Source organism: Stenotrophomonas sp. TWI377 (assembly GCF_039674525.1).
Classification (GTDB): Bacteria; Pseudomonadota; Gammaproteobacteria; order Xanthomonadales; family Xanthomonadaceae; genus Stenotrophomonas.
Genome location: NZ_JBDJNT010000014.1, coordinates 57,672 through 115,342, shown reverse-complemented (window position 1 = coordinate 115,342; position 57,671 = coordinate 57,672). Strand labels below are relative to the sequence as shown.

Annotated in this window: 48 protein-coding genes and 1 tRNA gene (1 of these 49 only partly in view); 22 read left to right on the top strand and 27 right to left on the bottom strand. The window is 66.8% G+C overall.

What is annotated here, in order from left to right; genetic code table 11:
- Window positions 1–602, bottom strand: partial view of a retropepsin-like aspartic protease gene (locus ABE546_RS13245; protein WP_346464014.1) — the beginning only. 715 nt of this gene lie to the left of the window's left edge; 602 of the gene's 1,317 nt are visible here — the first part of the coding sequence; its start codon is at window positions 600–602; its stop codon lies beyond the left edge, outside the window.
- A 114-nt stretch (window positions 603–716) separates the two neighbouring features.
- Between ABE546_RS13245 and ABE546_RS13240 the strand changes: the two genes are divergently transcribed.
- Window positions 717–1,427: a glutathione S-transferase gene (locus ABE546_RS13240; protein ID WP_346464013.1), complete on the top strand. Its 711-nt coding sequence runs from the start codon at window positions 717–719 to the stop codon at window positions 1,425–1,427.
- 279 nt (window positions 1,428–1,706) lie between these two features.
- Here ABE546_RS13240 and ABE546_RS13235 read toward each other — a convergent pair whose 3' ends face one another.
- From ABE546_RS13235 to ABE546_RS13220, 4 genes are all read right to left on the bottom strand, one after another.
- Window positions 1,707–3,305, bottom strand: coding sequence for a hypothetical protein (locus ABE546_RS13235; protein ID WP_313212525.1), 1,599 nt, complete (start codon window positions 3,303–3,305; stop codon window positions 1,707–1,709).
- Between the two features lie 203 nt (window positions 3,306–3,508).
- A complete protein-coding gene (locus tag ABE546_RS13230) occupies window positions 3,509–5,230 on the bottom strand; it encodes a thiamine pyrophosphate-dependent enzyme (protein ID WP_313212526.1) in 1,722 nt (573 codons plus the stop codon).
- A gap of 84 nt (window positions 5,231–5,314) precedes the next feature.
- Entirely contained in the window at window positions 5,315–6,175 is an 861-nt protein-coding gene (locus ABE546_RS13225; protein WP_346464012.1) for an SH3 domain-containing protein, read from the bottom strand.
- 35 nt (window positions 6,176–6,210) lie between these two features.
- Window positions 6,211–6,693, bottom strand: a complete 483-nt coding sequence (locus ABE546_RS13220) for a DUF3574 domain-containing protein (RefSeq protein WP_313212528.1) — start codon at window positions 6,691–6,693, stop codon at window positions 6,211–6,213.
- Window positions 6,694–6,933: 240 nt separating this feature from the next.
- On the opposite strand from ABE546_RS13220, the gene ABE546_RS13215 reads away from it, so the two are divergent.
- From ABE546_RS13215 to otsA, 4 genes are all read left to right on the top strand, one after another.
- A complete protein-coding gene (locus ABE546_RS13215) occupies window positions 6,934–9,384 on the top strand; it encodes a TonB-dependent receptor (RefSeq protein WP_346464011.1) in 2,451 nt (816 codons plus the stop codon).
- A gap of 137 nt (window positions 9,385–9,521) precedes the next feature.
- Window positions 9,522–10,280, top strand: coding sequence for a trehalose-phosphatase (gene otsB / locus ABE546_RS13210; RefSeq protein ID WP_088433909.1), 759 nt, complete (start codon window positions 9,522–9,524; stop codon window positions 10,278–10,280).
- Window positions 10,281–10,366: 86 nt separating this feature from the next.
- Entirely contained in the window at window positions 10,367–12,148 is a 1,782-nt protein-coding gene (locus ABE546_RS13205) for a glycoside hydrolase family 15 protein (RefSeq protein ID WP_313213013.1), read from the top strand.
- On the top strand, window positions 12,145–13,509 hold the full coding sequence (gene otsA / locus ABE546_RS13200) for an alpha,alpha-trehalose-phosphate synthase (UDP-forming) (RefSeq protein ID WP_313213011.1): 1,365 nt from the start codon (window positions 12,145–12,147) through the stop codon (window positions 13,507–13,509). Before ABE546_RS13205 ends, otsA begins: the two co-directional genes overlap by 4 nt.
- Window positions 13,510–13,591: 82 nt before the next feature.
- Here otsA and ABE546_RS13195 read toward each other — a convergent pair whose 3' ends face one another.
- Genes ABE546_RS13195 through rluD form a run of 3 tightly spaced genes read right to left on the bottom strand, consistent with a single transcriptional unit; the run spans window position 13,592 to window position 15,788 of the window.
- Window positions 13,592–14,017 carry a thiol-disulfide oxidoreductase DCC family protein gene (locus ABE546_RS13195; protein WP_346464017.1) on the bottom strand — a complete coding sequence of 142 codons (426 nt, stop codon included), beginning with the start codon at window positions 14,015–14,017 and terminating at the stop codon, window positions 13,592–13,594.
- A complete protein-coding gene (gene pgeF / locus ABE546_RS13190) occupies window positions 14,014–14,793 on the bottom strand; it encodes a peptidoglycan editing factor PgeF (RefSeq protein WP_346464010.1) in 780 nt (259 codons plus the stop codon). The genes ABE546_RS13195 and pgeF overlap by 4 nt, the downstream gene beginning before the upstream one ends.
- Window positions 14,793–15,788, bottom strand: a complete 996-nt coding sequence (gene rluD, locus ABE546_RS13185; RefSeq protein ID WP_123730367.1) for a 23S rRNA pseudouridine(1911/1915/1917) synthase RluD — start codon at window positions 15,786–15,788, stop codon at window positions 14,793–14,795. The genes pgeF and rluD overlap by 1 nt, the downstream gene beginning before the upstream one ends.
- 116 nt (window positions 15,789–15,904) lie before the next feature.
- Here rluD and ABE546_RS13180 point away from each other — a divergent pair, with 116 nt between their 5' ends.
- On the top strand, window positions 15,905–16,789 hold the full coding sequence (locus ABE546_RS13180; protein ID WP_088433876.1) for an outer membrane protein assembly factor BamD: 885 nt from the start codon (window positions 15,905–15,907) through the stop codon (window positions 16,787–16,789).
- A 157-nt stretch (window positions 16,790–16,946) separates the two neighbouring features.
- Here ABE546_RS13180 and ABE546_RS13175 read toward each other — a convergent pair whose 3' ends face one another.
- The 3 genes from ABE546_RS13175 to sucC form a co-directional block, all read right to left on the bottom strand.
- Window positions 16,947–18,581 carry an NAD+ synthase gene (locus tag ABE546_RS13175; protein WP_313213006.1) on the bottom strand — a complete coding sequence of 545 codons (1,635 nt, stop codon included), beginning with the start codon at window positions 18,579–18,581 and terminating at the stop codon, window positions 16,947–16,949.
- 311 nt (window positions 18,582–18,892) lie between these two features.
- Window positions 18,893–19,768 carry a succinate--CoA ligase subunit alpha gene (gene sucD / locus ABE546_RS13170; RefSeq protein ID WP_137190155.1) on the bottom strand — a complete coding sequence of 292 codons (876 nt, stop codon included), beginning with the start codon at window positions 19,766–19,768 and terminating at the stop codon, window positions 18,893–18,895.
- A 21-nt stretch (window positions 19,769–19,789) separates the two neighbouring features.
- A complete protein-coding gene (gene sucC, locus ABE546_RS13165; protein WP_313210085.1) occupies window positions 19,790–20,959 on the bottom strand; it encodes an ADP-forming succinate--CoA ligase subunit beta in 1,170 nt (389 codons plus the stop codon).
- Window positions 20,960–21,292: 333 nt separating this feature from the next.
- On the opposite strand from sucC, the gene ABE546_RS13160 reads away from it, so the two are divergent.
- Together ABE546_RS13160 and ABE546_RS13155 are read left to right on the top strand one after the other, a co-directional pair.
- The gene (locus tag ABE546_RS13160) at window positions 21,293–22,906 is read left to right on the top strand and encodes an ATP-binding protein (protein ID WP_346464009.1); all 1,614 of its coding nucleotides are present in this window, start codon (window positions 21,293–21,295) and stop codon (window positions 22,904–22,906) included.
- A 70-nt stretch (window positions 22,907–22,976) separates the two neighbouring features.
- On the top strand, window positions 22,977–24,362 hold the full coding sequence (locus tag ABE546_RS13155) for a sigma-54 dependent transcriptional regulator (protein ID WP_121039246.1): 1,386 nt from the start codon (window positions 22,977–22,979) through the stop codon (window positions 24,360–24,362).
- An 89-nt stretch (window positions 24,363–24,451) separates the two neighbouring features.
- Here the strand turns inward: ABE546_RS13155 and pilB are convergent, their stop codons facing one another.
- Together pilB and ABE546_RS13145 are read right to left on the bottom strand one after the other, a co-directional pair.
- Entirely contained in the window at window positions 24,452–26,182 is a 1,731-nt protein-coding gene (gene pilB / locus ABE546_RS13150) for a type IV-A pilus assembly ATPase PilB (protein WP_346464008.1), read from the bottom strand.
- Between the two features lie 287 nt (window positions 26,183–26,469).
- Window positions 26,470–26,925 (bottom strand): pilin, encoded by a 456-nt coding sequence (locus ABE546_RS13145; RefSeq protein ID WP_346464007.1) that lies wholly within the window; start codon window positions 26,923–26,925, stop codon window positions 26,470–26,472.
- 361 nt (window positions 26,926–27,286) lie between these two features.
- On the opposite strand from ABE546_RS13145, the gene ABE546_RS13140 reads away from it, so the two are divergent.
- The 3 genes from ABE546_RS13140 to coaE are packed head-to-tail and all read left to right on the top strand — an operon-like array spanning window position 27,287 to window position 30,039.
- Window positions 27,287–28,546 (top strand): type II secretion system F family protein, encoded by a 1,260-nt coding sequence (locus ABE546_RS13140; RefSeq protein WP_346464006.1) that lies wholly within the window; start codon window positions 27,287–27,289, stop codon window positions 28,544–28,546.
- A 7-nt stretch (window positions 28,547–28,553) separates the two neighbouring features.
- On the top strand, window positions 28,554–29,417 hold the full coding sequence (locus ABE546_RS13135) for an A24 family peptidase (RefSeq protein WP_121039283.1): 864 nt from the start codon (window positions 28,554–28,556) through the stop codon (window positions 29,415–29,417).
- Between the two features lie 10 nt (window positions 29,418–29,427).
- Window positions 29,428–30,039 (top strand): dephospho-CoA kinase, encoded by a 612-nt coding sequence (gene coaE / locus ABE546_RS13130; RefSeq protein ID WP_346464005.1) that lies wholly within the window; start codon window positions 29,428–29,430, stop codon window positions 30,037–30,039.
- A gap of 58 nt (window positions 30,040–30,097) precedes the next feature.
- Here coaE and ABE546_RS13125 read toward each other — a convergent pair whose 3' ends face one another.
- The 4 genes from ABE546_RS13125 to rimK all read right to left on the bottom strand — a co-directional run bounded on the left by ABE546_RS13125 (window position 30,098) and on the right by rimK (window position 33,891).
- Window positions 30,098–31,420 (bottom strand): HAMP domain-containing sensor histidine kinase, encoded by a 1,323-nt coding sequence (locus tag ABE546_RS13125; protein ID WP_313210069.1) that lies wholly within the window; start codon window positions 31,418–31,420, stop codon window positions 30,098–30,100.
- Window positions 31,421–31,424: 4 nt separating this feature from the next.
- Window positions 31,425–32,102 carry a response regulator transcription factor gene (locus ABE546_RS13120; protein ID WP_019183933.1) on the bottom strand — a complete coding sequence of 226 codons (678 nt, stop codon included), beginning with the start codon at window positions 32,100–32,102 and terminating at the stop codon, window positions 31,425–31,427.
- A 156-nt stretch (window positions 32,103–32,258) separates the two neighbouring features.
- A complete protein-coding gene (locus tag ABE546_RS13115) occupies window positions 32,259–32,747 on the bottom strand; it encodes a hypothetical protein (protein WP_313210067.1) in 489 nt (162 codons plus the stop codon).
- Between the two features lie 250 nt (window positions 32,748–32,997).
- Window positions 32,998–33,891, bottom strand: a complete 894-nt coding sequence (gene rimK, locus ABE546_RS13110; RefSeq protein WP_121039296.1) for a 30S ribosomal protein S6--L-glutamate ligase — start codon at window positions 33,889–33,891, stop codon at window positions 32,998–33,000.
- 142 nt (window positions 33,892–34,033) lie between these two features.
- On the opposite strand from rimK, the gene ABE546_RS13105 reads away from it, so the two are divergent.
- On the top strand, window positions 34,034–34,780 hold the full coding sequence (locus ABE546_RS13105) for a hypothetical protein (RefSeq protein ID WP_313210063.1): 747 nt from the start codon (window positions 34,034–34,036) through the stop codon (window positions 34,778–34,780).
- A 24-nt stretch (window positions 34,781–34,804) separates the two neighbouring features.
- Here ABE546_RS13105 and ABE546_RS13100 read toward each other — a convergent pair.
- Both ABE546_RS13100 and ABE546_RS13095 read right to left on the bottom strand, forming a co-directional pair.
- Window positions 34,805–34,878 (bottom strand) — tRNA-Gly (locus tag ABE546_RS13100).
- A 125-nt stretch (window positions 34,879–35,003) separates the two neighbouring features.
- Window positions 35,004–36,824, bottom strand: a complete 1,821-nt coding sequence (locus ABE546_RS13095) for an autotransporter domain-containing protein (RefSeq protein ID WP_313210061.1) — start codon at window positions 36,822–36,824, stop codon at window positions 35,004–35,006.
- A gap of 204 nt (window positions 36,825–37,028) precedes the next feature.
- Between ABE546_RS13095 and thiS the strand changes: the two genes are divergently transcribed.
- The 4 genes from thiS to ABE546_RS13075 are packed head-to-tail and all read left to right on the top strand — an operon-like array spanning window position 37,029 to window position 40,668.
- The gene (thiS, locus tag ABE546_RS13090) at window positions 37,029–37,229 is read left to right on the top strand and encodes a sulfur carrier protein ThiS (RefSeq protein WP_121039303.1); all 201 of its coding nucleotides are present in this window, start codon (window positions 37,029–37,031) and stop codon (window positions 37,227–37,229) included.
- A gap of 38 nt (window positions 37,230–37,267) precedes the next feature.
- The gene (locus ABE546_RS13085; RefSeq protein WP_313210058.1) at window positions 37,268–38,062 is read left to right on the top strand and encodes a thiazole synthase; all 795 of its coding nucleotides are present in this window, start codon (window positions 37,268–37,270) and stop codon (window positions 38,060–38,062) included.
- Window positions 38,062–38,796, top strand: a complete 735-nt coding sequence (gene trmB, locus ABE546_RS13080) for a tRNA (guanosine(46)-N7)-methyltransferase TrmB (protein ID WP_346464004.1) — start codon at window positions 38,062–38,064, stop codon at window positions 38,794–38,796. Before ABE546_RS13085 ends, trmB begins: the two co-directional genes overlap by 1 nt.
- Before the next feature lie 24 nt (window positions 38,797–38,820).
- Window positions 38,821–40,668 (top strand): SLC13 family permease, encoded by a 1,848-nt coding sequence (locus ABE546_RS13075; protein WP_121039313.1) that lies wholly within the window; start codon window positions 38,821–38,823, stop codon window positions 40,666–40,668.
- 84 nt (window positions 40,669–40,752) lie between these two features.
- On the opposite strand, the gene ABE546_RS13070 is transcribed toward ABE546_RS13075, so the two are convergent.
- Window positions 40,753–41,100: a Rieske (2Fe-2S) protein gene (locus ABE546_RS13070; RefSeq protein ID WP_346464003.1), complete on the bottom strand. Its 348-nt coding sequence runs from the start codon at window positions 41,098–41,100 to the stop codon at window positions 40,753–40,755.
- A 179-nt stretch (window positions 41,101–41,279) separates the two neighbouring features.
- Here ABE546_RS13070 and ABE546_RS13065 point away from each other — a divergent pair, with 179 nt between their 5' ends.
- From ABE546_RS13065 to ABE546_RS13050, 4 genes are all read left to right on the top strand, one after another.
- Window positions 41,280–41,555, top strand: a complete 276-nt coding sequence (locus ABE546_RS13065; RefSeq protein ID WP_121039319.1) for a hypothetical protein — start codon at window positions 41,280–41,282, stop codon at window positions 41,553–41,555.
- A 108-nt stretch (window positions 41,556–41,663) separates the two neighbouring features.
- Window positions 41,664–42,371: a fumarylacetoacetate hydrolase family protein gene (locus ABE546_RS13060; RefSeq protein WP_019183922.1), complete on the top strand. Its 708-nt coding sequence runs from the start codon at window positions 41,664–41,666 to the stop codon at window positions 42,369–42,371.
- Window positions 42,372–42,429: 58 nt separating this feature from the next.
- The gene (mscL, locus tag ABE546_RS13055; RefSeq protein ID WP_121039325.1) at window positions 42,430–42,843 is read left to right on the top strand and encodes a large-conductance mechanosensitive channel protein MscL; all 414 of its coding nucleotides are present in this window, start codon (window positions 42,430–42,432) and stop codon (window positions 42,841–42,843) included.
- Between the two features lie 218 nt (window positions 42,844–43,061).
- On the top strand, window positions 43,062–44,483 hold the full coding sequence (locus ABE546_RS13050) for a M28 family peptidase (RefSeq protein WP_346464002.1): 1,422 nt from the start codon (window positions 43,062–43,064) through the stop codon (window positions 44,481–44,483).
- 323 nt (window positions 44,484–44,806) lie between these two features.
- Here the strand turns inward: ABE546_RS13050 and ABE546_RS13045 are convergent, their stop codons facing one another.
- The 7 genes from ABE546_RS13045 to ABE546_RS13015 form a co-directional block, all read right to left on the bottom strand.
- Complete coding sequence (locus ABE546_RS13045; RefSeq protein ID WP_254665244.1) at window positions 44,807–45,586, bottom strand: TrmH family RNA methyltransferase; 780 nt, start codon at window positions 45,584–45,586, stop codon at window positions 44,807–44,809.
- Between the two features lie 52 nt (window positions 45,587–45,638).
- Window positions 45,639–47,156 (bottom strand): alanine/glycine:cation symporter family protein, encoded by a 1,518-nt coding sequence (locus tag ABE546_RS13040; protein WP_102788179.1) that lies wholly within the window; start codon window positions 47,154–47,156, stop codon window positions 45,639–45,641.
- Between the two features lie 129 nt (window positions 47,157–47,285).
- Entirely contained in the window at window positions 47,286–50,411 is a 3,126-nt protein-coding gene (locus ABE546_RS13035; protein WP_313210047.1) for an efflux RND transporter permease subunit, read from the bottom strand.
- Complete coding sequence (locus tag ABE546_RS13030) at window positions 50,408–51,505, bottom strand: efflux RND transporter periplasmic adaptor subunit (protein WP_346464001.1); 1,098 nt, start codon at window positions 51,503–51,505, stop codon at window positions 50,408–50,410. The genes ABE546_RS13035 and ABE546_RS13030 overlap by 4 nt, the downstream gene beginning before the upstream one ends.
- Before the next feature lie 248 nt (window positions 51,506–51,753).
- Entirely contained in the window at window positions 51,754–53,811 is a 2,058-nt protein-coding gene (locus tag ABE546_RS13025) for a TonB-dependent copper receptor (protein ID WP_346464000.1), read from the bottom strand.
- Between the two features lie 70 nt (window positions 53,812–53,881).
- Window positions 53,882–54,406 carry a hypothetical protein gene (locus ABE546_RS13020; protein ID WP_346463999.1) on the bottom strand — a complete coding sequence of 175 codons (525 nt, stop codon included), beginning with the start codon at window positions 54,404–54,406 and terminating at the stop codon, window positions 53,882–53,884.
- Between the two features lie 184 nt (window positions 54,407–54,590).
- Window positions 54,591–55,574, bottom strand: coding sequence for a LysR family transcriptional regulator (locus ABE546_RS13015; protein WP_313219690.1), 984 nt, complete (start codon window positions 55,572–55,574; stop codon window positions 54,591–54,593).
- Window positions 55,575–55,814: 240 nt separating this feature from the next.
- Here ABE546_RS13015 and cysK point away from each other — a divergent pair, with 240 nt between their 5' ends.
- Both cysK and ABE546_RS13005 read left to right on the top strand, forming a co-directional pair.
- Window positions 55,815–56,774, top strand: a complete 960-nt coding sequence (cysK, locus tag ABE546_RS13010; protein WP_121039348.1) for a cysteine synthase A — start codon at window positions 55,815–55,817, stop codon at window positions 56,772–56,774.
- A gap of 238 nt (window positions 56,775–57,012) precedes the next feature.
- On the top strand, window positions 57,013–57,612 hold the full coding sequence (locus tag ABE546_RS13005; RefSeq protein WP_313210039.1) for an O-acetyl-ADP-ribose deacetylase: 600 nt from the start codon (window positions 57,013–57,015) through the stop codon (window positions 57,610–57,612).
- Window positions 57,613–57,671: the final 59 nt, after the last annotated feature.

Below are 57,671 nucleotides of genomic sequence, written 5' to 3'. Positions count from 1 at the left end.
GTATCGACGATGAAAGCGGCCTCGTGGGCGACCGGCCTGCCCTCGCGCGTGCCGTGCAGCGTGAGGGTGACCGAGGGCAGCTCATTGCGGAACTGGATCGGCACCGCCACGTCCTGCGCCCGCTCGGCTGCGGGCAGCGCGCTGCGCGGCCATGTGGTGAAGGACGCAAACACCGGCCGGGTGACATCGGGTACTTCATCGCCGGCCCGGAGCATCGGCACGATGGTGCGCTGGTAGTCCTCGCGCACGCGCAGCATCAGGCGCGCCCATCCAGCGATATCACCCTCGATCAGCGCATTGCCCGCGAGGGTGGATTCGCACAGGAACGCCAGCCCCTGCAGCGCGGGCGGTGCATCGCGGGTTTCATCCAGGCACTGGCGTGCGGCACGGTTGGAAGCGGCCAGCTCGCCACGGACACGATGGTAGCCCGCTGCACCGAGGTGCCGGCGTGGACCGGATGCGCCGCTCATCGCACGCAACGTGGTCAGTTCCGCACGCAGCACCGCATCGCTGTAGCCGAACCCATCGTGCAGTGCCACCGGATCGGCCGCCACCGTGGCGGGCAACACTGCCACGCACATGCCCAGGACCCACTTCCGCATCGCGTACTCCCATCAACATCCCCGCTCGACCCTAGCACGGGAACCACGCTGCGCTCACGCCTGCTTTCGGCAGCACGGGCCATGCTGGAGGCCGGTTCCATACGGAGTGGCGGCATGCATTACGAACTGTATTACTGGACCGGCATCCAGGGCCGCGGCGAGTTCGTGCGGCTGGCGCTGGAGGATGCCGGCGCGGGCTACACCGATATGGCGCGCGTCCATGGCGATGCGGTAATGCAGCCGTACCTGCAGGGCAAGGTTGAAGGCCTGCAGCCATTCGCTCCCCCGTTTCTGCGTACCGGCCGGCAGGTGATCGCCCAGGTCGGCGCGATCCTGGACCACCTGGGCCCGGAACTAGGCCTCGTCCCGGATGCCAGCTCACGGCGGCAGCAGGCACTCCAGCTGCAATTGACCATCGCCGATCTGGTCGCCGAGGTCCACGACACCCACCATCCGATCGCGATGTCGGCGTACTACGAGGATCAGAAGCACGAAGCCAACGCGCGCGCCGCGTCGATGCGCGGCGAGCGCATGCCCAAGTTCCTGGGCTATTTCGAGAACGTGCTCAAGCACAACGGCGGGCGGCACCCGCTGCGGGAGCATTCGTACGTGGATCTCTCCCTGTTCCAGCTGCTGAGCGGGCTGGAGTACATGTTCCCGCGCCGCATGCAGGCGCTGTGGTCGACGCTGCCACACCTGCGTGCATTGAAGGACCGGGTGGAAACCCGGCCCAACATCGCCGCCTATCTCGCCTCCGAACGGCGCCTGGCGTTCAACACCAACGGCATCTTCCGGCACTACCCCGAGCTGGATGGCGAAGCGTGATCCCTCGCCGGCCCGCCTCCACCGGTAGCTCACGACTGTTGCCACCCGGTAGCTCACGACCGTTGCCACCCGGTAGCTCACGACCGTTGCCACCCGGTAGCTCACGACCGTTGCCACCCGGTAGCTCACGACCGTTGGTCGTGAGCGCAGGTTTGGTCGTGAGCCGGTAGTGCCGGCCGCTGGCCGGCTCCGCAGCGGACCGGCCCATTCGGTAGCTCACGACCGTGGGTCGTGAGCGCAAGGAAAAGCAGCCGGCCAGCGGCCGGCACTACCGGGGCGTTACGTCCGCTCCGCAGGCTGCTTCTGCAGCGACAACAGCGCCAGCAACCCGGCCAGCGCCACATAGGCGCCGGTGAACTGCCAGCTGATGATCTTCGGCAGTCCTTCCAACTGCCACGGCAGGTAGATCCCACCGCGGGGGTCCACCGAGTGGATCAGGCCGAACAGCGTCAGCGCCGCAGCCACCAGCAGGAATCCGGAGGCGCGCAGCAGCTTCCCGTCGATCATCGCCACCACCGCCGCGATCCACAGCATCGAGGTGATGATGAAGCCATTGCCCAGGGTAAAGATCACCGCCAGCTCCGGCAGGCCATGCCCGTCCAGGGTGGAGGTCATCGCCGCCAGCTGTTCCGGTGCGATCCAGCCCGGGGCCTTGATCGCCAGCAGGTACGCCACCGAGGGCAGGAAGCCCAGCACCATCGCGCCGGCGTGCTCGCGCGGCGTGGCCTGGAAGGCCTGGGTGGTGATGTCGATCGCCACGTACACGATGATCGGTGCCAGCACGGCCAGCGGTAGCCACTGCACCAGCCCGGAGATCACGCCCAGCATGCCGCCGATGCCGACGAACAGGCCCGTCAGCAGCGTGTAACCGCTGCGTGCGCCCATGTGCTTGTAGGCCGGCTGGCCGATGTACGGCGTGGTCTGCGCTACACCGCCGCAGAAGCCCGCCACCAGCGTGGCGATGGCTTCCACCAGCAGGATGTCGCGGGTGCGGTAATCGTCACCGGCCGCGCGCGCGCTCTCCGAGACGTTGATGCCGCCCACCACCATCAGCAGGCCGAACGGCAGCAGCAGCGGCAGGTAGGTGATCGCGGTCGGCAGGCCGTCGATGAAGCCCAGCGTCGGCCACGGCAGCACCACCTGCGGCGGCACCCACTCGGGCACCTTGAAGCCCGGTGCGCCCAGCCCGGCAAGCCCGAGGCCGTAATACAGGATCGTGCCGAACACGAACGCGACCAGCACGCCGGGGGCGCGGATCGGCAGCGTGCGCTTGGCGATCAGCACGTACAGCAGCAGGCCCAGCGTGACGAAGCCGACGATCGGCGAGCGCAGCGTTTCCAGCAGCGGCAGAAAGCCCATCAGCACGATCGCGATACCGGCGATGGAGCCGAGCAGCGAGGCACGCGGCAGTGCGCGGGTGACCGCTTCGCCGAAGAACGACAGGATCACCTTCAGCACGCCCATGATCACCAGCGAGGCCATGCCCAGCTGCCAGGTGGCGATGGCGGCATCGTGCGGTGCCAAGCCCTGCCCTTTGAAGGCGAGGAAGGCCGGGCCGAGCACCAGCAGCGCCATGCCGATGCTGGTCGGCGCATCCAGGCCGAGCGGCATCGCGGTGACATCGTCACGGCCGGTGCGCGCCGCCAGGCGCCGGGCCATCCACGTGTAGAGCACGTTGCCGACCAGCACGCCAAAGGCGGTGCCCGGGAACATGCGGCCGAACACCACATCGGCCGGGAACTGGAAGATGCCGACCAGCGCCATCGCGATGAAGCCGAGGATCGACAGATTGTCGACCACCAGACCGAAGAAGCCGTTGAGATCGCCGGCAACGAACCAGCGGGGGCGTCCGGTGGGGACGGGAGCAGTGGCGGACATGCGCAGGGCGGCCGTGGGGAGGGGGTAGCCGATGGTAGGGCCTCCCCGCCCCCAGTAACAGGCGCATGAATGGAACGCCGGGAAACGTCCGCCGATGGAACGCGTCACCGTGCGGTAGTGCCGGCCGCTGGCCGGCTCCCTCGGGATGCTCCATGCAATGGCGGGAGCCGGCCAGCGGCCGGCACTACCCCATGGCGTGAGGATCAGGGCTTGTTGAGGAAGTTGTTGGCCAGCAGGTCCCGCACATCCCCGACCCGCCCGCTCAGCAGCGCCTTGGCGGCGTACAGGGCAGTACCGGCCACCTGCTTGGCTTCCACCTGCGGCGGCATCACCAGTTCGGTCGGGCTGGTGTGCACGTCCAGCAGCGCCGGGCCGGGATGGGCCAGGATGTCCTGCACGGCCTGCTCCAGGTCTTCCGAGCGCGTGACCGTGCGCCCGTAGAAGCCGATCACCTCGGCCAGCCGGCCGAAATCGGGGTTTTTCAGGTCGGTGTAGTTGTCCAGCAGGCCTTCGACCTTCTGCTCCAGCTCCACGAAGTTCAGCGAGCTGTTGTTGTAGACCACCACCTTGATCGGCAGGTTTTCCTGCACGGCGGTGAGCAGGTCGCCGAGCAGCATCGCCAGGCCACCATCACCGGACAGCGAGATCACCTGCCGGCCCGGGTAGGCCTTCTGCAGGCCCAGCGCCTGCGGCATCGCGTTGGCCATCGTGCCGTGCAGCAGGCTGGTCAGCGTGCGGCGGCGACCATTGACGCGGATATGGCGCAGGATCCAGACCATCGGCGAGCCGCCGTCAGCGGTGAACAAGGCATCGTCGGCGGCATGCCGGTCGATCAGTGCCGTCAGGTGCTGCGGGTGGATCAGCTCACCCTCGCCCGGCTGCTCTTCCTTGGCCCGCGTGGCCAGCGCCTTTTCGCGATGCTCCTGGCATTCGTCCAGGAAGCTGCGGTCCTCGCGCTCGGGCAGCAACGGCAGCAGCGCCTCCAGGGTCGGGCCGATATCGCCCACCACGCCCAGGTTCACCGGGTGACGGCGGCCAAGATGGCTGCCATCGCGATCCACCTGGATCAGCGTGGCCTTGTCCGGGTAGTACTGGCCCCACGCGAAGTCCGCACCGAGCAGCAGCAGCGTGTCGCAGGCCATCAGCGTGTGATACCCGGATTCGATGCCGAAGATGCCGGTCATGCCCATGTTGTACGGGTTGTCGTACTCCACGAAATCCTTCGCGCGCGAGGTATGCGCGATCGGCGCCTTGAGCCGGGCGCCGAGGGCGACCAGCGCATCGTGCGCATGCTCGCAGCCAGCGCCGGCGTAGATGCCGATCCGCTTGCCCTCGCCGATCAGCGCGGCGATGCGCTGCAGTTCGTCGTCCGAGGGGCGCAACACCGGCTGGGTGTAGTGCACCGAGAACGGCACATCGTGCTTGACCTCGGCTTCGCTGATGTCGGCGGGCAGAATCACCACCGCCACCCCGCGGCGGCTGATCGCCGCCTGGCAGGCAAGGGTCACTACGCGGCGCGCCTGCTCGGCGCTCTGTACCTGTTCGCAGAACACACTGCAGCTGCCATACACCGCCTTGAAATCGACTTCCTGCGGGAACTCCATACCCAGTTCGGCGGTGACCACCTGGCTGGCGATCAGCACCATCGGTGCGCGGTTGCGGTTGGTCTCGAACACGCCGTTGATGAAATGCAGGCCACCGGGGCCGCACGAGCCGGCGCAGGCGGTGAGCTGCCCGCTGATCAACGACTCGGCACCGGCGGCAAATGCGGCCACTTCCTCATGGCGCATGTGCACCCACTCGATCTCGCTGTGGTGGATGGCATCGGTGACGTAGTTGAGGGTATCGCCGACGATGCCGTAACAGTGACGGACACCGGCGGCCTGCAGGGTTTCAACCACGATCTCGGCAACGCGCTTGCTCATGACATGCTTCCACGACGAGGGGGAAGGGTCAGCCTAGTCCCGGGCAAGTGACACTCATGTAGGTTTATCCGTGGCAGCGCGCGATCACGGCTGCGTGTTCACCCAGCCCAGCACCGCGCCCCGCGTGGGATTGTCATAACGCACCTGCACCCAGCCATCGCGCTCATCAAGCAGTTCCACGCGGTCATCGCGTACCAGATACCGCTGGGTCGTGGCATCACCGGGCTGGCTGTACAGGGGCAGCCGCGCCACCATCACATGACCGGAAATGCGCCGCAGCGGCGACCCGGCACGCGGCGTCTCCAGGCCATCGTCGATGGCGGTCTCCAGCACGTTGCCGTCAGGATCAAAGGTGCTCCAGACCGCCAGCGGACCGCTGTCGGCGGTCTGCTTGATGAACACGTAAGGCTCGAGCACATCGTCGAGCATCAGCAGGCGCTCGGCGCGGTACAGATACAGGCGCGCACCGTCGTAGCGGTACTGGTCCACGTACCACATCGGGCCACCGCGGCAGCTGCTGCTCAGGGTGCGCGTCGTTGCATCCACGGTCAGGCCCATCAGGCCACCGCATTGCGCGCCTTCTGTGGAGATCGGCTCCAATGCGACCAGTTGCTGTCGCGCCGGATCAAAGCGATACACCGCCACCGCTTCGTTGACCATGCCGACCGAGGCACGCGCCACCAGCTCCGGGTGGCCATCGAAATCGACGTCCTCCGCCGACAGGCGCACGTTGCCATCCGCATCGGCCACGCCCGGCAGCACCTGACGCTTGCCCGATGGTGCCAGCACGACAGCGATGCCGCCGCCGTCCTGCAGCGTCGCCTGCGCCTGCACGCCGGCGGCCACCTCCAGCTGAAGCCGGGCTTGGTCGGCATCCTGCGCGTGCGCGCACGTTGCCGCCAGGCCCAACAACAGCGCGGCCAGCATCGCATCCCTGTGTTTCATCATCGCTCCGTGCAGCGCCACCGCGGCGCCCTGGCTCAGAACGATACTTCAACCGCCTGCTGTGCCCACAGCACCGATTGGTGCCCGGTCGCCTGCTTCCACGCCAGCCGGATCGCTTCGATATCGGCGCGGCGCTGCGGGGTGTTCTCGTGCAGGACCACCAGCACCTTGGTGCGCAGGCGATTCGGCTCGGGCGCACCGCGGAACAGCCACTGGCCGTAGGCGTCGAACACGGTCAGGCCGTCCGGGAAGCGCGGCGTGACGTCCTTGTCGAGGAAGGCGCGCCACTGCGCGTCACTGATGCCCTCGGTCTGCGGGCGGTCGGCCACGCCGGTTTCTTCGCCCACGCCGAAGTACAGCTCGCTGCGGACCCAGCCGGCGGCGGCATCCGGGCGCGCGGCGTCGCCCTGCAGGGTGGCCGTGGCGGTGGCGGGCGGGGTCGGCTTGGCGGCCGGGGCGGCAGTGGCACAGCCGCTGGTGGCCAGGACCAGGGCAAACAGAATGGCGCGGAACGACATGGACAACTCTCCGGAAACACAGGGACAGGCAGGGGAAGGAGCGTGCCGGACATCCGGGTCCGGCGCAGATCGCCAACGGCTATCTGCTGATAACCACCCCAATGGGACTTGCATCACACAGGGACATCACGCGAAGATAATATATCGCTTCATCCGGATGGATTGGTAGTGCCGGCCATGGGTCGCAACGCCAGCCCCCCCTCCCCCGTTCCTCCCCCTCGTCGTTCTGCTGGAGTCCGCATGTCCCGTCCGTCCGCGTCGCGCCTTGGCCTTGCCATCGCGCTCGTCCTCTCCTCCCCCCTGCTGGCCCAGGACGTACTTGCGCAGGACGCGCCGAACACCGCCAAAACGCTGGACACCGTGATCGTCACCGGCACCCGCGCCGTGGACCGGACCGTGCTGGAATCCACCTCGCCGGTGGACGTGCTCACCGCCGAGGACATCCGCAAGGCCGGTGTGGTCAATGGCGAACTGGGCAGCGCGCTGCAGGCGCTGCTGCCCTCGTTCAACTTCCCGCGCCAGTCCAACTCGGGCGGTGCCGACCACATCCGCGCCGCCCAGCTGCGCGGGCTCTCGCCCGACCAGGTGCTGGTGCTGGTCAACGGCAAGCGCCGCCACAGCAGCGCGCTGGTCAACACCGACAGCAAGATCGGCAAGGGCACCACCCCGGTCGACTTCAACGCGATCCCGGTCAGCGCGATCAAGCGCATCGAGGTGCTGCGCGATGGCGCCGGCGCGCTGTATGGCTCGGATGCGGTGGCCGGCGTGATCAACGTGATCCTGGATGACGCTCCGGAAGGTGGCGCGTTCGAAGCCAGCTTCGGCGCCAACCACACCGATCTCAAGCCGATCGACCGCACCCTCACCGATGGCCAGACCAGCTACGCCAGCGCCAAGGTCGGCACCGCGCTGGGTGACAACGGCGGCTTCCTGCGGGTCGGCCTGGAGCTGAAGAATCACGAGGGCACCAACCGCGCCGGCTTCGACCAGATTCCGCCGTGGGACCAGACCCCGACCAACCTGGCCCTGCAGGGCAAGCGCAACTACGCGCTCGGCGATGGCAAGACCAAGGATCTGAACGCCTGGTACAACGCGCAGCTGCCGTTCGGTGAGACCTCCACCTTCTACAGCTTCGCCACCTTCAACCAGCGCGACAGCGAAGGCGCGAACTACTTCCGCTACCCGGACAGCGACGCCAACTGGGCGCAGATCTACCCCAACGGCTACCGCCCGATCTCCGAAGGCGAGAACCGCGACGTGCAGGCCGTGGCCGGCGCGAAGGGCCAGTGGGGCGAGTGGAACTACGACGCGAGCCTGGATTACGGCGTCAACACGTTCACCTACCGCCTGCGCAACTCGCTCAACGCCTCGCTGGGCCCGACCAGCCCGACCCGCTTCAAGACCGGCGACTACCGCAATGAACTGACGGTGGCGAACTTCGACCTCGGCCGCGTGTTCTCGCAGGGCGACAGCATCACCCACAGCCTGGGCCTGGGCCTGGAAGCGCGCCGCGACCATTACCAAACCCGCCCCGGTGACCCGAGCAGCTATGCTGCCGGCCCGTTCACGGATCGCCCGACCGGCTCGCAGGCCGGTGGCGGCCTGACCCCGCAGGATGCCACCTCGCTGTCGCGCGATGTCGCCAGTGCTTACGCCAGCCTCTCCAGCCAGTTCGGCGAGCACTTCTCCAGCGATCTGGCGGCGCGCTACGAGCACAGCGATGACTTCGGCGGTGAGCTCACCGGCAAGCTCGGTCTGCGCTATGAATTCACCCCGGCCTTCGCGCTGCGCGGTGCGATCTCCAACAACTTCCGTGCCCCGTCGCTGGCGCAGATCGGCTACGAATCCACCTCCACCGGTTACAACGCCGCCGGCCAGCTGGTGCAGGGCCGCGTGCTGTCGGTCAACAATCCGATCGCGCGTGGGCTGGGTGCCACCGATCTGAAGCCGGAGAAGTCGCTCAACACCAGCCTGGGCTTCACCAGCCGCATCGGCGACCACTTCGATGTCTCGCTGGACTTCTTCCAGATCGACATCGATGACCGCATCGCGCTGTCGGAGAGCATCACCGGTGATGCGTTGACCGACTACGTGCAGCAGCAGTTCGGCGTGGCCGGCCTGCAGAGCGCCAGCTTCTTCGTCAACGCCGCCGATACCCGCACCCGCGGTGCGGAACTGGTGAGCAACTGGCGGCAGTCGCTGGGTGGCGGCGAACTGGTGCTGACTGGCACCTATGCCTATACCAAGACCACGCTGAAGAACGTGCTCGCCACGCCGCCGGGCCTGCTCGCGCTGGATCCGGATTACGTGCTGTTCGGCGTGGAAGAAACCAATACGCTGACCGATGCCACGCCGCGCACCCGCGCTGCCCTGGCCGCCAGCTGGGCCGATGATCATTGGTCGTTGACCAGCCGTCTGAGCCGCTATGGCAGCGTGACCCGTGTGTTCAACTTCGGCGATGGCTACATCCCGCGCCAGACCTACGGCGCCGAGTGGCAGCTGGATGCCGAAGTGGAGTACAAGATCACCCCGCAGTGGAGCGTGGCGGTGGGTGGGCAGAACCTGACCGACAATTACTCGGATCTGTCCAACGACGACATCTACTACTTCGGTAACCTGCCGTACGACGTGCTGTCACCGATCGGCAGCAATGGCGCGTATTACTACGGGCGCGTGCGGTATACGTTCTGATGGGGCAGCCGACCAACGGTCGGCTCTACCGGAGGGGTGCAGCCGACCAACGGTCGGCTCTACCGGTGGTGAATGGGGAGGACGCGTGCGTGATGCCATGACCTGGCGATCACATCCACGCTGGCATGTTGCTCAACATGGCCAACGACTTCCCCCAACGTCCGCCGCCGCCGCTGCTGGACGATGCCTGTGCGCTGTTCCTGGACGTGGATGGCACCCTTATCGAATTCGCGGACGACCCCGAGTCGGTCGCGCTGCTGCCCGATGTGCGTGAAGCGATCGGGCGCATCAGCGACCGGCTGGATGGCGCGGTCGCGCTGATCAGCGGGCGCCCTTTGGCGCAACTGGACAAACTTTTCGCCCCCTTGAGCCTGCCTGCGGCCGGCCTGCACGGCCACGAGCTGCGCAACCATGAGCAGCGCGCGCAGAGCAGCGATCCTTCTGCCGATACCAGCGAGTGGCTGCATGCCCTGCACCAGCAGGCGATGCGTTTCGCGCATGGCTATCCCGGCGTACTGGTGGAGGACAAAGGCCGCAGCCTGGCCCTGCACTGGCGCGGTGCCCCGCACGCCGCCAACGACGTGCGCGCCTTCGCCGAACGGCATATCCGTGGCCATGGCGGCTACCGGCTGCAGCCCGGTGACCATGTCATCGAGTTTCTGCCCGAAGGCAGCGACAAGGGCCGTGCGATGCGGCAGCTGATGCTGCAGCCGCCGTTCCGCGATCGCATGCCGGTGTTCGTCGGCGATGACCTCACCGATGAATTCGGCTTCGGCGCGGCCAACGACCTGCATGGCTGGAGCGTGCTGGTCGGTGCGCGCGAGCCCAGCGATGCGGTGTTCGCGCTGCCGACGATACGCAGCGTGCACGCCTGGCTTCGCGAGAATGCCTACTGATGCCTTGACCCCAAGGCCCCCTGACGCCGCGCGCAGGTCTCCCCCACCGGTGTGCCGCCGCGGCATGACACGAGACTTCCTGCATCATGAGCGAACCCGATCTGAATCTGGGCGTGGTCGGCAATGGCAGCTTCGGCGCGCTGATCGACAAGCACGCGCGCGTTGTCTGGAGCTGCCTGCCGACCTTCGACGGCGACCCGACCTTCTGCGCCCTGCTCGGCCCCAATCAACAGGACGGCGGTGACTTCGGCATCGAGCTGGAGGACATGGTCGACAGCGAACAGAGCTACCTGACCAACACCGCCATCCTGCGCACCGTGCTGCGCGACAAGCACGGTGGTGCGTTGGAAATCATCGATTTCGCGCCGCGCTGGCGTCAGAACGACCGCTTCTACCGACCGGTCAGCCTGATCCGCCAGGTGCGGCCGCTGTCCGGCAACCCGCGCATCATCGTGCGCGCGCGTCCACTGGCCGACTGGGGCGCCCGCGTCCCGGATGCCACGTGGGGCAGCAACCACATCCGTTGGGTGCTTCCCGACCACGTGCTGCGCCTGACCACCGATGTGCCGCTGCGTTTCGTCCGCGATGGCCTGCCGTTCGTGCTGAACCACCCTGTGCATCTGGTGCTCGGGGTGGACGAATCGCTCAACCGTTCGCTCAGTGGCTACGTGCAGGAATCCTTCCAGCGCACGCGTGACTATTGGCGCGAATGGGTGCGCTATCTGTCGATCCCGCTGGAGTGGCAGGATGCGGTGATCCGCAGCGCGATCACGCTGAAGCTGTGCCAGTACGAGGACAGCGGCGCCATCATCGCCGCGATGACCACCTCCATTCCGGAAGCACCCGGCAGCATCCGCAACTGGGATTACCGCTACTGCTGGCTGCGCGATGCCGCCTTCGTGGTGCGTACGCTCAACCGTCTCGGTGCGACCCGCACGATGGAGCAGTTCCTGGGCTACATCTTCAACCTGGCCACGGCCGATGGCAGCCTGCAACCCCTGTATGGCATCAGCTTCGAGGCCAAGCTGGAGGAAACCGAAGTCGCGTCGCTCTCCGGCTATCGCGGCATGGGCCCGGTGCGGCGGGGCAACCTGGCCTGGGTGCAGCGCCAGCACGATGTCTACGGCAGCGTGGTGCTCGCCTCCACCCAGCTGTTCTTCGATCGCCGCCTGCAGGACCCGGGCGATGCGCACACCTTCGCGCGGCTGGAGCCGCTCGGCGAGCAGGCCTTCACCCTGCACGATGTGCCCGATGCCGGCCTGTGGGAATTCCGCGGCCGCACCGAAGTGCACACCTACACCAGCGCGATGTGCTGGGCCGCGTGTGACCGCCTGTGCAAGATCGCCGTGCGCTTGAAACTGGATGACCGCGCCACCTATTGGCGCGAGCGCGCCGACATCATCCATGCCCGCATCATGCGCGACTCGTGGAGCGAAGCACTCGGCCACTTCACCGATACCTTCGGCGGCCATCGCCTGGATGCCTCGTTGCTGCTGCTGGCCGATATCGGCTTCATCGACGCCACCGATGCGCGCTTCGTCGCCACGGTCGAGGCGATCGGCCGCGATCTCAAGCACGGCAACGCGCTGTATCGCTACGTCGCGCCGGATGATTTCGGCGAGCCGGAAACCAGCTTCACCATCTGCACGTTCTGGTACATCGATGCGCTCGCCGCGATCGGTCGTCTGGACGAAGCACGCGAGATGTTCGAGATGCTGCTGGAGCGCCGCAATCACCTGGGTCTGCTGTCCGAGGATCTTGCATTCGACAGCGGCGAGGCCTGGGGCAATTTCCCGCAGACCTATTCGCACGTGGGCCTGATCACCGCCGCCATGCGCCTGTCGCGCAGCTGGCAGGAGGCATCATGAGCCGCCTGGTCGTCGTGTCCAACCGGGTCGCCGTTCCCGGTGAATCCCGCGCCGGCGGCCTGGCAGTCGGCCTGCTGGCCGCGCTCAAGGAGCGTGGCGGCCTGTGGTTCGGCTGGAGCGGGAAATCCACCCGCGACAACAGCGGCACGCTGCACGAGCAGGTGGACGGAGACATCCGCTACGTCACCATGGACCTCAACAAGCGCGACGTGGATGGCTACTACAACGGCTTCGCCAACCGCACGCTGTGGCCGCTGCTGCACTTCCGGCTGGACCTGGTCGACTACGATCGCGCCACGCGCGAAACGTACCGCCGGGTCAACGCGCTGTTCGCCGAGAAACTCGCGCCGCTGCTGCGCGAGGACGACATTGTCTGGATCCACGACTATCACCTGATCCCGCTGGCCTCGCTGCTGCGCGAGCGCGGCATCGGCTGCCGGATCGGCTTCTTCCTGCACGTGCCGATGCCCTCGGCCGATCTGCTGCAGGCGCTGCCGGATCACCTGCGGTTGTTCTCCAGCCTGTACGCCTACGATCTGGTCGGCTTCCAGACCCAGCGCGATGCGGACCGCTTCCAGTCCTACGTGCGCCTGTTCGGTGGTGGCCGCGTGCTGCCTGACGGTGAGCTGGAAGCACCCGGCGGCCGGCGTTTCCGCGCTGCGGCCTTCCCGATCGGTATCGATACCGAATTCATCGCCCGCCAGGCCAAAGCGGGGGCGAACAAACCCGCCGTCAAGGACCTGCGCGGCAGCCTGCGCAATCGTCAGCTGGCGATCGGCGTGGACCGGCTGGACTACTCCAAGGGCCTGCCCGAACGCTTCCAGGGGTTCGAGCGGTATCTGGAGCGTCATCCGGACCAGCACGGCTCGTTGACCTACCTGCAGATCGCCCCGGTTTCGCGCGGGGATGTCACCGAGTACCGCCAGCTGCGCAGCCAGCTCGAACAGATCGCCGGGCACATCAACGGCGGGCATGCCGCACCGGACTGGACCCCGCTGCGCTACGTCAACCAGAACTTCACCCATGCCACGCTGACCGGCTTCTACCGGGCAGCCGCGGTGGGCCTGGTCACGCCGCTGCGCGACGGCATGAACCTGGTCGCCAAGGAGTACGTCGCCTCGCAGGACCCCGAGAACCCGGGCGTGCTGGTGCTGTCACTGCTGGCCGGTGCCGCCGATGAATTGAAGCAGGCGCTGCTGGTCAATCCGCATGACCTGGATGGCGTCGCCGATGCGATCGCCACGGCGGCGACGATGCCGCTGAAAAAGCGCGTGGAGCGCTGGCAGGCGATGATGGAGCACCTGCGCACCTACGACATCAACCATTGGCGGCGGACGTATCTGCAGGCACTGGAAGGGTGATGCCCGCCAGCGGCCGGCACGACGGGGGATGGCGCGAACGTTTACGGTAGTGCCGGCCGCTGGCCGGCAACGCGCCCACCCGTCAGTCCAGGAACCGCGCCGCCTGCTCCGGTGTCGGCAGGAAACACGTGTCGTAACGACCGAACCACCGATACCGGTTGCGCGCCAGCGCGCGATAGGCGCGGTCGCGCAGCCTGCGGGGTAGCCAGCGCAGCACCTGCATCAGACGCCATGCACCGCCCAGGCCGGTCAGCACGCGGAGGATCGCATCGGTGTCCGTCCATGCGCGCCCCTGTTCAAGCAGCAGGAACGACGACGGATCCTCCGGATCCAGCCCGTGCGCCTGCAGCAGGGCGCGTCCGTGCACGCCCTGCATCGCAGCGAAGCGATAGCGGCCACGCGTATCAAAGCGCAGCAGGAACCGCACCCAGCGGTTGCACAGGGCGCAGACGCCGTCGAAGACGATGACCGCGTCGGCCGCGCCACTCACTGTCTGTCCAACGGTCAGGGTGCGATCCACGCCAGGGTCGCCATGCGGCCGGTGCGGCGGTCGCGCCGATGCGAATAGAACCGCTGCGGATCGGCCAGGGTGCAGTACTGCCCGCCGCTGATGTGTACCGGGTCCAACCCTGCCGATTGCAGCCGCCGGCGGGCCAACGCATACAGGTCCACCTTCCAGTGCCCCGGCCGGGTTGCCACGAAGGCCGTGGCAGCGCCTTCATCACGTTCCACGAACGCCTCGAACACGTCCTCGCCGATCTCATACAGCGCGGGCCCGGCCGCGGGGCCCAGCCAGGCCTGCAGCTGGGCGGCCGGGGTCTGCATGGCGGCTACGGTGGCCTCCAGCATGCCGTCGGCCAGCCCACGCCACCCGGCATGGGCGGCCCCGATCTCACCGCCCTCGCGTGCGGCGAAGACCACCGGGAGGCAGTCGGCGGTGAGGATCGCCAATACCACGCCCGCAACCGACGTCACGGCGGCATCGGCGGTGGGTTCAGCCTCCACGCCGATGGCCGTCGGCGGCGCGGTGAAGCGCCGCACGCCGGTGCCATGCACCTGGCGCAGCCAATGCGGCGCCGAGGGCAGGCCCAACCCGGGCACGAGCAGGTCGCGGTTGCGCTGCACCTGCGCCGGGTCATCGCCCTCGGCGGCGTAGCGGTTGCCCATGTTGAACTGGTCGAACGGCGCCACCGAGCCGCCCGCGCCGTAGCGCAGGGTGGTCAGCGCATGGACCCCGTTCGGGGCCTGCCAGTCGGCGCGCAGCACGGGCACGGTGGCCTCCATCAGCGACGGTTGCGTTCCTGCTCGGCGAAGCGCTTGCTGTCTTCGCGCAGGGCGTGCAGCAGCGCCTGCATGTCGGCCGGCGGCGGCGCACTGTTGGTGATCTTCTCGCCGGTGATCGGGTGCACGAACTCCAGCGTTTCAGCGTGCAGCGCCTGGCGCTTGAAGCCGCGCAGTTCGGCGACCAGCTCCTCGCTGGCGCCCTTGGGCAGTTTCAGCGCGCCGCCATACAGCTGATCGCCGATGATCGGGTGACGCAGGTGCGCCATGTGCACGCGGATCTGGTGGGTACGGCCGGTTTCCAGGCGGCACTCCAGCGCGGTGTGCGCACGGAAACGCTCGCGCAGGCGGTAATGGGTGATCGCTTCCTTGCCGTCTTCGCGCACGGCCATGCGGATGCGATCGCGCGGGTGGCGGTCGATACCGGCGGTGGCGGTGCCGCCGGAGACCAGCGCACCCACCACCACGGCCAGGTACTGGCGATGCACTTCACGCGCCGAGAGCTGCTCGACCAGCGCGGTCTGCGCCTGGATCGTGCGGGCGATGACCATCACACCGCTGGTGTCCTTGTCCAGGCGGTGCACGATGCCCGCACGCGGCAGCACCGACAGCGACGGATCGCGGAACAGCAGCGCATTGACCAGGGTGCCGGTCGGGTTGCCCGCGCCGGGGTGGACCACCAGGCCGACCGGCTTGTTGATCACGAAGACATGCTCGTCCTCGTACAGGACCTCCAGCGGGATGTCCTCCGGCTCGGCATGGGTCTGGGTGTCGAGAACGACATGCAGGCTGGCCACCTCGCCGCCGCGCACCGGGTCGCGCCCGCGCACGGTGTCGCCGTCCAGCAGGACGTCGCCGGACTTGATCCACTCGGTCAGCTTGGACCGGGAGAATTCGGGGAACAGCTCGGCCAGGACGGCGTCGAAACGCCGGCCGGCAGCGGTATCGGGCACGATGGCCTGGCGGGGGGAATCGGAATCAGCAGGGGTATCGGACATGGGGGTACACCGCAATAGGGACAATTTTGGGGTCCGGGCGACCAGTTTCAGTCGCGGGACAGGCCACTAGGCTATCATCGACCCTTCGTATTCCAGCCGCGTCCCGCCCTGACCCCATGATCCGACGCTCCGTTATGCTGTCCGCGCCCGTCCGCCTCGCCGCCCTGATGCTGGTGCTGCTCTTCGTCGCCACCGGCTGTCACCGCGGTACCAAGGGCAAGAATCCGGATGAAGGCCTGCCGGTCGAAACGCTCTATGAGAAGAGCCACAAGCTCATGGAAGGGGGGAACTGGAGCGGTGCCGAAGCCAGCTTCCGCCGCCTGGTGGCCCAGTACCCGTATGGCCCGTATACCGAACAGGCCATGATCGAAAGCGCCTACGCGCAGTACAAGGCCGGCAAGCACGATGACGCGGTGTCCAGCGTGGACCGCTTCATCCGTACCTACCCGACCCACCGCAACATCGCCTACATGTACTACCTGCGCGGCCTGGCCAACGGCAACCGCGACACGGTCTTCCTGCGCCGCGTCTGGTCGCTGGACCCGAGCCGCCGTGACCTGTCGAGCCCGCGCCAGGCCTATGCCGATTTCACCATCGTCACCGAGCGCTACCCGAACAGCCGCTACGCCGCCGATGCGCGCCAGCGGATGATCGCCCTGCGCGACGTGTTCGCCCAGTACGAGCTGGACAACGCCCTGTACTACCTGCGCCGCGAGGCGTACGTCTCGGCCGCTGGCCGCGCCAACTTCCTGCTGGAGAACTACCCGCAGAGCGCGTTCCAGTATGACGCCGTGGCCGCCCTGGGCGAGGCCTACACCCACCTGGGCAACAAGACCCTGGCCGACGATGCCCGCCGCGTGCTCGAGCTGAACCAGCCCGACCACCCCTGGCTGCAGGGCAAGTGGCCGAAGTACCCGTGGATGGTCCGCAAGCTGAACCCGTTTGCCGGCGAGAAGTCCGCCAGTACCGGCGAACGCAACGCCACGATGAACCGCAAATAATAGAAAAGGCCCCGAAAGGGGCCTTTTTTATTCCCCGGCGGCGACGCCGGTAGAGCCGACCGTTGGTCGGCTGCTCTACGCGGTCACCCCGGCCACCCGGCCGCCCTTCGCCCCCAACCCTGCGCCGACCACCGGTCGGCGCCTACCGGCTGGCGTCTCAGCCCTTGTACCCATTGCTGATCGGGTACCGCCGCTCACGCCCGAACGCCCGGCGCGAGACCTTCGGCCCCGGGGCTGCCTGGTGGCGCTTCCACTCGCTGGTGCGCACCAGGCGCAGCACACGGTCCACCACCTCGGCGGCATAGCCGGCGGCCACGATCTCCTCGCGCGACTGCTCCTGGTCCACATAGCGGTACAGGATGCCATCGAGCACATCGTAGGCCGGCAGCGAGTCCTGGTCGGTCTGGTTGGCGCGCAGCTCGGCCGAGGGGGGGCGGGAAATCACCGCCGGCGGGATCACCGGAGCGCCGCCCACGGTATTGCGCCACTTGGAGAGCCCGAACACCTCCGTCTTGTACAGGTCCTTGAGCGGGGCGTAGCCACCGCACATGTCCCCGTAGATGGTCGCGTAGCCCACTGCGTACTCGCTCTTGTTGCCGGTGGTCAGCAGCAGCCCGCCGAACTTGTTGGAGAGCGCCATCAGGATCACACCACGGCTGCGCGACTGCAGGTTCTCTTCCGTCACATCCGCCGCCTGCCCCTCGAACATCGGGCCGAGCGCGGCCATCAGCCCCTCGAACACCGGCTCGATCGAGACCGCTTCCAGTTTCACGCCCAGCGCGCGGCACTGCTCGGCCGCCAGGTCGTTGGACATATCCGCCGTGTAACGCGACGGCAGCCGCACCGCGGTGACATTGGCCGCGCCCAGCGCGTCCACCGCCATCGCCAGCACCAGGGCCGAATCGATGCCGCCGGACAGGCCCAGCCAGACCTTCTTGAAGCCGTTCTTGCGGCAGTAATCCTGGATCCCGCGGGTCACCGCGCGCCAGGCCAGTGCATCCATGCTCTCGTCGCCGTCGTCGATCCACTCGCGCGGCAGGAAGCGGCGGGTGCCGGCGTCGTAATCCACCACCAGCCACTGGTCGGTGAAGGCCGCAGCCGCCGGATGCACCGTGCCGTCGCCGTCAGCGACGACCGAGGCGCCATCGAACACCAGCGCGTCCTGCCCACCCACCACGTTGAGGTAGGCGATCGCCGCCCCGCTCTCGCGGGTACGCTCGGCCAGCAGCGCATCGCGCTGGGCATGCTTGCCACGCTCGTAGGGAGAAGCATTGGGCACCACCACCAGCTGCGCGCCCGCACGGACGGTATCGGCCAGCGGTTCGGCGAACCACAGGTCTTCGCAGACCAGCACGCCCACCGGCACGCCCTTCAGCTCGAACACGCAGCTGCCGCCGTCCGGATCGACATCGAAATAACGGCGCTCATCGAACACCGCGTAATTGGGCAGCTCGCGCTTGCGGTAGGTGTGTTCGACCTGGCCATCGCGCAGCACGCTGGCCGCGTTGTAGACCACCGCACCGGCGGCCTGGGGCCAACCGACCACGGCCGCGATGCCGGTGGTGGCTGCGGCGATGCGCTCCAGCGCCTGCTGGCAGTCGTAAAGGAAGCCCGGCCGCAGCAGCAGATCCTCCGGCGGATAGCCGCTGATCGCCAGCTCGGGGAACACCACCAGCTCGGCACCGTACTCATCGCGCGCCTCGGCGATCATGGCGATGATGGTGTCGGTGTTCTGCGCCACTGCGCCAACCGGAAAATCAAACTGCGCCAGGGCAATGCGGAGCGACGTCATGGGGGTCCAGCCTGTAGGTGTACTGCGCTCATTGTAGGGCCGGCCGCGGGCCGGCACCCACGCTTTCGGCGGCAGCACGATGAGGAGCCGGCCTGCGGCCGGCACTACGTGGCGTGCGTACCGGTCAGCGGCTGGTACCCCCCAAGGTGGGGATCGCCTGAAACGCAGAAAGGCCGCCCGGAGGCGGCCTTTCTGTTTGATGCAGCCGACCGACGGTCGGCTCTACCGGCAGCCGACCAACGGTCGGCTCTACGGGCAGCTGACCAACGGTCAGCTCTACCCGCGCGTCGGCCGCGGGTGCGGCCGACGGCTTATTTGACCAGCTTGGCGATGGCAGCGCCCAGGTCGCCCGGCGAGCGGACGGTGACAACACCGGCTGCTTCCATGGCGGCGAACTTGCCTTCGGCAGTGCCCTTGCCGCCCGATGCGATCGCACCGGCGTGGCCCATGCGCTTGCCGGCCGGAGCCGAGGCGCCCGCGATGAAACCGACGACCGGCTTCTTCACGTGGTTCTTGATGTACTCGGCACCGGCTTCTTCAGCGTCGCCGCCGATTTCGCCAACCATGATGATGCCCAGGGTCTGCGGATCTTCGTTGAACAGCTTGAGGCAGTCGACGAAGTTCAGGCCGTTGATCGGGTCACCACCGATGCCGATGCAGGTGGACTGGCCCAGGCCGACTTCGGTGGTCTGCTTGACCGCTTCGTAGGTCAGGGTGCCCGAGCGCGACACGATGCCGATCTTGCCCGGCATGTGGATGTGGCCCGGCATGATGCCGATCTTGCACTCGCCCGGGGTGATCACGCCGGGGCAGTTCGGGCCGACCAGCACGGTGTCCGGATGGGCACGGGTCAGCACGTTCTTGACGCGCAGCATGTCCAGCACCGGAATGCCTTCGGTGATGCACACGATGACCTGGATGCCGGCAGCGGCCGCTTCCAGGATCGCGTCAGCCGCGTACGGCGGCGGCACGTAGATGACCGAGGCGTTGGCGCCGGTGCTCTGCACGGCGTCGGCAACGGTGTTGAAGACCGGCAGATCGATGTGGGTGGTGCCGCCCTTGCCGGGGGTCACGCCGCCAACAACCTGGGTGCCGTACTCGATCATCTGAGTGGCGTGGAAGGTACCCTGCTGGCCGGTGAAGCCCTGCACGATCACCTTGGTGTTCTTATTGATCAAAACTGACATTGGATTTCCTTCGGTGTCGGATCAGGCGGCGGCTTTGACAGCAGCGACGACCTTCTTGGCACCGTCGTTGATGTTGTCGGCCGGGATGATGGCCATGCCGCTGTCACGCAGCAGCTGCTTGCCTTCTTCCACGTTGGTGCCTTCCAGGCGCACCACGACCGGAACCTTGACGCCCACTTCCTTGACCGCGGCGATGATGCCTTCGGCAATCATGTCGCAGCGGACGATGCCGCCGAAGATGTTGACGAAGATGCCTTCGACCTTGTCCGAGGACAGGATCAGCTTGAACGCTTCGATGACGCGCTGCTTGTTCGCACCGCCGCCCACGTCCAGGAAGTTCGCCGGCTCGCCGCCGTTGAGCTTGATGACGTCCATGGTGGCCATGGCCAGGCCGGCGCCGTTGACCATGCAGCCGATGTTGCCGTCCATGGTGACGTAGTTGATGTCCAGCTCCGAAGCGGTCACTTCGGTTTCGTCTTCCTGGGTCTTGTCGCGCATGGCAACCAGCGCCTTCTGACGGAACGCGGCGTTGTCGTCGCTGTCGAACTTGCCGTCCAGCGCGTACAGGTTGCCGTCGTCCAGGATGGCCAGCGGGTTGATTTCAACCAGGGCCAGGTCCTTTTCGTTGAACAGGCGGTACAGGTTCACCATGATGCTGGCGAACTGGCCGGCCTGCTTGGCGGTCAGGCCCAGCTTGAAGCCGAAATCACGGCCGTGGTAACCCTGCACGCCTTCAACGAAATCAACGTTGAGCGAGTGGATCAGCTCGGGGGTTTCAGCGGCGACCTGCTCGATCTCCACGCCGCCTTCCGAAGAAGCGATGTAGGTGATGGTCTTGGTGCCACGGTCAACCAGCACCGACAGGTACAGTTCCTTGACGATCTCACCGGCGGTGGTCACCAGCACCAGGTTGACCGGCAGTTCAACGCCTGCGGTCTGGTAGGTGGCCATCTTGGTGCCGAGCATCTTGGCCGCAGCGGCCTTCACGTCGTCGGTGGTCTTGCAGAACTTGACGCCGCCAGCCTTGCCGCGGCCGCCAGCGTGGATCTGCGCCTTGACCATCCAGGGGCCCTGGCCCAGGGCGTTGGCAGCGTCAACCGCTTCGTCCGGGGTAGCCGCGACCTTGCCGGCCGGAACGGGAATGCCGTACTCGGCAAGCAGCTGTTTTGACTGGTATTCGTGGAAATTCATGCGTCACCGTGGGAATAGGAACGACCGCACGCATCTCCAAGGCTCCCTCACGGGGGCGCCGGTAAGGACCGCGGCGGGCCCACTATTGTGGACGACCCGGCGCGCGGGCGCAAAGAAGTCAGTCCCAAGACACGCACGGGGAGGCGTTTCCGACGCAATTTCAGACAGTTGCGGCAGCGGCCGGAAACGGCCGCCCGGGCCCCCTGTGGCACGGCCGCGCAGCTGGCCGGCGCCCGCGCACCGCCCGGCCTTCACACGCCCCGCCCCCGCCGCCTGCCCCCAAACCCGGCCGGACCCCCTACACTGCCCCCATGCCAGAAGGGGAGTTCCGGCGTGTCACCCAGTGCTTCATTGATCGACCGCATCGAATCGATACCGCGGCGCGAGCTGTATTTCTTCGCGCTGTACCGCCTGCTGATGGCCACCGTCATCGGCGCGCTGCTGTTCAGCCCGCTGAGCGGCCTGGTCGGCACCGCGGACCACCCGACGCTGGCGACCATCGTGGCCAGCGGCTACCTGGTGGTGGCCGTGCTGGTGCTGCTGTTCGGGCGCAACGAGCGCTGGCTGCGCACCATCGTGGTGTGGAGCGTGGCCGCCGACATCATCGCCGCCACCCTGCTCGCCCACGCCCTGCCGGGCGCCAGCGCGGGCATCTCGATGTCGCTGCTGTTCAACATCGCCGCCGCCGCGACCCTGCTGCCGCTGAGCATGGGGCTGGGCCTGGCCGCTGCCGCCAGCACCGCCACCGCCGGCGAGTACCTCTGGAAGCAGCTCGAAGGCGGCGACCCGACCCGCACCCTGGCCGAGCTGGCCATGTTCGTCACCAGCTATCTCGCCATCGCCTTCATCAGCTACCAGGTCGGCAACCGCGCCCGCATGAACCAGCAGCTGGCCAACCAGCGCGGCGATGAAGTGGCCAACCTGTTCCAGATCAACGAGCTGATCATCCGCCGCATGCGCACCGGCGTGATCGTGGTGGACGGCGCCAACCGCATCACCCTGGCCAACGAAGCCGCCTCCACCCTGCTCGGCGATGCCGACGGCAACAGTGGCAGCGGCAAGCTGGAACTGGGCAGTGCCTCGCCCGAGCTGAGCCGCCGGCTGCTGCGCTGGCGCAACGGCTGGACCAACGAAGAAATGCCCCTGCAGCTCTCGCCGGACCAGCCCGAAGTGCAGCCACGCTTTGCCCGCCTGCTGGCCGGCAGCGACCTCACCCTGGTGTTCCTGGATGATTCCACCGTGGTCTCGCGGCGTGCCGAGTCCTTGACGCTCTCGGCGATGGGGCGCTTCTCGGCCAGCCTGGCCCATGAGATCCGCAACCCGCTGGCGGCAATCAACTACGCAGCCCAGCTGCTGGAAGAATCCACCGATATCGGCGACACCGACCGCCGCCTGCTGCAGATCATCAACCAGCAGTGCCAGCGCACCAACGGCATCGTCGAAAGCGTGCTCGGGCTGGCCCGGCGCGAGCGTGCCAACCCGGAGAACGTGGATCTGGCCTCGTTCGTGCGCCGCTTCGTGCTGGAGTACAAACAGGTCCTGTCGCTGGAAACCGACAGCGTGGAGCCGATCATCAGCGAGACCTCGGTGCACGCCCTGGTCGATCCGCGCCACCTGCATCAGATCCTCACCGTGCTGGTGCACAACGCGCTCAAGTACGGCCGCGTGGCCGAAGAGCCGGCGCGCGTGCGGCTGCGCGTGGCGCGCCAGGACCGCACCGCCATCATCGATGTGATGGACCGCGGCCCGGGCATTCCCGAGACGGTTGCCACCCAGTTGTTCCGCCCGTTCTTCACCACCTCCGAGCACGGCACCGGGCTGGGCCTGTATATCGCCCGCGAACTGTGCCGCGCCAACCAGGCACGGCTGGAGTACGTCTCAGTGCCTGCCGGCGGTGCGTGTTTCCGGCTGGTGCTGGCCGGTCCCCACACGATGATGGCCGGATGAGCCGCGCACACCCGGACGCCACCGTCAAACATTTGTCGCCAACGACCGCCCTCGGCTATCTTCCTTCCCTATGAATGACACCCGCAGCGCCCTCGTCGTCGATGACGAGCGTGACATCCGCGAACTGCTGGTACTGACCCTGGGCCGCATGGGCCTGCGCATCAGCACCGCAGCCAACCTCGCCGAAGCCCGTGAGCTGCTGGCCAGCAATCCGTACGACCTGTGCATCACCGACATGCGCCTGCCCGATGGCAACGGCATCGAGCTGGTCACCGAGATCGCTCAGCACTACCCGCGCACACCGGTGGCGATGATCACCGCGTTCGGCAGCATGGACCTGGCGGTGGAAGCGCTGAAGGCCGGCGCCTTCGATTTCGTCAGCAAGCCGGTGGACATCTCGGTGCTGCGCGGCCTGGTCAAGCACGCGCTGGAACTCAACAACACCGAGCGCGCGGCGCCCGCGCCGCTCGCCCCGGAACAGGCCGCACGCCTGCTCGGCGATTCGCCCTCGATGGATGTGCTGCGCGCCACCATCGGCAAGGTCGCGCGCAGCCAGGCGCCGGTCTACATCCTTGGCGAATCCGGCGTCGGCAAGGAACTGGTCGCCCGCACCATCCACGCGCAGAGCGCGCGCGCCCCCGGCGCGTTCGTGCCGGTCAACTGCGGCGCGATTCCGTCCGAACTGATGGAAAGCGAGTTCTTCGGCCACAAGAAGGGCAGCTTCAGCGGCGCCCATGCGGACAAGCCCGGCCTGTTCCAGGCCGCGCACGGCGGCACCCTGTTCCTGGATGAAGTGGCCGAGCTGCCCCTGCAGATGCAGGTCAAACTGCTGCGCGCGATCCAGGAAAAATCGATCCGTCCGGTCGGCGCCGCCACCGAAGTGCCGGTGGACGTGCGCATCCTTTCCGCCACGCACAAGGACCTGGGCGAACTGGTTGAAGACGGCCGCTTCCGCCACGATCTGTACTACCGCATCAACGTGATCGAACTGCGCGTGCCGCCGCTGCGCGAGCGCCGCAGCGACCTGCCGGCGCTGGCCGCCTCGATCCTGGCCCGGCTGGCCCGCACCCACGGCCGCCCGACCCCGTTGCTGGCGCCCTCGGCGCTGGAAGCCCTGGCCCAGTACCACTTCCCCGGCAACGTACGCGAACTGGAAAACATCCTCGAGCGCGCGCTTGCCCTGGCCGAAGAAGACCGCATCGGCGCCAGCGACCTGCGCCTGCCCCAGCACGCCCCACGCTTCGGTGCCGGCAATGCGCCGCCCACCCAGGAAGAAGCGGTGGTCGACCTGCCGGCCGGCAATGGCGCCCTGCCCTCCTACATCGAGCAGATGGAGCGCACCGCGATCCAGAAGGCGCTGGAAGAAAACCGCTGGAACAAGACGCGTACCGCCGCACAGCTGGGCATCACCTTCCGCGCACTGCGGTACAAGCTGAAAAAGCTCGGCATGGAGTAGCGCCACCCCATGGGTGGCTGCTTTTGATCCACCGCCCCAGAAACCAAAAGGCCCGCTTGCGCGGGCCTTTTCTCATCTGCGGACGCCGCTCAATCCTTGGTCACACGATTGATCTCCGCCAGACCGGTCACCCCGGCCGCGGCCTTGATCAACGCGGATTGGCGCAGATCGTTCACCCCGGCCAGCTGCGCGGCCTCGGCGATCTGCAGCGCATTGCCACCGGCCAGCACGATCGTCGAGATCTCATCGGTCATCGGCATCACCTGGTACAGACCGGTACGGCCCTTGTAACCCTCGGTGCACTCATCGCAGCCGACCGGCTCGAACAGCTTGATCCCCGCATCCAGCTGCGCCTGGGTGAAGCCTTCGGCCAGCAGTGCATTGGCGGGCAGTTCCACCGGGCGCTTGCAGTTGTTGCACAACCGGCGCGCCAGGCGCTGGGCGATCACCAACGTCACCGAACTGGTGATGTTGTACGGGGCGATGCCCATGTTCATCAGGCGCGCGATGGTCTGCGGCGCATCGTTGGTATGCAGCGTGGAGAGCACCATGTGGCCCGTCTGCGCCGCCTTGATCGCGATCTCCGCCGTTTCCAGATCGCGGATTTCGCCGACCATGATGATGTCCGGATCCTGGCGCAGGAACGAGCGCAGCGCCGCGGCGAAGGTCATGCCGCGCTTGACGTTCTGCTGCACCTGATTGACGCCGGGCAGGCGGATTTCCACCGGGTCTTCGGCGGTGGAGATGTTGCGCGTTTCATCGTTGAGGATGCCCAGCGCGGTATACAGCGAGACCGTCTTACCCGAGCCGGTCGGCCCGGTGACCAGCACCATGCCATACGGCTTGTGGATCGCATCCAGGAACAGCTTCTGCTGCGCCGGCTCGTAACCGAGCTTGTCGATGCCCAGCTTGGCGGCGCTGCCATCGAGGATACGCAGCACCACCTTCTCGCCGAACAGGGTAGGCAGGGTGCTGACGCGGAAGTCGATCTGGCGGGTCTTGGAGAGGTTGAGCTTGATGCGCCCATCCTGCGGCACGCGCTTTTCGGCGATATCCAGCTGCGCCATCACCTTCAGGCGCGCGGCGATGCGCTGGTTGAGCTTGACCGGGGCCTTGGCCACGTTCTTGAGCAGACCATCGATGCGCAGGCGCACGCGGTAGTCGTCTTCGTAGGGTTCGAAGTGGATGTCCGAGGCGCCCTTGCGGATGGCGTCGACGAGGACTTTGTTGATGAATTTGACTACCGGAGTGTCGTCGCTTTTTGCGTCGACGCCGGACTCCACGGCGCCGCCTTCTTCATCCCCGGCGGAGACGTCCAGATCCCCCATGTCATCGTCACCGCCGAGTGCCGAGCCCAGCGTGTCCTGCTTGGACTGCCACTGCTCCAGCGTGCGGCGAATCTGGTCTTCATCGACCAGGATCGGCTCCACCACCAGATTGGTGTGAAACTTGATCTCGTCCAGCGAATGCGTAGGATTGCTTGTGCCGACGAACAACTTGCCGCCACGCTTGAACAGCGGCAGAACATGGTGCTTGCGCAGCAGTTCCTCGCTGACCAAAGTCATTGCGTTCTGGTTGTTGTCGAACACCGACACATCCAGCAACGGCATGCCGAACTCCACTGAGTTGGCGGCAGCCAGCTGGGCGCTGGTAACCATCCTTTTCTGCGCGAACCACTGCGGGAGAGGCTGTCGCGCAGCAGCCGCCAACCCCATCGCTTCCCGAGCCGCAGCCTCTTCCAGTGCCCCGTCCTGCACCAGCCGCCGGGCGATACCGGTGATGCCAACCAAGTTGGCAGTGCTATTCACGGCAGTATTCATGGACGGACTTCCATTAATCGAGTGGATGCGAAGTAAGAGTCAAAGTCGGCATCCCTGCCAGCTCGCATCATACAAGAAGACATGTTAGCTGAGTTGGTTAACTTGCGACCTGGTCATCAATCACGGACTACTTCGCACACGCGCAGCTTGAATCCGATGAAAATCCGAACACCAAGATAGCAAGCTAGCAGCGGCAAGCAATCAAGTAAAAAACTAATAATCAAATAAATAAAAAGCCCTGCCGAAGCAGGGCTCAGTGAATCTAGGCTAATCGTCCAACTGACTAATCAGCTGTCGCCATCATCGGTGCCCTTAGCAGCCTCACGGCAGTCAGCCGGCACAAGAGCCTTATTCGTAATCGTAGTGGTGCAATCCCAGGTCAACTGGCCAGTACCAGTGCCTACAGCACTCGGAGTCAGCACGATGTTGCCCGACGCGCCCGGCACCTTCGAAGTTGCCGTCACGATACCGGTTGCATCGGTCACGGTAATACCCGAAACGTACTGAGTCGCGCCCGGGAAGGTATACCCACTGTTTGCACTGGTGACTTTGTCCAATCCGCCGAGGCTAGAAGCAGTTTCGGTGACTGCGAGCTTGGCCGGTGCGGCCATCACGATCACTTCCGACACCTTGGCGCGGGTGGTGTAATCCTGATATGCCGGCAGCGCGATGGCGGCCAGGATAGCGATGATCGCGACAACGATCATCAGTTCGATCAGGGTAAAGCCCTGCTGCTTCTTCATGAGTACATCCCCTAGAGGTAGATAAATAAGTAGGGCACTGGGCCGTTGCCTGACCGGCGGACCGGGTGAGCGAGGCGGGCGCCCGTGCGGGTGGATCGAAGCAGGTTGCGTGCCAACAGTGCCAGCAATGCTCCCCAGCATTCCCCGGCGCAATCATGGCACCAATCTCCAGGATTGGAACCCCCCGCACAACAATTTGCGACGTATCCGGCAATGTGACCTGTTGCGTCACCTTTTGACACCCACGGTCCAGGCTTGCTACCCAAAGCCGCACGCCCGGCAGGACTGCCAACGCCCCCAGGAACCGGCTACCATGCGGCGAGATAGCCCGCCTGGGGATGGTGTGGCTGGGGAGCCCTGTATGTCTGTCAGCCGTAGCGCGATCAAGAAAGAGCCCGTGGCGCGTAGCACCATGGAGTTGCAGCCGTTTGTCTGGGAGGGGACCGACAAGCGCGGTGTCAAGATGAAGGGCGAGCAGCCCGCCAAGAACGCCAACCTGTTGCGTGCAGAGCTGCGGCGGCAGGGGATCACACCCAACGTCGTCAAGCAGAAGCCCAAGCCGTTGTTTGGCGGAGCTGGCTCTCCGGTTGGCGCCAAAGACATCGCGTTTTTTAGTCGCCAGATGGCGATCATGATGAAATCCGGCGTGCCCATCGTCAGCTCACTGGAAATCATCGGCAGCGGGCACAAGAACCCGCGGATGCGGAAGCTGGTCGACTCGATTCGGTCCGACATCGAAGGCGGCTCCTCGCTGCACGAGGCCATCAGCCGACACCCCGTCCAGTTCGATGAGCTCTATCGAAATCTGGTTCGAGCAGGCGAAGGGGCCGGTGTACTAGAAACGGTGTTGGATACAATCGCCAATTACAAAGAGAACATCGAAGCGCTGAAAGGCAAGATCAAGAAAGCGCTGTTCTATCCAGTGATGATTGTTGCCGTTGCCATCATCGTTAGCGCGATCCTGCTGCTGTTTGTTGTGCCGCAGTTCGAAGAAGTCTTCAAGAGCTTCGGCGCCGAGCTCCCTGCGTTCACGCAGATGATCGTGGCGGCCTCACGCTTCATGGTGTCGTACTGGTGGGTGATGCTCGCGGTGGTGCTAGGGTCGTTGTTCGGCTTCATATACGCCTACAAGCGTTCGCCGAAGATGCAGCACACCATGGATCGCGTGATCCTCAAGGTGCCGGTCATCGGCCAGATCATGAACAACAGCGCGATCGCCCGCTTCGCCCGCACCACTGCCGTGACCTTCAAGGCCGGCGTGCCGCTGGTCGAGGCATTGGGCATCGTGGCCGGCGCCACGGGCAACAAGGTCTACGAGGAGAAGGTCCTGCGCATGCGCGACGACGTGTCGGTCGGTTACCCGGTCAACATGGCGATGAAGCAGGTCAATCTGTTCCCGCACATGGTGGTGCAGATGACGGCCATCGGCGAAGAGGCCGGCGCGCTGGACACCATGCTGTTCAAAGTGGCCGAGTATTATGAGCAGGAGGTCAACAATGCCGTGGACGCCCTGAGCAGCCTGATGGAGCCGATGATCATGGTGTTCATTGGTACTCTAGTCGGCGGCATGGTGATCGGCATGTACCTGCCCATCTTCAAACTCGGCGCGGTAGTTGGATAACTAATCAATGGCATTTCTCGACCAGCATCCCGGTCTCGGCTACCCCGCCGCGGTCGGACTGGGACTGCTGATCGGCAGTTTCCTCAACGTGGTGATCCTGCGCCTGCCCAAGCGGCTGGAGTGGGAGTGGAAGCGCGATGCGCGCGAGGTGCTGGAAGAGCCGGACATCTACGAGCCGCCACCACCGGGCATCGTGGTCGAGCCCTCGCACTGCCCGCACTGCAAGCACAAGCTGTCCTGGTACGAGAACATCCCGCTGTTCAGCTGGCTGGCCCTGCGCGGCAAATGCCGACATTGCCATGCCCCGATCTCGATCCAGTACCCGCTGGTGGAGCTGCTGACCGCCGTGCTGGTGGCGGCCAGCGTCTGGCAGTTCGGGTTCGGCTGGCAGGGCTTCGGCGCGATCGTGCTGAGCTGCTTCCTGGTGGCCCTTTCCGGGATCGACCTGCGTACCCAGCTGTTACCGGACCAATTGACCCTGCCCTTGATGTGGCTGGGCCTGATCGCGGCCAGCGACAATCTCTATATGCCGGCCAAGCCTGCCCTGCTGGGTGCGCTGGCGGGCTATCTGTCGCTGTGGTCGGTGTGGTGGCTGTTCAAGCAGATCACCGGCAAGGAAGGCATGGGCCACGGCGATTTCAAGCTGCTGGCGGCCCTGGGCGCCTGGTGCGGGCTCAAGGGCATCCTGCCGATCATCCTGCTGTCGTCCGTGGTGGGCGCGATCATCGGCTCGATCTGGCTGTACTCGCGCGGCCGTGACCGGGCCACGCCGATCCCGTTCGGGCCGTACCTGGCCATTGCCGGCTGGATCGTGTTCATGTGGGGCGAGCCGTTGATTGACGGCTACCTGAGCTACGCCGGCCTGCGTTGAGGGCCGCGCGATGAGCCGCTTCGTGATTGGGCTGACCGGCGGCATTGCCGCCGGCAAGAGCGAGGTCAGCCGCCGCTTCGAGGCGCTGGGCATCACCGTTGCCGATGCCGACCTGGCCGCACGCGCGGTGGTGGCACCGGGCAGCGAGGGGCTGGCGCGGATCGCCGCCCACTTCGGCACCGAGATCCTGCTGGCCGATGGCCAGCTGGACCGTGCCGCCCTGCGGGCCCGCATCTTCGCGTCGGCGCAGGAGCGTCAGGCGCTGGAAGCGATCACCCATCCGGCTATTCGTCAGTTGCTGCGCGAGACCTGCGAGCAGGCCGAGGGACCGTATGCGATCGCGGCGATTCCGCTGCTCACCGAGGCCGGTGGCCGCCAGCAGTACCCGTGGCTGGACCGGATCCTGGTGGTGGACGTGCCGGTGGCCGTGCAGCACGCGCGGCTGATGCAGCGCGATGGCATCGATAGCGCCCTGGCCGACCGCATGATCGCCGCCCAGGCCAGCCGCGAGGCGCGCTTGGCATTGGCCGATGATGTGGTGGTCAATGATGGCCACCCGGACCACCTGCAGGCGCATGTGGAGCGGCTGGATCGGGCGTATCGGGAGTTGGCGGCGCGGTAGATCTGGAGGCGCCGACCCACGGTTGTGGAGGAGCCGACCAACGGTCGGCTCTACCGTGTCAGGCGGGGGAGAACGTCAGCGTGGCGATGACGCCGCGCCCGGCGCCTGGCCGTACGTTGACCTGCCAGCCGTAGAGATCACACAGGCGGCTGACGATGGACAGGCCGATACCCCCGCCCTGCGAATGCCCCGCATGCGTTCCGCGGTAGCCGCGCTGGAACAGCTTGGCGGCATCTTCTTCGCTCAGGCCGGGGCCGCTGTCGATCACTTCGACCGCGTTGTTGCCCACGCGCACGCGCACTGCGCCTTCCTTCGAGTACTTCACGGCATTGCCGATCAGGTTGCCCAACGCGACCGAGAGGGCCGATTCCGGCGCATCGATCACCAGGTCGTGGTTGCCTTCCAGGATCAGTTCGAGCGGCTTGCCGCCGAGCTGGGCACGGTGCGAATCCAGCAGCTGCTCGGAGACGCGGGCGACATTGCTGCTGCCCTGCCCGCGCTCGTTGCGCGAGAGCAGCAGCAGCGCGCCGATCAGATCGGTGCATTGCTGCTCGGCCCGCTGGATGCGCTGCAGGCGCTGCAGCACCTTCGGATCGAGATCCGGGCGGGTCAGCAGCAGCTCGGTGGCGCCACGGATCACGGCCAGGGGCGTGCGCAGCTCGTGACTGACGTCCGCATTGAACTCGCGGTCGCGCTGCACCACTTCGGTCAGCCGCGCGGAATAGTCATCCAGCGCCTGGGCCAGCTGGCCCACCTCATCGTCCGGGAAGCGCGGTGCCAGCGGCTCGGGCTCGCTGGTGCCACCGCGGTAGGCGCGCAGGCGGGCGGCCAGATCGGACACCGGCTTCATCACCTTGGAGGCGGACCACCAGCCCAGCACCAGGGACAGGGCGCTGAACACCAGCACCGAAATCCACAGCGCGCGCTTGAGCTGGGCCTCCCCGCGCGTGGCCTCGGTCATGTCGTATGCCAGGAAGAACCAGGCATCGTCAGCTTTGCGGACCGCCAATTTGTAGGCGTAAGGCCTGCCCTCTTCGTCCAGGCCGCTCACGTTGTGGTTGCCGTTTGGCAACGCCGCCCATTCCGCCCGCTCTACCCGTACACGGTCGAGCATTTCGCGCGGATACGCGAAGGCCCGCATCTGCTGCACGGGAAGATCCGGATTACGGGTACGGTCAGAATAGAAGCGCTTGGCGAACTCATCGATGTTGCGGTTCATCACGTCTTCGACGAGCTGGTTCTCCACACGGGCACGCGCCCAGTTGGTGGCGAACGCAAACAGCGTGGTCAGGCAGAAGCCCAACAGCACGAACGAGACGATGATGCGGCTGCGCAGCCGGCGCCGGTATGGCGCGCGGCGACGCCCCCCCCTGCCCGTCACCGGATCAGGCTTCCGGCGCGGCGATGCGGTATCCGATGCCATGACGGGTCTGAATCATCGGAACCTCGAAGGGCTTGTCGACCACGGCGCGCAGGCCATGGATATGCACGCGCAGAGAATCCGAATCGGGCAGCTCTTCGCCCCAGACGCGGGTTTCCAGCTCCTGGCGGGTGACGACGGCCGGGGAGGCCTCCATCAGCGCCTGCAGGATCTTCAGCGCGGTCGGGTTGAGCTGCAGCAGCTTGCCCTGGCGGCGCACTTCCAGCGTGTCCAGGTTGTATTCCAGATCGCCGGTTTCCAGCACGCGGGTCTGCACGCCCTTGCCGCGACGCGACAGGGCGTTCAGACGCACCTCGACTTCCTGCAGCGCGAACGGCTTGATCAGGTAATCATCGGCGCCGGAATCGAAGCCGGCCAGTTTGTTATCCAGGGAATCGCGCGCCGTGAGCATCAGCACCGGCGTCTGCTTGCGCGCCTCGTTGCGGAGCTTGCGACAGACCTCGATCCCATCCATGCCGGGCAGGTTGAGGTCCAGCACGATCGCGTCGAACTCATGGACGACCGCCAGGTGCAGGCCGGTGACGCCATCGGCTGCGAAGTCCACGGTGTGACCGCGGTCTTCGAGGTAATCGCCCAGGTTGGCGGCAATGTCGCTGTTGTCTTCGATGACGAGAATTCGCACTGGGACCTCTGATTCGTGGGGTTCAACGGAAAGAACGGAGCCGCAGGGCAGCAATGGGAACAGGACTGCGCGACCTCAAGCTGACCATACAGCTTCGATTCTTAACATTAGACACCGTCGAATGCTGGCGCAGCGTCAAAACTCAGCGGCCTTCGGTCACTTTGCGTCCCTCACTTCGGAAATCCGAAGATCACGCTTCATCTGCCTGGCGTCGTCCGTCGCCTGGCGGCGCTGAGCCACCGTCATGCAGGTGCGCTGAGGGCGGTTGCTGCCGATCGGACGTTCGCTGCGGCAGACCATGCGGCTGTCTTCCTTGGCGTTGGTCATCAAGGTATTGACCACTTCCTGGTCATTGAAGACCTCTACTTTCTGCGGCGGGGTGAGCTGATCGAAGCGCTCGCGATCGCCCATCTTGGTGCGGATGCGGTCCAAGGCGGCCTGAACGCGGCTCTTGTCGGCCACGCTCAGCTCGCTGTAGTCCTCACTGTGCAGCGCGCGCTCGACCTTGGCCAGCTGTTCGGCAACAGGCGCATCGTCGGCAAGCGCCATCGCGGCCTCATCGGCTTTCGCAGTCGGCTTGGCGTGGGCACCCAGCGAGAGACAGCCAAGCAGCGCGACAGCGATGATTCGATGCATCTTTGACATCTGCGACTTCCTTATCCACATGAATGAATGCCAACTCTACGAGGATGGAACCGGGCCGACAAGTTACCGATGGCAGGGGCTTGGCAGCGCTGCCGGCCGGAAAAAGGCCCGACCAACTGACGCTGGCCGGGCCTGAAGGTGTTTCCCGATTACCGATCCTGCTGAGGAGGGCAGAGCTGCGGTTCGACAGAGCCTACGCCGGGGCCGATTAAACCGATGTTAAGGCCCTGCCCCACCTTGGAAAACCGCATCAACCCTTTGTATTTGCAGGCTTTTTCAAGGAAGCGACATGATCGATGATGCGCCCGGCAAGATCGGCCTGGCAGATCGCCTCGATGCCTTCCAGCCCGGGGGTGGAGTTGACCTCCAGCACCAGCGGGCCGCGGCTGGAGCGGATCAGGTCCACACCGGCCACGCCCAGGCCCAGCGCCTTGGCCGAGCGCACCGCCACCAGCTGCTCGGCCCGGCTGGCCTTGGCGGCGCGGGCACTGCCCCCGGCATGCAGATTGGAGCGGAAATCCCCCTCCGGCGCCTGCCGTTGCATCGCCCCGACCACCTGGTCGCCGACCACCAGGCAGCGCAGGTCGGCGCCCTGCGCCTCACCGATGAACTCCTGCATCAGGAAGTTGGCGTAGAGCCCGCGCAGTGCCTCCACGATGCCGCGCGAGGCGCTGGCCTTCTCGGTCAGGATCACGCCGCGGCCCTGGGTGCCCTCGTTGAGCTTCACCACATGCGGCGGCGGCCCCAGCATCGAGAGCAGATCGACGGTGTCGTCCGGGTTGTCGCCGAACACCGTGACCGGCATGTCGATGCCCTTGGAGGCCAGGATCTGGTGGGCGCGCAGCTTGTCGCGGGCGCGCAGGATGGCATCGGAGGGGTTGGGCGTGCGCGCGCCCATCATCTCGAACTGGCGCAGCACGGCCGTCCCGTAGCGGGTGACCGAGGCACCGATGCGCGGGATCACCGCGTCCACCCCGGTGATCGGCCGCCCCTTGTAATGCATGGTGAAGCCATCCGCGGCGATGCGCATGTAACAGCGCAACGGATCGAGGATGCGCACGGTATGGCCCCGCGCACGCGCGGCCTCCACCAGGCGACGCGTGGAGTACAGCTTGCTGTTGCGGGACAGGATGGCGAGTTTCATCGCGGCGCAGGGGACGGGAAAGCGCGAAGCATAGCGTGCGGTGCGTAGGCCGCGATGACGGACCGCCCCGACGATGCAGCGGCCCGCATCCAGCGGTTGTTCCACAATAATGGGCGCCCACAGAGATGCCCCGGCAACACGGATGACCACGCCTCCCACCCGTCATTGTTTCGCGGCCCTGCTCGCGGTTCTGCTCTCAGCGGGCACGCAGGCCGCGCCGGCCCATTTCACCAGCTACAACGACTTCTACAGGTCGTTGGGCGATCCCCTGTTCGAGGGAAAGGGGACCGCACTCGACAAGCCCTGCACGGACGCACCGCGCGCGTGCCTGTGGACCACCTCGATGACGCAGGCCCTGCGGCGCTACGAGGCGACCGACTGGATCGTTCCGGGCACCTTGCAGATGAACCCGGCCGATGGCGCACCCGACATTGCCTTTGACGGCCAGACGCTGATGGTCGGTGCGCGGCGATGGCCATTGCGCAGCGCTGTCGCTCTTGCACCACCGGACTGGCCCAGCCGCACCCCCATCGACCCGGAGAATCTGGCGAACGTCACCGCCTGGCAGCAGGGCACGTCGGTGTGCCTGGACATGCACTATGTGAGCAGTGGCAAAGGCGGTCGCTACACGCTGGTGATGCTGTTGCACGGTGAGCATCTGTACACCCTGCCCCCGCTCTTTGGCAGTTGCGTGGCCATACAGAAGGCGGCGGGCGATGGATTCAGTTATCCGAGCACGACCTATCTGGGCCCGGGGATGGAAACGAATCCAAGCGGCCTGCAGGTGGACTATCTGCTATCGGATGGCACGACACGCGTTGCGCGTTATCTGCTGCGCTTTCCGGATCAGAGCGACCCCTTCACCTTCGAGGCATCGCGCGTGCGGTGACGGGCGGCATGGGAAGGTGAAGCGTGGAGCGGGTGAAGGGAATCGAACCCTCGTCAGTAGCTTGGGAAGCTACAGCTCTACCATTGAGCTACACCCGCAAGGCGCGGCGTAAGTCTATTCGGGCGGGGCCCTCAAACGCAACGGGCGGCACTGGGCCGCCCGTTGTTTCACGCTTTTCCACCGCCGTGCACGGCGCCCGCGGGCGGGCGCTGCGCACGTGGGATCAGAAGCTGCCGCCGAAGCTGGCGAACAGCGACACGTCACGTGCACGCTTCTGCATCGTGGTGGTGCTCATGCCGATGTTGCTGCTCAGGCCCCACAGGTTCAGGCGCGCACCCAGCACGGCGGTGGCGTAGTTCTTGTCGAACTCCAGGCCCGGCACCTTGTACATGCCCACGTCCGGCATGGTCTGCAGCCAGGCGCTGGCCTGCTTGCTGTCCTCGAACTCGTGGTCATAGGTGACCTGCACGTACGGCTTGACGTTGCCGCCATCGAAGCGGGCCTGCCAGCCGACGCGGCCGACGGTCGAATCCGTATCCTGGTCGCCATAGCCCAGCGCCGAGGCGCTCAGGTTGGACTCGGTGTAGCCATCCAGCTTCACCTTCTGCCAGATCACCGCGGCGACCGGACCGTGACGGAAGCCGCCTTCGGTGCCGAACTCGTAACCGGCGTTCAACGCGGCGGTCAGGTTGCTGCCTTCCGGCGAGCCCTTGTGGATGCGCGTTGCCGGGCCGAGCTGCAGCTTGCGGGTCACGTCGTAGTCCAGCCAGCTGTAGCTGAGCTGGCCGTTGACCCAGGCGCGCTCGCCGTACCAGCCGGCGAACAGGCCCAGGGTGGTATCGGACTGGGTGAAGTCGCCCTTGTTGTTGCCGAAATCGGCGTCCATGCGGCCATAGCCGGCGAAGCCGCCGACCACCATGCCATCACGCGCCCAATCCACACCGAACAGGCCGGCCGGGGCCATGCCGTCGTACAGATCGGCATGGGCGTAACGCTGCATGTCGCCGCGCAGGTTGCCCCACCAGCTCAGGCCGTCGGCCGGACGGCCATCCACGTGCCAGCTGACCTGGTCAGCGCGCGAGCGGCCGATGGTCTGTGCCGAGTGGGTCAGGATCTGCTGGTTGCGCGGCGCTTCCAGGATCGACAGGGTGTACTGGCCCAGCATTTCATGCGTGGCCGAGGACGGGTGCACGCCGTCGGCGAAGACATAGGTGCGCCATGCGTCCGGGGTGACCAGGCTGGTCGGGTTGCAGGTCAGCGACGAAGGCACCGTGCAGGCGGTGCCACTGACGTTGCTGAAGCCGTAGGTCGACGGGTTGGCGACGATTTCCTGCAGGATGTGGAAGGTGTCGACCGGGATCACCTGCAGGCCGGCGGCCTTCAGGCCACCGAACAGGGCGTCGTTGTAGGCCTTGGCCAGCGCGGTGCCGGCGGCCATGCCAGCCGGGCCGCCGGCGCGGGCGCCCGGGGTCAGGCCGATGTCCGGGATGGTCGGCACCACGATGTATTCAGCGCCCGCTGCCTTCAGCGTGCCGACGATGCCGACCTGGTCGGTGACGGCACCGGTCAGGGTCGGGACCAGCGGCGCACCGGTCTGGATCGCGAACAGATCATTGGCACCGCCCCACACGGTGTACAGCGCGTTCGGGTCGGCCTTGCCACCGTTGGCCGCCAGATAGTTGGCCGTCTGGGTCTTCAGCGAAGGAATCGGCACACCGCCCAGCGCGGGCTGGGTCAGGTCCACGCCCACGCGGGCCCCGCCAACGGCGTAGTTGTCGCCGTTCTGGCCGTTACCGTTCGGGCTGGCATCGGTGCCGTAGTAGTTCGCCACGTGCTGCGCCCATTGCCAACCCGGGTTGGTGGTGGCCTGGCCGGTCACCGGGCGGACAGCGGCCGGCAGCAGCGGGCGGTAGTAGCCGGAATCGGTCAGGCTGTCGCCGATGAAGACGGTCTTGGTGTACGGCGACTGGGCCATGGCCGGCATCGCCGCCAGGGCGATGGCCACGGCCATGAGGGAACGGATCGGGCGTTTGCTGAGCAACATGGAAACTCCTTGAGGGTGGGGAAGACGGCGGACGTACGCCGGCGCACGGTGCCATGGTTCCACTGCACCTGGCCGGCATCACGCTGCGCTGCGGCATGAACGCCGCAGCCCGCCGCCCGGCCATCGTTGGCCTGGCGCTCGCGGCACCTCTGCCGCGGGGCGCACAGGGTACGCACTGCGATGTGATTACGGGACAATACCGTCATGAACATCCAGCTCAACGGCGAGAACCGCCAGCTTCCGCACACCGCCACTGTCCACGACCTGCTGCGCAGCGAGGACCTGCTCGAGCGCCGCGTCGCGGTCGAAGTCAATGGCGAGATCGTCACCCGCAGCCAGCACGCCAGCCACCCCCTGCGCGAGGGCGACGTGGTCGAGATCGTGCATGCACTGGGCGGCGGCTGAGGCAGCATCGTGACGCGCGATAGGCGATAATTCGGGCCATGAATGCACCTGCCCCCACTGATTCGCTGGTGATCGCCGGCAAGACCTATGCTTCCCGCCTGCTCACCGGCACCGGCAAGTTCAAGGATCTGGAAGAAACCCGCCTGGCCACCGAGGCCGCTGGCGCACGGATCGTCACCGTGGCGATCCGCCGCACCAACATCGGGCAGAACCCGGGCGAGCCGAACCTGCTCGACGTGCTGCCGCCGGACCGTTACACCATCCTGCCCAACACCGCCGGCTGCTACACCGCCGAAGACGCCGTGCGCACCTGCCGGCTGGCCCGCGAGCTGCTGGACGGCCACAACCTGACCAAGCTGGAAGTGCTGGGCGACCAGAAGAGCCTGTACCCGGATGTGGTGCAGACCCTCAAAGCGGCCGAGCAGCTGGTCAAGGATGGCTTCGAGGTGATGGTCTATACCTCCGATGACCCGATCCTGGCCAAGCGCCTGGAAGACATCGGCTGCGCTGCGGTGATGCCGCTGGCCGCACCGATCGGCTCGGGCCTGGGCATCCAGAACAAGTACAACCTGCTGCAGATCATCGAAGACGCCAAGGTACCGATCATCGTCGATGCCGGCGTGGGCACGGCCTCCGATGCAGCCATTGCGATGGAGCTGGGCTGCGATGGCGTGCTGATGAACACCGCCATCGCCGGCGCGCGCAACCCGATCCTCATGGCCAGCGCGATGCGCAAGGCCGTGGAGGCGGGCCGCGAGGCCTTCCTGGCCGGGCGCATTCCGCGCAAGCGCTACGCCAGTGCGTCCTCGCCGATCGACGGGTTGATCGGCTGATGACCAATCCTTTCGACAGCGCCGGTGCCAAGGCACCGCCCAAGCCCTTCACCATCACCGAAGGCCGCCGCGAGGTCCGCAGTTTCGTGCTGCGCCAGGGGCGTTTCACCCCCGCCCAGCAACGTGCGTTCGATGACCGCTGGCCGCGCTTCGGGCTGGATTTCACCGGCGAGCCGCGCGATCTGGATGCCACCTTCGGGCGCGATGCGCACAAGGTGCTGGAGATCGGCTTCGGCAATGGCGCCGCGCTGCGCTTCGCCGCACAGCAGGACCCGAGCCGCGATTACATCGGCCTGGAAGTGCACGCGCCCGGCGTGGGACGCCTGCTCAATGCACTGGCCGACGACAACGCCGACCACGTGCGCCTGTACCACCACGATGCCGTGGAGGTGCTGGAGAAGGAAATCGCCGATGGCGCGCTGGATGAAGTGCGCATCTACTTCCCGGACCCGTGGCACAAGAAGCGCCATAACAAGCGTCGCCTGATCCAGCCTGGCTTTGCCGAGCTGCTGGTGCGCAAGCTGCGCGTCGGTGGCCGCCTGCACTGCGCCACGGACTGGGAAGACTATGCCGAGCAGATGTGGGACGTGCTCGACGCCACCACCGGGCTGAGCAACCGCGCCGGTCCGCGTGGGCAGGTCGAGCGGCCGGAATGGCGCCCGCAGACCCACTTCGAAACCCGTGGCCAGAAGCTTGGCCATGGCGTGTGGGACCTGTTGTACGACCGCACCTGATCCCACAAGGAACCGCGCCACCCCATGGATACCGCGCTGACGCTGACTACCGACATGAAGCTCGTTCTCGGGCTGGTCGGCTTCACGATGGCGATGTTCCTGTTCGAGCGCATCCGCGCCGACGTGGTGGCCTTGGTGGTGCTGGTGGTGCTCGGCGTTACCGGCCTGATCGCGCCGGAGGAAATCTTCGGCGGCTTTTCCGGTAACGCGGTGATGAGCATCATCGCCACCACCATCCTCGGCGCGGGCCTGGACCGCACCGGGGCATTGAACCGGTTGGCGGCGTGGCTGCTGCGGCGCGGGCATGGCGTGGAGACACGCCTGTTGATGATGACCACCGCGATCGCCGGCTTGAACTCCTCGTTCATGCAGAACCCTTCGGTGATGGCGCTGTACCTGCCGGTCGCCTCGCGGCTGGCCGCGCGCACCGGGCTGACCCTGCAGCGCCTGCTGCTGCCGATCGCCGCGGCCATCGTCATGGGCGGCGCGCTGACCATGGTCGGCAATTCGCCGTTGATCCTGCTCAACGATCTGCTGGCCTCGGCCAACAACAACCTGCCCTCGGGCCTGGCCACGATCGAGCCGCTGCGCATGTTCGCACCGCTGCCGATCGGCGTGGCGCTGCTGATCGCCTCGCTGCTGTATTTCCGCTACTTCGGTGATCGCAAGCTGGTGGAGGAAGAGACGCTGGCCAACGATGGCGTCACCCCGTCGCGCACCGAAAGCTACTTCGCCAAGACCTACGGCATCGAAGGCGATGTGTTCGAACTGGTGGTCACCGCCGAAAGCCCGCTGGTCGGCATGACCCTGGGCGAGGCCGAGAACGTGCACGATGCGCCGCTACTGCTGGCGCTCAAGACCGGCAATGACACCCGTCTGGCCCCGCCGGCCGAGATGCGGATCTGGGTGGGCAGCGTGCTGGGCGTGATGGGCGCGCGCCAGCAGGTCAGCGATTTCGCACAGAACCAGTTCCTGCGGATGTCCTCGCGGCTGAAGCACCTGGGCGACCTGTTCAACCCCAGCCGCGCCGGCATTTCCGAAGCAGTGGTGCCGCCCACCTCCGATGTGATCGGCAAGAGCGCCTCGGACCTGCGCCTGCGCAAGCAGCGTGGGATCAGCCTGCTGGCGATCAACCGCGACAAGCAGGTGATCCGCGAAGACGTGCGCAACGTGGCGCTGCGCGCCGGTGACATGCTGGTCTTCCACAGCATCTGGACCGACCTGGCGCAGGCGGCCAAGAGCCGCGACTTCGTGGTGGTGACCGATTACCCCAAGGGCGAGCAGCGGCCGCACAAGTTCAAGATCGCGATGAGTATCTTCGCCATCACCATCCTGATCGCGCTGACCTCCAAGCTGCCGGTGGCGCTGACCCTGATGACCGGCGTGGCCGGCATGTTGCTGACCGGCGTGCTGCGCATGGACGAGGCCTACGCCTCGATCAACTGGAAAACCGTGTTCATGATGGCCGGGCTGATTCCGCTCGGCTGGGCGATGGACAGCAGCGGCGCGGCGGCGTGGATCGCCGGGCACACCATCGACCGCCTGCCGACCGGCATCCCGGTGTGGGTGCTGGAAATCGCGCTGGCGTTGTTGACCACGATGTTCTCGCTGGTGATCAGCCACGTGGGCGCAACCATCGTGATGGTGCCCATCGCGGTGAACCTGGCGCTGGCCGCCGGGGGCAGCCCGACCGCGTTCGCGCTGATCGTGGCGTTGTCGGCCTCGAACAATCTGATGACAGCCTCCAACCCGGTGATTTCGATGATCACCGGCCCGGCCAATTACACCCCGCGCGAGCTGTGGCGCGTCGGCGCCCCGCTGTCGTTGATCTATACGGCGGTGGTGGTGCTGATGATCAACCTGATGTTCTAGGGAGTGCCGGCCGCTGGGCGGCATTGAAGGCGTAGCGACCAACGGTCGCTACCTACCCGTGGGCTGGAGACCCACCGGTCGTTGTCACGCCAGCCAGACCTGGCCGTCGCGCACCTGCACCGGCACCGCGCGCAGGCGATCACCGCGGCACGGCCCGGCCACGCAGTCGCCGTTGTCCAGCGAGAATGAGGCGCCGTGCGCCGCGCACACCAGGTGGCCGTCCTTGCTTTTCAGGAACTGCCCCGGGGCCCAGTCCAACCGGCGGCCGGCGTGCGGGCAGATGTTCAGCCACGCGCGCACCTGGTCGCCCTCGCGATACAACACCACCGATTCGCTGTCGCCCTCAATGCTGGCATCGGTTTCGGCGAACCCCCCGTCGGCCATGGCATCCAGGGCAATGAGGGCGGTGGCGGTGGACTCAGGGTGGGACATGGCATCCAGACAGCAGGCAGTGGAGGCACAGTGTCTCACGCGCTCATGTCACTGGCTCCCGGATGAATACAAGTCATTGATTTGCAATGCGCGCGGGGTACGTTTAACGCTTTTTTCACTCAGTCACAAAGGCCAGCACGGATACTCGTCCACTGCTGACCTCAGCCAAAAAGAGTGCCATGTACAGCCGCATCTTCCAGTTCAACCAGTTCCGTGCCCTGTTCGCGCCGCGCAAGCCGCGCCACCCGTTGGTGCGCGTTGCGGTCGGTCTGTTGGGCCTGGCGATCCTGGCCGCGCTGGTGTTCGTGGGTGTGTTCGTGGGCGCGGCGATGATCATCGCCGGTCTGGCATGGAAGCTGCTCGCCCAGCGCAAGAGTGCGCGCACCGTTCCGTCGCAGGTCGTGGACGGCGAATACCGGGTGGTCCGCAAGCAGGCCTTGCCGATGTCGCGTTGATCGACGCGCATTCCTCCTGATGACGGCCGCGCCCTGCGCGGCCGTTTCTGTTTGTGGCGGCGGGAAAACGCTCTAGACTGCGGCGAAACCTCTCCACAGGACGCGCGCATGACCGATGTAATTCCCACGCCCGAGCAGCCCCGAATTCCGGTCGCCGGCGGCGGTACCTTCCCGGTGCGTCGCATCTACTGTGTCGGCCGCAACTTCGCTGATCACGCGCGCGAAATGGGTGCGGCCGTGCCGGCCGCCGATGATCGCGGCCGCCCGATGTTCTTCAGCAAGCCGGCCGATGCGATCGTGGTCGGGCATGACGATGTGATCCCCTACCCGCTCGCCACCCAGGACCTGCACCATGAGGTGGAACTGGTGGTGGCGATCGGCAAGGACGCCCCTGCCGGCGAGCTGCCCGTCGACCAGGCCGAGGCGCTGGTGTTCGGCTATGGCGTCGGCCTGGACCTGACCCGCCGCGATCTGCAGGCGCAGGCCAAGGCCAAGGGCCACCCGTGGGATCCGGCCAAGGGCTTTGATCAGTCCGCGCCGGTGAGCGAGCTGGTGCCGGCCGGTGAAGTCGGCGATCTGGCCGCCCTCAATCTGTCGCTGGAGATCAATGGCGAGGTGCGCCAGCAATCACTGCTGGACCAGATGATCTGGAACGTGCCGGAGATCCTGCACGAGCTCTCCAAACTGTGGGCGCTGCGCGCAGGCGACCTGGTCTTCATGGGTACGCCCTCGGGCGTGGCCGCATTGAAGCCGGGCGACCGTTTCAGTGCACGCCTGGAGAACGTGGCCGAGCGCCACGGCATCATCGCCGGATGACAATCGCTGCGTTACGCTGCGGCGTCATTTGATTCCCCCACTACGACAGGAGAGCCCGATGGGTGTACTGACTGAGTTCAAAGAATTCGCCATGCGTGGCAACGTCATCGACCTGGCGGTTGGTGTGGTCATCGGTGCGGCGTTCGGCAAGATCGTCACCGCGCTGGTGGACAAGATCATCATGCCGCCGCTGGGCTGGATGATCGGCCGCGTGGACTTCTCCGAGCTGGCCTGGACCCTGGCCCCGGCGCGGATTGCCGCCGATGGCAAAGAGATTCCGGCGGTGGTGATCGGCTACGGTGATTTCCTCAACACCGTGGTGCAGTTCGTGATTGTGGCCTTTGCGATCTTCATGGTCGTGAAGTTCATCAATCGCCTGGCGCGCAAGAAGCAGGCCGAGCCGGCCGCCCCGGCGGCGCCGAGTGAAGAAGTGCTGCTGCTGCGCGAGATCCGCGACAACCTCAAGCACTGAGGCAGCAACACCGGTAGTGCCGGCCGCTCGTCGGCAGCACGGATATCCTGCCTCGTGCGGAGCCGGCCAGCGGCCGGCACTACCGATCGAAAGCCCCGCTTTGGCGGGGTTTTCGCTTTTGGAAAACAGTATCCGCCGGGACATGACCTACCGCCCATGTGCGTGCCGGCGAGGCTGGTAAGCTCGGACGCTTCCGCCCCGTTTCCCGGAGTTCGTCCATGCGTCGCCGCGTCCTTGCCATCGCATCTTCCCTCGCCCTGCTGGCCGCGCCCGCATTCGCGGCGACCGGTATCACCACGCTGCCGCCGACGTCGCTGGCCACCGCCGCCGAGCTGCGCGAGCAGGCCCTCAAGGACGACACCGGCTGGAAGGTGGTCGAATCGCTCACCACCGAGATCGGCCCGCGCATCGCCGGCAGTGAAGCCGACGCACGCGCCGTGGCCTGGGCGGTGGCCAAGTTCAAGTCACTGGGCTTCGACAAGGTCTGGACCGAGCCGGTCACCTTCCCCAAGTGGGAGCGCCGCAGTGAGCACGCCGAAGTGATCGGCAAGCATGCCCAGCCGCTGACGATCACCGCCCTTGGCGGCAGCCCGGGCGGCACGGTGGAGGCCGACGTCGTGCGCTTCGCCGATCTGGCCGCGCTGCAGGCCGCGCCGGAGGGTTCGCTGAAGGGCAAGATCGCCTTCGTCGATTACCAGATGACCGCCTACCGCGATGGCCGCGACTACGGCAACGGTGGCGCCGTGCGCAGCAAGGGCCCGTCCGAGGCGATCCGCAAGGGTGCGATCGGCTTCGTGATGCGCTCGGCAGGCACCGATTCGCACCGCGTGCCGCACACCGGCATCACCCGCTTCGATGACGGCCTGACCCCGGTGCCGGCCGCCGCGCTGTCGGTGCCCGATGCCAACCAGCTGGCGCGCCTGGTCGCGCTCGGCAGCACCACGCTGAAGCTGAGCCTGGATTGCGGTTGGGATGGTACGGCCACGTCGCACAACGTGATCGGCGAGATCATCGGGCGCAGCCTGCCCAAGGAAGTGGTGGTGATCGGCGGTCACCTCGACTCCTGGGACCTGGGCACCGGCGCGGTGGATGATGGGGCCGGCGTGGGCATCACCATGGCCGCTGGCCATCTGATCGGCCAGCTCAAGCAGGCGCCCAAGCGCACGATCCGCGTGGTCGCGTTCGCCAATGAGGAGCAGGGCCTGTACGGCGGCAAGGCCTACGCCGAGGCACATGCCAAGGACGTGGTGCGGCACCAGCTCGCCGCCGAAAGCGATTTCGGTGCCGGCCGCATCTATGCCTTCAACACCGGCTCGCCGAACCCGGCCAATTCGCGCGAGGCCACCCGCCAGATCGCCGAGGTGCTCAAGCCGCTGGGCATCGAGTACGCCGCCGACAAGGGCGGCCCGGGCCCGGACGTGGGTCCACTGGCGGCCAAGGGCGGCGCGTGGGCATGGCTGGCGCAGGACGGCAGCGACTACTTCCACCTGCACCACACCGCCGACGACACGCTGGACAAGATCGACCCGGCGGCGCTGGCGCAGAACGTCGCCGCCTACACGGTGTTCGCGTATCTGGCCGCCGAGGCCGACGGCAGTTTCGGCAGCGAAGCCAAGCCGACCACGCCGCCGAACGAGTAATCCCGACACGCAGGCGGCAGGTACCGCCCGTGGGTCGGTACAAAAAAAAACCCGGTCGCAATGCGACCGGGCTACCGGGATTCGTCACACCCCACGCGGTGAGCGCCGTACTACTTTCACGGTCCGGAGAAACGGACCGTCGCACTGCGTGGATGTCTCTCCTCATCTACGCAGCACAACGTCCACCCCGCACTGTGCTCAGTTCTCACGTCGAGCGCCATGCGGAAAATCCGAATCGGATGTAGTCACGACGCGTTCGGTGAAACCGATCACACCGCGGGTCCAGCGCAACGCGCCGTTCCCGACAAACGCACACCTTCCGATCAGCGCGAGCGGCTGCCGTACCAGTGCGCCAACAACACCGCCGTCGCCGAAGCGACGTTGAGGCTTTCCACGGCACCGGACCCGGGAATGGACACCTGCAGATCGCAGTCGTCGGCCAGATCGCGGTCCATGCCCTCGCCCTCGGCACCCATCACATAGACCAGGCGTTGCGGCAGTTCCGTGGCGAACAGGTCCTTGCCTCCCTCCACCAGCGTTGCCGCCAGGCCGATGCCGGCCGCGCGCAGCTGCGCCATCGCCTCGGGCAGTTCCGGCAGACGCACCAGCGGCACCGACTCGGCGCCGCCTTCGGCCACGCGCGCGGCCGCGCCGGACAATGCCAGCGTGGACCCCGGCGGCAGCAGCAGCCCGGCCACACCGAAATGCGCCGCCGAGCGCAGGATCGCGCCGAAGTTGTGCGGGTTGCCTACGCCATCCAGCCACAGCGCCAGCACCGGCGCGCCGGCCGGCAACGTGGCCAGCCATTCGTCCAGCTCCAGCATCGGCGCACGCAGCACGTCAGCCACCAGGCCCTCGTGGTGGGTGGTCGCGGCGAGCTTGTTCAGATCGCCGTCTTCCACCACACGGTAACCGACGCGGTTGGCCACGCACCATTTCAGCACCGGCTGCATGCGCGGGATCAGCGACTCGGTCAGGTACAGCTTGCGCAGCGCCTGCGGGCGATGCTCGAACAGTGCCTGCACGGCATTCCAGCCGTACAGGCGCAGCTCGTCGTTGCCGCGGCCGGGCGGCGGCGGCGTGCCACCTTCGCGCGGCGGCAACGGCGTGGCGCGCGGCGGCCGCGAGGACGGACGGCGCGCATTCTTCCAGGGATCATTCACTACGGGACAGCTCCAGCTTGCGTTGACGCCAGAAATCGGCGTTCTTGATGCCAAGTGCATCGGGGTCGAAGGTCGGATCCAGGCCGAGCTTCTTTTGACGTTCGTAGTCGCGCAGGGCCAGCATCGCCGGCTTCTGCACGATCAGGATCGCGATGATGTTCAACCACGCCATCAGGCCGACGCCGATGTCGCCCAGCGCCCACGCCATGCCGGCATTGTGGAAGGCACCGAAGATCACCATGCCGATGATGCCCAGGCGCAGCAGCAGGACGGTCAGCGGGCGCTTGGCGTTGTTGTTGACGTAGGTCAGGTTGGTCTCGGCCATGTAGTAATAGGCCATGATCGTGGTGAAGGCGAAGAAGAAGATCGCGATCGCCACAAAGGCCGCGCCGAAGCCCGGGATGACGGTTTCCACCGCCGCCTGGGCGTAACCCGCGCCTTCAGCGACACCGGCCAGGCCGGCGAACACGGGTGCGCCGCCCGGGACCGGGGAATACACGTTGTAGGTGCCCGCGGCCAGGATCAGGAACGCGGTGGCGGTGCACACCATCATGGTGTCGAAGTAGATCGCGAAGGCCTGCACGTAGCCCTGCTTGGCCGGGTGCGAAACCTCCGAGGCGGCCGCCGCATGCGGGCCGGTACCCTGGCCGGCCTCGTTGGCGTAGATGCCGCGCTTGACGCCCCACTCCACCGCCAGGCCCATCATCGCGCCGAACGCGGCATGCGCACCGAAGGCGCTGCTGAACACCGTGTGGAACATGTCCGGCACGCGGTCGTAGTTGATGATCATGATGACGATGGCCATCAGGATGAAGGCGGCGGCCATGAACGGAACGACCACCTCGGCGAAGTTGGCGATGCGCTTGACGCCGCCGAAGATCACCACGGCCAGCAGCAACGAGACCACGATGCCGATGCCCAGCTTGAGCGCCTGCACCGATTCCAGGCCCATGAACTGACCATCCAGTGGCCCGCACAGCGCACCGCCGCGGCAGGCATTGATGATGCTGTCGGCGATGGCATTGGCCTGCACGCCCGGCATCAGGAAGCCGGCGGCGATGATGGTGGCCACGGCGAAGGCCAAGGCGTACCACTTCAGGCCCATGGCCTTTTCGATGTAGTACGCCGGGCCACCGCGGTAGCGGCCTTCGGCATCCTTGGTCTTGTAGATCTGCGCCAGGGTGCATTCCACATACGAGGTGGACGCACCGAGGAAGCCCATCACCCACATCCAGAAGATCGCACCAGGGCCACCGAAGGCGATCGCGGTGGCCACACCGGCGATGTTGCCGATGCCCATGCGCCCGGCCATGGACATGGCCAGCGCCTGGAACGAGGACACGCCCGCCTCGGATTTCTCACCCTGCACGGTGAGCCGGCACATCTCCACGAACCCGCGGATCTGCATGAAACGGGTACGGGCACTGAAGTACAGGCCTGCGGCAAGACACAGGAAGATCAGGGCTTTGCTCCAGATGATCCCGTTGATGAAACTGACTACTTCTTCCACGCGCTCTCTCCAGTCGGCGGAAACAAAAGGAACGTCCCCGTCGGCTGGGACCCGGTCGATTCTCCACGATCCGCGCCGGACTGCGTAGTGGCAATTTCGATGAATGGGCGGCAATGCCGCCCATTCGGGTCAGGCATGGCCGCCGACCGAGGGGGTTTCCGCTTCCTGGCGGGCCAGTTCACGCGCCACGGCTTCCGGCGAGCGGGTGTACGGGGCCAGCAGCGAGTAGAACGCCGGCACCACGAACAGCGACAGGAAGGTGGACACGGTCACGCCGAAGATCACCACCACGCCGATCGTGCCGCGGCTGGCCGAACCCGGGCCACCGGCCACCACCAGCGGGATCGCACCGACCACGGTGGCGATGGAGGTCATCAGGATCGGGCGCAGGCGCACCATCGCCGATTCGACGATGGCCTGGTGCACGTTGCGGCCCTCATCGCGCAGCTGGTTGGCGAACTCCACGATCAGGATGCCGTTCTTGGCCGCCAGGCCCACCAGCATCACGATGCCGATCTGGCTGAACAGGTTGATCGTGCCACCACTGACATACAGCCCCAGCAGCGCGCCAAGCACGCCCAGCGGCACGGTGAGCATGATCACCAGCGGATGGATGAAGCTCTCGAACTGTGCGGCCAGCACCAGGAACACCACCAGCAGGGCCATCGCGAAGGTCAGCAGCACGGCGCTGCCGGCGTTCTGGTACTCGCGCGATTCGCCCTTCCAGCTGATCTGCGCATGCTGTGGCAGCTCCTCGCTGGCCACCTGCTGGGCCCAGGCGATGGCCTCGCCCAGCGGATAGCCCGGGGCCAGGCCGGCGTTGATGGTGATCGAGCGCAGCCGGTTGAAGCGGTTGAGGCTGCCGGCTTCGGCCACTTCGCTGAGCGTGACCAGGTTGGACAGCGGGACCAGTTCGCCGCCACTGGCGCGCACGCGGATCGCGGCCAGATCCGACGGCGAGGCGCGGCCGTCGCGGCCGGCCTGGACCAGCACGTCGTACTCCTCGCCGTTGTCGACGAAGGTGGTGACGCGGCGCGAGCCCATCATGGTTTCCAGCGCGCTGCCGATCGCGGTGACCGATACGCCCAGATCGGCCGCCCGCTGGCGATCGATGTTCACGCGCATCTGCGGGCGGGTTTCCTTGTAATCCGAGTCCGCACCGACCAGGCCAGGGTTGTCGGCCATGCGCAGCAGCATGCGGTCACGCCACTGCGCGATCTCCGCGTACTCCGGGCCACCCAGCACGATCTGGAACGGCTGGCCCTGGCTGCGGACCAGACCACCCCCGACCTGGGTGCGCACGCGCACGCCCCGCAGATCATTGAGGTGGGTCTGCAGCTCGGCCGCCACATCCGGGGTGGAGACATCACGTTGGCGCCAGGGCTGCAGGAACACGCTGATGCGGCCGGTGTGCATTTCCTCGCTGGAGCCCCAGCCGCCGGGCACGCGCGGGTTGGCGCGCACGATCGGCTCATCTTCGCCGACGAAGCCGGAGACGATCTTCTCGACCTGCTGGACCTGGCCGACGGTGTAATCGAAGCCGGCACCTTCCGGGCCATCGATCATGATCTGGAAGGAGCCACGGTCTTCGGCCGGGGCCAGCTCGGACGGCAGCACCTTGAGCAGCAGCGCGCTGGCCAGCAGCGACAGGATCATCACCACGATGTAGACCCAGGTGCGGGTCACGTGCGCTTCCAGGAAGCGCCCGTAGGCGGCCGACAGCCGATCCAGGTTGCGGTTGATCAGCCCGTGCAGGCCCTTCGGTGCCTGGCCGGTATGCGGCTTGAGCAGCTTGGAGGCCATCATCGGGGTCAGCGTGAGCGACACGAACGCCGACAGCGCCACCGCCGCGGCCAGCGCCACGGCCAGCTCGCGGAACAGGCGGCCGGTATTGCCTTCCAGGAAGCCGACCGGCAGGAACACCGCGACCAGCACCGCGGTGGTGGCGATCACCGCGAACGCCACCTGGGTGGTGCCGCGCTTGGAGGCGACCAGCGGCGGCTCGCCCAGATCGATACGGCGTTGCACGTTCTCCACCACCACGATGGCGTCATCCACCACCAGGCCGATACACAGCACCAGCGCGAGCAGGGTCAGCAGGTTGATCGAGAACCCGAAGGCATACAGCGCGATGAAGGCCGCGATCAGGCAGACCGGCACCGTTACCGCGGGAATCAACGCCGCGCGGAAACTGCCAAGGAACAGCCAGATCACCGCCAGCACCAGCAGCATCGCCTCGACCAGCGTGGCGTAGACGCGATCGACCGCGGCCTCGATGAAGGTGGTGTTGTCGAAGGCCACGAAGATGCGGGTGCCTTCGGGCAGCGTGCTGCTGATCCGGTCGGCTTCGGCGCGCGCTTCGCGGGCGACATCCAGCGCGTTGGCGGTGGAGGTCTTGACGATGCCCAGGCCGATGTTCGGCTCACCGTTGCTGCGGTAGTACGCGCGGCGTTCGGACGAGGCCAGTTCGATCTTGGCGACATCGCCCATACGCACGACGTACCCATCGGCGCCCTTGCCCAGCGGAATGCCGGCGAAGTCTTCCGGTTTGACGTAATTGCGCTCCACGCGCAGGGTGAAATCGCGGTCGGCCGATTCGATGCGGCCGGCCGGCAGTTCCACGTTCTCGTTGCGCAGCGCACTTTCCACATCGCCCACGGTCAGGCCGCGCGCGGCGAGCTGGTCGCGGTCCAGCCAGATCCGCATCGCATAGCGCTGGCGGCCACCGATACGCACCTGGGCAACGCCATCGAGGCTGGAGAAGCGGTCGACGATGTAGCGGTCGGCGTAGTCGCTCAGCTCCAGCGTATCCATCGAGGTCGAGCTCATGTTGAGCCAGATGATGGGATCGGCGTCGCTCTCGACCTTGGCGATTTCCGGCGGACGCGCCTCTTCGGGCATGCGATCGGCAACGCGGCTGACCGCATCGCGCACGTCGTTGGCGGCCGCTTCGATATCGCGGTTGGAGGTGAATTCGATACTGACCTGCGAGCGCCCGTTGGAGCTGCGCGCGTTGATCGTATCGATGCCTTCGATGCCGGCCAGCGCATCTTCCAGCACCTGGGTGATGCGGCTTTCGATGACCGCTGCCGACGCGCCGGTGTAATCGACCGAGACCGAGACGATGGGCGGATCGATCGCAGGCAGTTCGCGCAGGGTCAAGCGTGTGAATGACATGAAGCCCAGCACGACCAGCAGCAGGCTCATCACCACGGCGAAGACCGGCCGCTGGATGGAAACGTCGGAGAGCTTCATCCGGCGGTGTCCGGTTCGGCCGTCGTGGCGGCGGCCGGCGCGACCGGCGCGATCGGTGCAGCTTCTTCGGCCTGGATCTTCAGCCCCGGGCGCAGCTTGCCGGTGCCGTCCACCACGATGCGGTCGCCGGCGGCGAGCCCCTCACGGATTTCGACCACGCCGCTGCGGCGCGCGCCGGCGGTGATGTCCACGCGCTCCACGACCTGGTCCGGCGTGACCCGGAACACGTAGGAATCGCGCCCGACCTGCACCACCGCGATTTCAGGGATGACCAGCGCCTGGCGCTCGGGGCGGAACATGCGCACATCCAGCAGCATGCCCGGGCGCAGTGCGTGATCGGCATTGATGAAATCCGCGCGCACGGTGACCGCACGCGTGCCCGGATCCACGCGGGTATCGATGGTGGCGACCTGGCCTTCGAAGTTGCGGCCCGGATACGCCACGCTGGTCGCGTTGACCTTGTCACCGGTGCTCAGCGAAGCCAGCTCGGCTTCGGGCACCTGGAAGTCCACGTGCATGCGCTCGATGTCATCCAGGGTGGTGATCGCGGTGCTGGGGGTGACCAGCGAACCGGCGCTGACCTGACGGATGCCCAGCACGCCGGCGAACGGCGCGCGTATCCGGCGGTCGCCGATGTCGGACTGCATTTCGCGCACGCGGGCGTCAGCGGCATCGCGGATGGCGCGCTGCGTGTCCAGCGTGGAGCTGGCCACCAGCTGCTGGGCGGCGAGTTCGCGCTGGCGCTTGTACAGCTGGTCGGCTTCCAGGAACGTGGCCTGGGCCTGCAGCAGCGCAGCTTCCTGGGCTTGCCCGCGCAGGGTCACCAGCGGCGTGCCGGCACTGACCTGCTGGCCACTTTCGAAGTGCACCGTCTCGATGATTTCGCTGACCTTGGCGGTGACCGTCACCGACTCGCGCGCCTTGGCCGTGCCCAGGGCCTGCAGCGTGTCGCTCCATGCCGAAGCCTTCACCACCTGGGTGGTGACCGGTACGGCGTCTGCCTGCCGGCGAGCGGCCTCGTCTTTGCTGCCACACCCAGCCAAAGCGACCAAGGCGATGCCAGCGGCGAAGCGCGCTGCGATGCGTCCCAACATGTAATGCAATCCCGGTTGTTTCTCGACCGCCGAGTGTATAGAGGGGTCGAGCCGGGGCATATGTGCCAAGCGTTTACCGGCCTCTTCACATCTGCCGGTGACGGGCGAAGGCCTTTCCGTGCTGGGGCCTGCGCAGGATGTGTCGCCATGTATCGACGCATGTCGAAGTGCGCGGCACGCGCCGGGGTGTCGGACCCGGCGGCAGCGGGCGCCGGGCGGGCGAGATGTCCCCCGCCCGGCCAACGTGCTCAGTACCGATAATTCACTTTCAGCCAGGCGGTACGGCCGGGTTCGTTGATACGCACCGGATCGGCCGGGAAGCCGAAATCGGCGCTGCCGGCCAGGTTCAGATGCTCGCTGTAGGCGCGGTCGAACAGGTTGTCCACGCCTGCACTGACCAGGAGCGCCTCGTTGACCCGGTAGCTGGCGTTCACGGCCAGGGTGGCGAAGCCGGCGCTGGGGCCGAGATCGCGGGCGACCACGTTGCCCTGCCCCGCCGCGACCCGGCCCTGACGCGAGACCGCGCGTGCCAGCGCCCCCACGGTCCAGCGCTCGCGTTCCCAGACGGTGCTGAGCCGGGCTTCCAGCGGCGGCATCTGCGGCAGCGCGCGGCCATCACTGCGGTTCTCGCCCCAGGCATAGGCCAGCGTGCCGCCGAGTTTCCACTGCTGCGCCACCTGCCACTCCACGCCCGCCTCGGCGCCGGCAATGCGCGCATCGACATTGCTGGCCTGGCTGGTGCTGCCCATCATGCCGCCGTCGCGGTAGGTGAACAGGATGTAGTCCTGGATGCGCCCGGCATACGCCGAGACCCAGGCGTTGAGGCGATCAGTGCGGTACTGCAGACCCAGATCGAGCTGGGTGGTTTTTTCCGGCTGCACACCGGTGAAGGCGTTGACCGCGCCGGCCGGGCCGAGCGTCGGCGAGAACAGTTCCCAGTAGTCGGGCATGCGCTCGCTATGACCGATACCGGCGTACCAGGTCAGTGCGGGGGCGATATCGCGCTCGAACCGGACAAAACCGCTGCCGAGATTCTCGCGCCGGGTCTGCCCGGCAGTCGGATTCGGCATCGCCATCATGCCGCTGGTGGCGCGCTCGTCCTTCACCTCGGCACGGTCCATGCGCAGGCCACCCACCCAGCGCTGGGCAGTGCCCTCGCCCAGGGTGATCTCCGTGAACGCCCCCAGATTCCCGAAGCGCGCATCGGTGCGCCACGGCTGCTCCCGGTACGTGTTGCGCCCCATGGCATTGCGGCTGCGGTGACGGCTGTCCTGCGCGTCCACGCCGGCCACGATGGCGATGTCCTGCCAGCGCCATTCCGATGCGATGCGGCCCCCGGTGGTGCGACGGTCGACATTGGAGCCCATCGGCATCGGCATGCTGCTGGCCGGGTTCGGCGTGCGCAGCGTGTAGTTGTCCATCACGTGGTCGGCGTCGTTGTAGTACAGGTTCGCCTGCAGCCGGTCCCATGCACCCGGCAGATTGTCCTTTTCGAAGCGCGCAGCGTAGCTGGTGCGCTTGAACGAGGCGCCATCCATGCCGCGACCGGCGTAGCGCGCGATCGCATCGCCGGTGCCGGCCGACAGCTCCAGCACGGTATCGGCATCGGGCGTCCAGCCGACGGCGACATCGCTGTTCCACTTGCGCCACCTGGAGGGCACTACATCCCCGTTGCCGTCCTTGTAGTCCTCCGATTCGGAGCGGTTGCCGTTGACCCGCACATAGCCCGGCGAAGCGCCGGCGGTGAGATCCAGCACCTGGTCGTTGCGGTTGCGCGAGCCGACCAGCGCGCTGGCGTTGATATCCACGCCCGGCTGATCGAAACGCGGGGTATCGCGCTCGAAGCGCACCGTGCCGGCCGAGGCACCGGCACCCCAGCGCACGCTCTGCGGCCCCTTGATGATGGTCAGCCGATCGAAGGTTTCCGGGGCGATGTAGGACAGCGGGTTGTCCATGCGCGAGGGGCAGGCACCGATCAGATTGCCTTCGTTGCTGACGATGTTCAGGCGCGAACCGAACATGCCACGCAGCACCGGATCACCGTTGGTGCCGCCGTTGCGGATCGCCGAGAAGCCGGGAACCGTCTTCAGATAGTCAGCGCCATCGCTGGCCGGCACCGGCTGCCGCGGCAGGCGCGGATCGGTGACCCAGTGCAGCGGCGAGGAGGGCGCGGTGGCGGTGACCACCAGCGTATCGAGCGTACGGGCGTCGTCGTTGGCGGCATGCAGCGGTAGCGCGACCAGGGCCAGCGACAGGGAAACAGACAGGCGCGTCAGTGCGCCCGCGCTGCGGGAAGAAACAGTCATGGTGGAACTCCAGAAAAGCACGCAGGCACGCGCCGCCATCACGGCGACACGGGCAGAAAGGGCGGTGGTCTCAGGAGAGCGCGGGGGGGCCGCGCGCGGCGTGGGCCGGCCAGCGCAGGCTGCGTGGCGTGCCCACCGCGCGCAGGACGCGTGGTGCGATGACCGGCAGCGCCGGCAGCAGCAGGATCAGCACCGCCAGCCACGGCATCAGCCGCGAGGCCATCATGCAGTACTCGCAGGCATCGCCGTGCCCGGCATGCTCGCTCATCGGTGGCGACGATGCGGGGGTGTCGTGGGCGCTTGGCAGGGCGTGCATCGGCATGGGCTGCATCGCCATGTCATGGCGCGCCATGTCGTGCTGCTGCATGTCGTGGTGGTGCACGTCGCGCTGCGCGATGTCGTGCGGCATGTCGTGCCCGGCGTGGGCATCGGGCGGCACGGGCATCGCGTGGGTCATGCCGGTCGGCATCAGCGTCACCGGCGCCTCGGCATGCGCCTGTTGCCAGCGGCTGACCAGCGGCGCCAGCGCCATCAGCAACGTCGCCACGAAGGCAAGCTGCAGAAAGACGGCATACGGGCGACGACGGACGTTCACCCCGTCATGGTAGCGCCCGAGCGTTGGCCGGCCGACCCGAAGCCCTGCGACCAACCGTCGCAGCGGCCCTTTCGAAGCGCCCACCGACCCCCTCAACCGCTCTGGAGAATAGCCCCCTTCTGTTGAAGGGGGCGCGCCAACGGCGCGGGGTAGAGGGGGAATGCGCGGTCAGCCATCACCGTCGCTAGACGGTGATGGTCTGCGTCAGCGATTCCCACGTCGGCGGCAGCGGCCAGTTGGCTTCCTGGTTGCCGTCGATCACCCGGCGCAGGTCGCGGGTATCGATCTGCGGGGCGAGCACGTGCACCAGCTCCAGCGCGTAATCGCGCAGCACGCGGTCACGCGGCAGCACCGCCCAGGCGATGCACTCGTCGATCGGCGTCGGGGCCGGCCAGGACCGAAGGTCTTCATCGCTGGCGTTGACCGCCATTTCCGCCAGCAAGCCCACGCCGAGACCGGTGCGCACATACGTCTTGATCAGGTCCGCATCGAGGGCGGTCAAGGCGATGTCCGGGGTCAGCCCGGCGCTGGCGAAGGCGCGCTGCAGCGAGGAGCTGCCGCGGGTGGAGGATTCGTAGCTGATCAGCGGGTGGCTGGCGAGCGCCTGCAGGTCCGGCGCGGCGCCCGGGCGGTCCAGCGCGTGCCCGCGCGGCACCAGCACCAGCCGACGCCAGCGGTACAGCGGAATGGCCAGGCCGGCAGTGGGTTCACCGCCGGCGGTGCTGATGATGGCGATGTCCGCGTCGCCCTGGCTGAGCAGGTCCAGCGCGTCGCTTTCGGCAGCCTGCTGCAGATGCACGCTGACCTGCGGGTAGGCCTGCTTGATCCGCGCCACCGCCGGCGGCAGCACGAAGCGCGCCTGGGTATGGGTGGTGGTGAGCACCAGCTGGCCCTGGCTTTCACGGCGCTGGTTGGCGGCATACGTGCGGATGTTGTTGGCCTCGCCAAGCACGGCGCGGGCGCGGCCGATCACTTCCACGCCAGCCGGGGTCACCGCTTCCAGGCTGCGGCCCTTGCGCACGAACAGGAGAAAGCCGAGTTCATCCTCCAGCTGCTTGAGCTGCTTGGACAGGCCGGGCTGGGTGGCGTGCACACGGGACGCCGCCAGCGTGATGTTCAGCTCGGCGTCGGCGATGGCGACCAGGTAGCGAAGTTGGGTCAGCGTCATGGGCGGGCGATACGGCGCATGGAGAGGGGGCCATCCGACTGTAGGGCAAATGCCGTCACCAGCTTATAACCAAACGTTGTTTAAGAAGGTAATCAGGTCATTTCGCGCGGTCATATGCCAGCGGTACGGTCTGACCGACCCCGGCCCGGCCGCGCGCGGGCGCCTTGCGCCGCCACCGGCCCGACCCTTTCCCCCTGCCGCACGGCCCCCGGGCGGCAACGACTTCTCCGGAGCATCCCCATGGCCCTGTACGACTCCATCCTGGACACCATCGGCAACACCCCGGTGGTGCGCCTGCACCGTCTCGCCCCCGAGCACGTCACCCTGTATGCCAAGGTCGAGTCGTTCAACCCCGGCGGCTCGGTCAAGGACCGACTGGCGCTGGCGATCATTCTCGACGCCGAGGCCAAGGGCCTGCTCAAGCCCGGCGATACCATCGTGGAAGCGACCTCGGGCAACACCGGCGTGGCGCTGGCGATGGTGGCCGCCGCGCGCGGCTACAAGTTCGTGGCCACGATGGTGGAGACCTTCTCGATCGAGCGCCGCAAGCTCATGCGCGCCTATGGCGCCAAGGTGATCCTGACCCCGGCCGCCGAGCGCGGCTCGGGCATGGTGCGCCGGGCGAAGGAACTGGCCGAGGAACATGGCTGGTTCCTGGCCAGCCAGTTCGCGAACCCGGCCAATCCTGCGTATCACCGCAACACCACCGCACCGGAAATCCTGCGCGACTTCGCCGGCAAGCGGCTGGACTACTTCGTCACGGGCTGGGGCACCGGCGGCACCCTGACCGGCGTCGGCGAGGTGCTCAAGGTGGCCCGCCCGGAGACGCGCATCGTTGCCACCGAGCCGGAAGGCGCCGCCCTGCTCAAAGGCGATGAGTGGAAGCCGCACAAGATCCAGGGCTGGACCCCGGACTTCGTGCCGGAGGTGCTCAACCGCGGTGTCTACGATGAACTGCTGACCATCGACGACGCCCGCGCGATCGAGACCTCGCGCCGGCTGGCGGCCGAGGAAGGCATCTTCGTCGGCATCTCGGCCGGTGCCACGGTCGCCAGCGCGCTGGACATCGCCGCCAAGGCCGCACCCGGCGCGGTGATCCTGGCGATGCTGCCCGACACCGGCGAGCGCTACTTCTCCACCCCGCTGTTTGCCGATATCAACGAAGGCTCCGACGACGACTGGCTGGCCGGTCTGCCCTGATCTGCCCGTTGGTCCGTAGGAACGAAGCGCCCGCCCACATCGGCGGGCGTTTTGCATGGGGCGCTTCATCTGCGGTGAAGCGATCCGGCGGCATCGTGTGAAGGTCAGCCAGCGCTCGGGCGGGTCGCACTGCCTGAGACGACGATGACGCAGCCTAGATGTCCTGCCGGGTAACGTGCAGGTCAGGCACGTCATTCCGTTGTATGGACCCGGTAACAGTCAGTAAGGAGCGGTACGCATGAAGATCGAAGTGTGGCAGGGCGACATCACGACCCTGGCGGTGGATGCGATCGTCAATGCGGCCAACGAATCCCTGCTCGGCGGTGGTGGCGTGGACGGCGCGATCCATCGTGCGGCCGGCCCTCAGCTGCTGGAGGCCTGTCGCGCCCTGCCGGAGATCCGCCCGGGCATGCGCTGCCCGACCGGCGAAGTGCGCGAGACGCCAGCGTTCGAGCTGCCGGCGAAGCATGTGTTCCACACCGTCGGCCCGGTCTGGCAGGACGGTCTGCGCGACGAGCCGGCGCTGCTGGCCAACTGCTACTGGAAATCGCTGCAACTGGCCGAAAAACTGGATCTGGAATCGATCGCCTTCCCGGCGATCAGCTGCGGCGTGTTCGGCTATCCGCTGCACCAGGCCGCGCACATCGCCGCCACCGAGACCCTGACGTGGCAGCGCTCGCATCGCCAGCCGCGCCGGATCATCCTGGTGGCGTACAACGCGGCGACGTACAAGGCCTACCAGTCGGCGCTGGCCGCGCTGGGGCAGCCGGTCGAGCCGTCAACCTCGGCGATCTTCGCGCCGCTGGCGCTCGGGTTGCCGCCGGCGGCGGCGCACTGAGCAAACCACCGCGCAAACAAAAACGCCGGCACAAGGCCGGCGTTTTCGTTGAGGCTGGT

Coding starts and splice junctions, on each gene's coding strand:
- ABE546_RS13240 (WP_346464013.1), top strand. CDS start 717: ATGCATTACGAACTGTATTACTGGACCGGCATCCAGGGCCGCGGCGAG.
- ABE546_RS13235 (WP_313212525.1), bottom strand. CDS start 3,305: ATGTCCGCCACTGCTCCCGTCCCCACCGGACGCCCCCGCTGGTTCGTT.
- ABE546_RS13230 (WP_313212526.1), bottom strand. CDS start 5,230: ATGAGCAAGCGCGTTGCCGAGATCGTGGTTGAAACCCTGCAGGCCGCC.
- ABE546_RS13225 (WP_346464012.1), bottom strand. CDS start 6,175: ATGAAACACAGGGATGCGATGCTGGCCGCGCTGTTGTTGGGCCTGGCG.
- ABE546_RS13220 (WP_313212528.1), bottom strand. CDS start 6,693: ATGTCGTTCCGCGCCATTCTGTTTGCCCTGGTCCTGGCCACCAGCGGC.
- ABE546_RS13215 (WP_346464011.1), top strand. CDS start 6,934: ATGTCCCGTCCGTCCGCGTCGCGCCTTGGCCTTGCCATCGCGCTCGTC.
- otsB (WP_088433909.1), top strand. CDS start 9,522: ATGGCCAACGACTTCCCCCAACGTCCGCCGCCGCCGCTGCTGGACGAT.
- ABE546_RS13205 (WP_313213013.1), top strand. CDS start 10,367: ATGAGCGAACCCGATCTGAATCTGGGCGTGGTCGGCAATGGCAGCTTC.
- otsA (WP_313213011.1), top strand. CDS start 12,145: ATGAGCCGCCTGGTCGTCGTGTCCAACCGGGTCGCCGTTCCCGGTGAA.
- pgeF (WP_346464010.1), bottom strand. CDS start 14,793: ATGGAGGCCACCGTGCCCGTGCTGCGCGCCGACTGGCAGGCCCCGAAC.
- rluD (WP_123730367.1), bottom strand. CDS start 15,788: ATGTCCGATACCCCTGCTGATTCCGATTCCCCCCGCCAGGCCATCGTG.
- ABE546_RS13180 (WP_088433876.1), top strand. CDS start 15,905: ATGATCCGACGCTCCGTTATGCTGTCCGCGCCCGTCCGCCTCGCCGCC.
- ABE546_RS13175 (WP_313213006.1), bottom strand. CDS start 18,581: ATGACGTCGCTCCGCATTGCCCTGGCGCAGTTTGATTTTCCGGTTGGC.
- sucD (WP_137190155.1), bottom strand. CDS start 19,768: ATGTCAGTTTTGATCAATAAGAACACCAAGGTGATCGTGCAGGGCTTC.
- sucC (WP_313210085.1), bottom strand. CDS start 20,959: ATGAATTTCCACGAATACCAGTCAAAACAGCTGCTTGCCGAGTACGGC.
- ABE546_RS13155 (WP_121039246.1), top strand. CDS start 22,977: ATGAATGACACCCGCAGCGCCCTCGTCGTCGATGACGAGCGTGACATC.
- pilB (WP_346464008.1), bottom strand. CDS start 26,182: ATGAATACTGCCGTGAATAGCACTGCCAACTTGGTTGGCATCACCGGT.
- ABE546_RS13145 (WP_346464007.1), bottom strand. CDS start 26,925: ATGAAGAAGCAGCAGGGCTTTACCCTGATCGAACTGATGATCGTTGTC.
- ABE546_RS13140 (WP_346464006.1), top strand. CDS start 27,287: ATGTCTGTCAGCCGTAGCGCGATCAAGAAAGAGCCCGTGGCGCGTAGC.
- ABE546_RS13135 (WP_121039283.1), top strand. CDS start 28,554: ATGGCATTTCTCGACCAGCATCCCGGTCTCGGCTACCCCGCCGCGGTC.
- coaE (WP_346464005.1), top strand. CDS start 29,428: ATGAGCCGCTTCGTGATTGGGCTGACCGGCGGCATTGCCGCCGGCAAG.
- ABE546_RS13115 (WP_313210067.1), bottom strand. CDS start 32,747: ATGTCAAAGATGCATCGAATCATCGCTGTCGCGCTGCTTGGCTGTCTC.
- rimK (WP_121039296.1), bottom strand. CDS start 33,891: ATGAAACTCGCCATCCTGTCCCGCAACAGCAAGCTGTACTCCACGCGT.
- ABE546_RS13105 (WP_313210063.1), top strand. CDS start 34,034: ATGACCACGCCTCCCACCCGTCATTGTTTCGCGGCCCTGCTCGCGGTT.
- ABE546_RS13095 (WP_313210061.1), bottom strand. CDS start 36,824: ATGTTGCTCAGCAAACGCCCGATCCGTTCCCTCATGGCCGTGGCCATC.
- thiS (WP_121039303.1), top strand. CDS start 37,029: ATGAACATCCAGCTCAACGGCGAGAACCGCCAGCTTCCGCACACCGCC.
- ABE546_RS13085 (WP_313210058.1), top strand. CDS start 37,268: ATGAATGCACCTGCCCCCACTGATTCGCTGGTGATCGCCGGCAAGACC.
- trmB (WP_346464004.1), top strand. CDS start 38,062: ATGACCAATCCTTTCGACAGCGCCGGTGCCAAGGCACCGCCCAAGCCC.
- ABE546_RS13075 (WP_121039313.1), top strand. CDS start 38,821: ATGGATACCGCGCTGACGCTGACTACCGACATGAAGCTCGTTCTCGGG.
- ABE546_RS13070 (WP_346464003.1), bottom strand. CDS start 41,100: ATGTCCCACCCTGAGTCCACCGCCACCGCCCTCATTGCCCTGGATGCC.
- ABE546_RS13065 (WP_121039319.1), top strand. CDS start 41,280: ATGTACAGCCGCATCTTCCAGTTCAACCAGTTCCGTGCCCTGTTCGCG.
- ABE546_RS13060 (WP_019183922.1), top strand. CDS start 41,664: ATGACCGATGTAATTCCCACGCCCGAGCAGCCCCGAATTCCGGTCGCC.
- mscL (WP_121039325.1), top strand. CDS start 42,430: ATGGGTGTACTGACTGAGTTCAAAGAATTCGCCATGCGTGGCAACGTC.
- ABE546_RS13050 (WP_346464002.1), top strand. CDS start 43,062: ATGCGTCGCCGCGTCCTTGCCATCGCATCTTCCCTCGCCCTGCTGGCC.
- ABE546_RS13035 (WP_313210047.1), bottom strand. CDS start 50,411: ATGAAGCTCTCCGACGTTTCCATCCAGCGGCCGGTCTTCGCCGTGGTG.
- ABE546_RS13030 (WP_346464001.1), bottom strand. CDS start 51,505: ATGTTGGGACGCATCGCAGCGCGCTTCGCCGCTGGCATCGCCTTGGTC.
- ABE546_RS13025 (WP_346464000.1), bottom strand. CDS start 53,811: ATGACTGTTTCTTCCCGCAGCGCGGGCGCACTGACGCGCCTGTCTGTT.
- ABE546_RS13015 (WP_313219690.1), bottom strand. CDS start 55,574: ATGACGCTGACCCAACTTCGCTACCTGGTCGCCATCGCCGACGCCGAG.
- cysK (WP_121039348.1), top strand. CDS start 55,815: ATGGCCCTGTACGACTCCATCCTGGACACCATCGGCAACACCCCGGTG.
- ABE546_RS13005 (WP_313210039.1), top strand. CDS start 57,013: ATGAAGATCGAAGTGTGGCAGGGCGACATCACGACCCTGGCGGTGGAT.